We start from the raw sequence: 51,480 nt of genomic DNA, 5'->3' as shown, positions 1-51,480 counted from the left end.
CGAGGACCAGACGACGCCAGATGCCGGGCAGCGGGCGACGCCGAACGCCGAGGGCCGGGCGGCGCCGAACGCCGAGCACCGGGGCGATATCGAAGACCGAGGACCAGACGACGCCGGACGCCGGGGATCCAGGCGGCGCCGAACGCCGAGCACCGGGCGACACCGGACGCCGGGGAGCGGGCGGCGCCGGACGCCGAAGATCAGGCGGCGCCGGACGCCGAGGGCCGGGCGGTGCTGGAGCACGACGACGGGTCCGCCGTCGACGTGCCGGATCTGTTGGTGCGGTGTGCCGGGCCGGACCCGGACGACGTGAGGACGCCTCGTCCGAGCTGCTCAACCTGCTCTTCCACCAGGGCGGCTGGAGCTGCCCGGCCGCCCCGGCCAGGCTGCCCTTCCTGCTCCGCCCGGCCGCCCCGGCCAGGCTGCCCTTCCTGCTCCGCCTGGCCGCCCGGCCGGACGTGCCGAGCCGGCGCGGCCTGCTGGACCTGGCGGCCAGTCCGGCGCACGGGGCCGGGCGGGTCGCCGACCGGTCCCTGGACCCCGGCCGGCCGTCGGCGTGGGAGACGGCGCTCCCGGCGCACTCGCCCTGCTGGACGATCCCGGCCCCGCGATCCGGCGCGCCGCAGCCGACGTGGTCGGGTCCCGCACCAGCCCCGGTGAGCCGATCCTGCCCGCGCCGCTGCGCCGCCGGCGCGCGGAGGACGATCCGGTGACCCGCCTGGCCGGTTCGCGCCGGGCCGCCCGGCCGAGGGCGAGGACGAGGTCCGTCCCGGATCTCCTCGTCCTGGACGAATCCCGCCAGCCGCCGGAGCCCGGTCGCGCAGGAGACGGGGGGCCTCGTCGGCGTGGGCTCCGCACCGTCGACGCGCTGCTCACCCAGGGGTGTGCGGATCACCGGTGACCCGCACCGGCGCGGGGACGCGAGGTGGTGTGACCGTCGCGTCCCCCACCGCCGTCCCCCGCGGCTCCGCGCACGCCCTCACCCCACCGCCGTCACCCCCGCCCCCGTCGCCCCGCGCACGCCCTCACCCCGCCGTCGGCACCCCCGCCTCCGCGGCACCCGGCGTGACCGTCCCCGGTGTCCTCGTCTCCGCGGCACCCGGCATGGCCGTCCCCGGCACCCCCGCCTCCGCGGCACCCGGCGTGACCGTCCCCGGTGTCCTCGCCTCCGCGGCACCCGGCATGGCCGTCCCCGGCACCCCCGCCTCCGCGGCGCCCGGCATGGCCGTCCCCGGTGTCGTCGTCTCCGTCGGCTCGCCGCGGCCCGCGAACTGTGTGCGGTACAGCTCGGCGTACCGGCCCCGCGCCGCCAGCAGTTCCTCGTGCGTGCCGCGCTCCACGATCCGGCCGGACTCCACGACCAGGATCTGGTCGGCGGCGCGGACCGTCGACAGGCGGTGGGCGATGACCACGGCGGTACGGCCCTCCAGGGCCTCGGTGAGCGCCTCCTGGACGGCCGCCTCGGAGGTGTTGTCCAGGTGGGCGGTGGCCTCGTCCAGGATGACCACGCGCTGGCGGGCGAGCAGCAGCCGGGCGATCGTCATGCGCTGGCGCTCGCCGCCGGAGAGCCGGTAGCCGCGCTCGCCGACGACCGTGTCCAGGCCGTCGGGCAGGGACCGGACGACGTCGGCGAGGCGGGCGCGGCCGAGGGCGTCCCACAGCTCGTCGTCACCGGCGTCCGGGCGGGCCAGCAGCAGGTTGGCGCGGACGGTGTCGTGGAAGAGGTGACCGTCCTGGGTGACCATGCCGAGGGTGGCCCGCAGGGAGGCGAAGGTGAGGTCGCGGACGTCGACCCCACCGATGCGGACCGCGCCCGCGTCGACGTCGTACAGGCGCGGCAGGAGCTGGGCGATGGTCGACTTGCCGGCGCCGGAGGAGCCGACGAGGGCGACGGTCCGGCCGGGTTCGGCGCGGAAGGAGATGCCCCGCAGCACCTCGGTGCCGCCGCGGGTGTCGAGCGCGGCGACCTCCTCCAGGGAGGCGAGGGAGACCTGGTCGGCGGACGGGTAGGAGAAGCGGACGTCGTCGAACTCGACGGCGACCGGGCCGTCGGGGACCTCGTGGGCGTCCGGCCGCTCGGCGATGAGCGGCTTGAGGTCGAGCACCTCGAAGACCCGCTCGAAGCTGACGATCGCGCTCATCACCTCGACCCGGGCCCCGGCGAGCGCGGTCAGCGGGGCGTACAGCCGGGTCAGCAGCAGGGCGAGGGAGACGACCGCTCCGGGCTCCAGGGTGCCGCGCAGCGCGAACCAGCCGCCGAGGCCGTAGACGAGGGCCAGGGCGAGGGCGGAGACCAGGGTGAGGGAGGTGATGAAGACGGACTGGGCCGTCGCCGTGCGGACGCCGATGTCCCGGACCTGGGCGGCCCGCGCCGAGAACTCCGCCGACTCCTCCTCCGGGCGCCCGAACAGCTTGACCAGGGTGGCGCCGGGGGCGGAGAACCGCTCGGTCATCCGGGTGCCCATGGCCGCGTTCAGCGCCGCGGCCTCGCGCTGCATGCGGGCCATCCGGCTGCCCATGCGGCGGGCGGGCAGCACGAACACCGGCAGCAGGACCAGCGCGAGCAGGGTGATCTGCCAGGACAGGGTGAGCATCACGGCGAGCGTCAGCACCAGGGTGACCAGGTTGCTGACGACGCCGGAGAGGGTGTTGGCGAAGGCCCGCTGGGCGCCGATCACGTCGTTGTTGAGACGGCTGACCAGCGCGCCCGTACGCGTACGTGTGAAGAACGCGACGGGCATGCGCTGCACATGATCGAACACAGCCGTTCTGAGGTCGAGGATGAGTCCCTCCCCGAGCGTCGACGACAGCCGGCGGCCGAGGATGCCGAGCCCCGCCTCCGCGAGCGCCACGAGCGCGATGAGCAGGGACAGCCGGACCACCGTGCCGGAGTCGTGCCCCGCCACGATCGCGTCGACGACGCGGCCGGCGAGCACGGGTGTCGCGACGGCGAGCAGGGCGGTCACCACCCCGAGCAGCACGAACCGGGCGATGCCGGCGCGGTGCGGGCGGGCGAAGGCGGCGATGCGGCGCAGGGTGGCGCGGGCGAACGGGCGACGCTCGGACTGCGCGTTCATCACGCTGTGCAGCTGCGTCCAGGCGGTGGTTTCCATGCTCATGGAAGAGACCGTAGAACCTCAAGGTTCGTTGAGGTCAATGTCCGCGACGGTTCACCCGGTGTTGGGACGCCGGGGAGAGCCTGTGCCGATGTGACTGCCGTCCCCCTCCCCCGCCGGCGCCTCCCCGTGCGCCAGGTGCTCTGCCTGGTGCCGCTCGTGCTCGTCGCCGTGGCCGCCGTACGGCACCGCTCGGTCCTCGCCGAGGGCTTCGGCCACCTGCGCACCGCGTCCTGGCCGTGGCTGCTCGCGGCGGCCACGGCGACCTGTCTGACCTGGGTCGCCGCCGCCGTCACCCGGCAGGGCGCGGTGCTCCAGCCGCTGCCCAAGGGGCGGCTGCTGGCCACCCAGTTCGCGGCGGGCGCGGCCAACCACCTGCTGCCGACGGGGCTCGGCGCGGGCGCCGTGAACCTGCGCTTCATGACCGTGTGCGGGGTGCCGCCGGCGCGTTCCTCGGCCGCGCTCGCCCTGTATCTGCTGGCGGAGTGCGTGGGCCGGCTCGGGCTGCTGGCCGCGCTGCTGATCGCGTTCCCGGACGCGCTGCGGCTCGGCCCCCTGCTGCCGGACGGCTCGGCGCCGCCGCTGCTGCTGGGCGCGGTGGGCCTGGTGGTCGTGGCGGGGGCCGTGACGGCGCTCGTGAGGCCGCTGCGCACGCGCGTGTCCGCGTTCGCGCGGGACGCCCTGGACGAGGCCCGGTCGGTGCACACCCGGCCGGCCCGCGCCCTGGCGCTGTGGGGCGGCTCGCTGGCCTTCCCCGCGCTCCAGGCGACCGGACTCGCGGCCGTCGGGCAGGCGCTGCGGCTGCCGGTGCCGCCCGCGCACATGGTGCTGGCCTACCTCGCCGCAACGGTCGCGGTGGCCCTGGTGCCCACGCCCGGCGGGCTCGGGTCCGTGGAGGCGGCGCTGATCGTGGCCCTGGTCGCGGTGGGCGGCCCGGCCGCGGTGGCCACGGCGGTGGTGCTGGCCTACCGGATCATCACCGTGTGGCTGCCGCTGGTGCCGGGAGCGCTGACACTGGGCGCACTGGTGCGGCTGAAGGTCATCTGAGGCACAGTGGCCCTCCGAGCCGCCCCCGCCAGAAGGAGCACCCACCGTGCCGGTCCGCACAGAACGCGAGGAGTACGTCACCACGGTCGTCCTGTCCCGGCCGGAGGCCCGCAACGCGGTGGACGGTCCGACGGCCGCCGAACTGGCCGCCGCCTTCCGGGCGTTCGAGGAGGACGACAGCGCCCGGGTGGCGGTGCTGTGGGGCGAGGGCGGCACCTTCTGCGCGGGCGCGGACCTGAAGGCGATCGGCACGGAGCGCGGCAACCGGGTGGCCGAGGACGGCGACGGGCCGATGGGGCCGACGCGGATGCGGCTGTCCAAGCCGGTGATCGCGGCGGTGGCCGGGCACGCGGTCGCGGGCGGCCTGGAGCTCGCCCTGTGGTGCGATCTGCGGGTCGCGGAGGAGGACGCGGTGTTCGGGGTGTTCTGCCGCCGCTGGGGCGTGCCCCTGATCGACGGCGGCACGGTACGGCTGCCCCGGCTGATCGGCACCGGCCGGGCCCTGGACATGATCCTCACCGGCCGCCCCGTCCCGGCCCGCGAGGCGTACGAGATGGGTCTGGCGAACCGGCTGGTCCCCACCGGACACGCGCGTGCCGAGGCGGAGGCGCTGGCGGCACGGATCGCCCGCTTCCCGCAGACCTGCCTGCGCGGTGACCGGGCGTCGGTCCTGGACCAGGAGGGGCAGGACGAACAGACGGCGCTGCGCGGCGAACTGCGCCGGGGCATGGGGGTGCTGGCCGAGGGCGCGGAGGGTGCCGCCCGGTTCGCGTCGGGTGCCGGACGACACGGGTCGTTCGCGGACTGGTGAACCGCCGCTCCTCCGGCGGCCCCGCGCTCAGCGGGTGCTCACCCGCACCGCCCCGCCCTCGGGGTCGACACGGCCGTGCCAGCGGGGGTCGAGGGTCAGGGTGCGGTCGGGCAGGGCGGTGCGCGGGCGCTCGTGGTGCAGGAGGCGGCCGTCCTGGCGCACGTACAGGACCGGGCGGTGCAGCGGGACGCCGGTGCGCAGGACGTGGGGGACGGGCGGGGCGGCCGGGACGACGCGGTTCGGGGCGATCCAGCGCAGCGGCGGCTCGACGGTCACGGGTACGCCGGGGGCCGGCCAGGGCGCGCCCGCCAGGAAGTCCAGCACCGCGCCGGCCGCCCGGGCGCCCTCGCGGGCCGCCGTGCCGGCGGGCTCCACGGCGTGCAGGACGTTGCCGGCGGCGAAGACACCGGGGCGCGAGGTGTGCAGGGAGCCGGCGACGGCGGGGCCACGGGTGCCGGGGTCCAGGGTGAGGCCGCCGCGCCGGGCCAGTTCGTGGTCGGGGACGAAGTCGCCGGTGAAGACCACGGTGTCACACGGGAGTACGGCCGTACGGCCGTCCCGGTGGCGGACGCGGACGCCGGACAGGCGTCCGCGGCCCAGGAGTTCGGTGACGGTGGTGCCGGTCAGCAGCGGGACGCCGTGGCGCAGCCGGGCCGCCCCGGCGCGGGCACGGCCGGTCTGGGCGCGCGGGTGTTCCATGACGAGGGCGACGACCTCGGCGCCGCCCGCGCGGACGGTGTCCGCCGCCGCGTAGGAGACGTCCGCCGCGCCGACGACGACCGCGCGGGTGCCGATGTGCTGCCCGAACAGGTGGACCGCCTGCTGGAGTTCGCCGGTGGTGAAGACGCCGGCGGGGCGGGTGCCGGGCACCAGCCGGGCGGGGCGGGGGCGCTCGCGGGCGCCGGTGGCGAGGACGATGGCCCGTGCCGTGACGGACTCCGGTCCGCCGGGGCCGACGGCGGTGAGCCGGGGTCCGGTCGGCGCCCAGTCCAGTGCCGTCACGCCGGTCCGGACGGTGGCGCCCGCACGCTCGGCGGCCTCGGTGAGCAGCCGTGCGTACCCGGGGCCGGTCAGCGGGTGCGTCCAGGTGCCGAAGCCGCCGTGCGCGCAGTGCCGGGGCACTCCGCCGGGCCGCGCCTCCCGCTCCAGCACCTCCACGTGCCCGGCCCCGGCGGCGGCCAGCCGCGCGGCGGCGGCGAGCCCGGCGGGACCGGCGCCGACGACGAGGACGTCCACGTGACGCGGGGCCGTCATGGTCTCGTCCCCCGCTCGAACAGCTCCCGTACCGCCGCGCCGCAGTAGAACCCCTGGCAGCGGCCGGCCCGGGCGCGGGTGCGGCGGCGCAGGCCCTCCAGGCTGCGGGGCGGGACCGTACTGGCGAGGGCGTCGCGGATCTCCCCGCGGGAGACGCGCTCGCAGTGGCAGACGAGGGTGCCGTACTCGGGGTCGGCGGCGATGAGGTCGGGCCGCTGGTAGGGGCGGGGGAAGGCCTCGCCGAGGTTGGGCATGGTCACCGGCTCCGGTTCCCGTAGCGGGCCGAGGTCGAGGCCGCCGTCGGCCAGCAGGCCGGTGACGTGGGCGGCGATGGCCAGGGACGCGGTCAGGCCGGTGGAGCGGATGCCGCCGACGGTGACGTATGCCTGTCCGGGGTGCGCGGTGATGCGGTAGTCCTCGTGCCCGGTGGCCGCGCGCAGCCCGGCGTAGACGGCGGTGACCTCCTCCTCCAGCAGGGCGGGCAGCACACGGCGGCCCTTGTCCCGCAGCGCGGCCAGCCCGTCGTCGGTGGATCCGGTGGCCCGTTTGTCGCGCAGGTCCTCGGCGGTGGGGCCGAGCAGGACGTTGCCGTGAACGGTGGGCGCGACCAGGACGCCCTTGCCGAGCGCGGTCGGCACGGGGAGGAGGATGTGCCGGACGAGGGGGCGGGCGAGCTTGTCGTAGACCAGGAGCTGGCCGCGGCGCGGGGTGACGGTGAAGTCCTCGTGGCCGAGCGCGCGGTCCAGGGTGTCGGCGTGCAGTCCGGCCGCGTTCACCAGGTGGCGGGCGCGCAGGGTGCCCCGGCTGGTGGTCAGCAGGTGACCGTCCGACGGACTCACCTCGCGCACGGCGGTGTTGAGGTGCAGATCGGCGCCGGCGCGGACCGCCTGGGTGGCGTACGCGAGGGTCGTCGTCCAGGGGCAGATGATGCTCTCGCCGGGGATGTGCAGGGCGCCGAGCGCGCCGGGGCCGAGGCGGGGTTCGCGGGCGTACAGCTCCCCGGGGCCCAGCAGGGCGGTGTCGTGGCAGGCGTTGCGCTCGGCCTTCTCGGCCAGCCGGGGCAGCGCGGCGAGCTGTTCCTCGTCCCACGCGACCAGCAGCGCGCCGACCCGCTCGACGGGGATGCCGGTCTCGGCGGCGTAGGCGCCGAGGCGGGCGTACCCCTCGCGGACCAGGCGGGCCTCCAGGGTGCCGGGGGTCGCGTCGAAACCGGTGTGCAGGATCGCGGTGTTGGCCTTGGAGGTGCCCTGGCCGACGTCGTCCTGGGCCTCGACCAGGGCGATGCGCAGCCGGGGCCGGCGGGCGAGTTCGCGGGCGATGGCGCAGCCGACGACACCGGCGCCGACGATCGCCACGTCGTACGGCGTCGTGGGCAGCGGCCCGGCCGCGGTGACGGTCACGCGCCGAGGAGGGCCGCGACGGCGGCGCGGAAGCCGGCGCGACGTTCGGCGGCCTGGTCGGCCGGGATGCGGGGCTCGTACACGGCGGCGGGTTTCCCGTCGGGCAGGGCGTCCGCGACGCTGAGGCCGGGGTCCGCGCCGAGGCGGGCGAGGGCGGCGGCGCCGAGCGCGGTGGCGTCGGCCAGCGCGGACACTTCGACGGGGCGTTGCAGCAGGTCGGCCTGGGTCTGCATGAGGAGCGCGGAGCGGGTGAGGCCGCCGTCGACGCGGAGCGTGGTCAGGGGGGCGCCCAGGTCGCGGGCGGCGGCCTCGGCGAGTTCGGCGACCTGGGCGGCGATGCCCTCGCACAGGGCGCGCACCAGGTGGCCGGCGGTGGTGTCGAGGCCGAGGCCGGTGAGGGAGCCGCGCAGGTCGCCGCGCCACCAGGGGGCGGCGAGTCCGGCGAGGGCCGGGACGAAGGTGACCCCGCCGCTGTCGGGGACGGTGCCGCCGACCGGGTCGAGGTCGGCGGCGCAGGAGAGGACGCCGAGGTCGGTGAGCCAGCGGACGGCGGAGGCGGCGGTGTAGACCTGGCCGTCCAGGCAGTAGCCGGTGTGTCCGGCGAGCCGCCAGGCCACGCAGCTCACCAGGCCGGAGTCCCCGCGCCGGGGGCGGTCGCCGGTGGGGGCGAGCAGGAACGCGCCGGTGCCGTAGGTGCACTTGGCGGCGCCGGGCCCGGTGACGCGCTGGGCGAGCAGCGCGGCCTGCTGGTCGACGATCAGTGCGGTGAGCGGGATCTCCGGGCCGAACGCGCGTGTGGTGCCGACCGGTTGCGCGGTGTCGGTGACCTCGGGGAGGCGTTCGCCGGCCAGGCCGTAGAGGTCGAGGGCGCGCGGGGACCACTCGGCGCGGTCCAGGTCGAGCAGCTGGGTACGGCCGGCGGTGGCGGCGTCGGTGACGAAGGCGCCGGTGAGGCGGTGGACCAGCCAGGCGTCGGAGGTGGTGACGACGCCGTCGCGGGTGAGGTGGCGACGGATCCAGGCCATCTTCGGTGCGGCGAAGTACGGATCGAGGGGCAGGCCGGTCAGCTCCCGCAACTCTTCCGCGCAAGCGGTGAGTTCGGCGCAGACGGTCTCGGCCCGGCGGTCCTGCCACACCAGGGCGTCGGTCAGCGGGCGGCCGGTGTCCGGGTCCCAGGCGAGGACGGTCTCGCCCTGGTTGGCGAGGCCGAACGCGACGACGTCCTCACCGGCCTCGGCGAGCGCGCGCCGGCCTGCCTCCACCACCGAGTCGTACAGCCGCGCCGGGTCCACCTCGACCAGGCCGCCGGGCAGATGACGGGGGCGCACCTCCGCGAAACCGGTGCCGAGGACACCGCGTTCGGGGCAGACCACGAGCGCCTTGGTGCCGGACGTGCCCTGGTCGACGGCGAGCACCGGCCCGGTCATCGCACGCCCTCCGCGTAAGCGCGTCCGGCGCCCCGCGTCCGCGTCCGACCCACGCCCCCCGCTCCGGCCCTGAAGATCACCGCGCCAGCCTGCCGCCGCCGCGGCCCCGGAGTCAAGGTCTTCCGCTCGCCGGTCAACTCGCCCCGCGATTTGTTGATTTGGCAACAATGGTACGGCGGAACCCGCGCCTCTATAGTGACCGCCGACCACACGAGACATCTTCATCACCGCCCAGGGGAGGGCTGTTGCAACGTCACCCCGCCACCTCGCCCGTGCGCCCGTGGCCGGGGGCCGACGGCTGATGGCCAGAGACGGAGCCCGCCCCTCCTACGACCCCGCCGGTCCCGACCACGCGCTGCGCGCCGCCCTCCAGGACCTGCGCACCGGCCGCTGGATGGCCATGCGGACGCTGCTCGCGGAGACCACGCCGTGGTGGCGGTGGACCCAGCGCACCCAGGTGCTGGCGGCTGCCGCGGCCGGCAGCGACGTGGTGCGGGCCTGGCTCACCGAGGAGCCGGACAGCGCGCACGCGGTGGTGATGCACGCCCGTGTCGGCGTCGAGCGCGCGCTGCGGGCCCGGCGGGAACGGCACCGCCGTACCCATGAGCTGTGGATCGAGGCGTGGGACGCCGCCCAGACGGCGACCGTGGCCGCACCGCAGGACCCGGTGCCCTGGGTGTGTCTGCTGGCGCTGGCCCAGTTCGACCCGGAGCAGCGCTGGGAGGAGCACCGGGCCGCCGCGCCGGAGCCGATGCTGCCGCCGGGCCCCTGGGGGCTGCTGGCCGAGGCCGGCAAGCGCGACCCGTTCAACCGCGAGGCCCACCACCGGATGCTCCAGTTCCTGTACGCGCGCGGCGGTTCGGGACGGCTCGCGGAGGCCGCCGGGTACGCGCAGTGGGCCGCCGGCCAGGCCCCGCCCGGCTCGGCGCTGCACCTGCTGCCGCTGTACGTCCGGGTCGAGCGCTACCGCCGGGACAGCGGGCACGACGCGGCGCTGGACCTGCACTGGGTGGTGGAGGAGGCGGACCGGGAGGCGCGGCGCGCGCTGCACTCCTGGTTCGAGCGGACGGTGCCCGCCGAACGTGCGCTGCCGGACCTCAACCATCTGGCCCACGCGCTGTGGGGTGCCCTGCGATTCGCCGACGCGGCGAAGGTGTTCGAGGCGATCGGCCCCTACTTCACCCCGCCGCCCTGGATGTACCGCACGCCGGACCGGGACCGGGCCGTGGAGGTCTTCGTACAGGCCCGGGACCGCTGCCGGGCCGCCGCGGAGGGCTCCCGCTCCTGAACACCGCGCCCGCACCCCGCTCCTGAACAGCCGTCCTCCGCAGCGCCAGGAACAGCCCCGCACCGCCCCCTGAACGACCCCGTTGCACGTGCCCGTCCGACAACCGTTGATCCAGGAGGTCCCCGCGTGTCCCCCACCCCCGGTCCCTCGCCCGCCCCCTCGCCCGGCCTGCCGCAGCAGGACGAGGAGCAGCGGCTGCGGGAACTCGGCTACCGCCCGGTGCTGGCCCGCCGCATGGGCGGCTTCGGCAACTTCGCGATCAGCTTCTCGGTGATCTCGATCCTGTCCGGCTGCATGACCCTGTACGGCTTCGGCCTGAACACCGGCGGCCCCGCCGTGATGCTGTGGGGCTGGGCGGGCGTCGGCCTGTTCGTGCTGTGCGTCGGGCTCGCGCTCGCCGAGGTCACCAGCGCCTACCCGACCTCCGGCGCCCTGTACTACATGGCCGACCGGCTCGGCGGCCGGCGCTGGGGCTGGTACACCGGCTGGCTGAACCTGCTCGGCCTGCTCGGCGCGATCGCCGGCATCGACTACGGCGCCGCCCTGTTCACCGGCGCGTTCGCCAACCTCCAGTGGGGCTTCACGCCCACGCCCGGCCGGACCATGCTGATCTTCTGCGCGATCCTGCTGCTGCACGCGGTGCTGAACCTGTTCGGCGTGCGCCTGGTCAGCCTGCTCAACTCGGTCAGCGTGTGGTGGCACCTGGCGGGCGTGGCGCTGATCGTCGGCGCACTGGTGATCGTCCCCGACCACCACCAGTCGGCGTCCTTCGTGTTCACGAAGTTCGTCAACGAGACCGGCTGGGACAACCCGCTGTACGTCGCCGCGATCGGCCTGCTCCTCGCGCAGTACACCTTCTCCGGCTACGACGCCTCCGCCCACCTGTCGGAGGAGACCTCGCACGCCTCGGTGGCCGCCTCCCGCGGCATCGTCCGCGCCATCTGGGTGTCCTGGCTGGCCGGTTTCGTGCTGCTCGCCGGTCTCACCTTCGCCATCCAGGACTACGACGCCACGCGCACCACCGGCACCGGCGTACCGCCCGCCCAGATCATGCTGGACGGCCTCGGCACCGACGGCGCGAGCGCCCTGCTCCTCGTGGTCGTCATCGCCCAGCTGTTCTGCGGCAACGCCGAGGTCGCCGCGGCCAGCCGGATGGTCTTCGCGTTCAGCCGGGACGGCGCGCTGCCCGGCTCGCACCTGTGGCGCAAGGTCAGCGGACGCACCCAGACGCCGGTCGCCGCCGTCTGGCTGTCCGTCGTGGTCGCCTGTGTCCTCGCCCTGCCGTCGCTGTACTCGGCGACGGCGTACAACGCGGTGACCGCCATCAACGTCATCGGCATCACCCCGGCCTACGCCATCCCCGTCTTCCTGCGGCTGCGCGCGGGCGACCGCTTCCAGCCGGGTCCGTGGCAACTGGGCCGCTGGAGCAGGCCGGTCGGCTGGATCGCGGTCGTGTGGGTGGCGTGCGTGACGGTCCTGTTCTGCCTGCCGCAGGCGTCGCCGGTCACGGTCGACACGATGAACTACGCCTCCGTCGCCCTCGCGGTGGTCCTCGTCCTGGCCAGCGTCTGGTGGTACGTCGCCCGCCGGTCGTACGGCACCCCCACCACCGCCGCGTACGGCAGCGACCGCGACCAGGCGGACCTCGCGGAGGGCATCGTCTGAGCCGGCTGCCCGCGGAGCGCCGGTCCCGGTACGAACCGGTGTACCGGATGCGGCAGGATGAACGAACGCGCCGGTCACCGGAGTTCCTCCGGCCGGCGCGGTCGCACATCCCGGACATCGAGCAGGTGACAACGTGACGAGACTTCACAGACGGCTCTCCGCAGCGGCCGCACGCCCCGGAGGTGACCGGTGAACCGCGCGCTGACCCTGGACGACCTCGTCCTCGCCGGCATCGCCCTGGCGGCGGGCCTGGTGCTCGCCTTCATGTCGCGCACCCTGCTGCGCTGGCTCGCGAAGCACGCCAAGCGGACCCGCTGGAGCGGCGACGACGTCATCGTGGACGCGCTGCGCTCGGTCGTGCCCTGGGCGGCGATCGCGGGCGGCGCGGCGACGGCAGCGGCCGTCCTGCCGCTCACCCGGACCGTCCAGCACCACGTGAACCAGGCGCTCGAGGTCTGGCTGATCGTCGTGGTGACGTTCTCCGCGGCCCGGGTGATCGCCGGCCTGGTCCGTTCGGTGACCCAGTCCCGCTCCGGGGTCGCGGGCTCGGCGACCATCTTCGTCAACATCACCCGCGTCCTGGTCCTGGCGATCGGCTTCCTGGTCGTCCTCCAGACCCTGGGCATCTCCATAGCGCCCCTGCTCACCGCCCTGGGAGTCGGCGGTCTGGCGGTCGCCCTGGCGCTCCAGGACACGCTCGCCAACCTCTTCGCGGGCATCCACATCCTCGCCTCCAAGACCGTCCAGCCGGGCGACTACATCCGGCTGAGCAGCGGCGAGGAGGGCTATGTGGTGGACATCAACTGGCGCCAGACGACGGTCCGCCAGCTCTCCAACAACCTGGTGGTCATCCCCAACGGCCAGCTCGCCAAGGCCAACATGACCAACTTCACGCAGCCCGAGCAGGAGCTGACCGTGCTGGTGCAGGCCGGGGTGAGCTACGACTCCGACCTGGAGCACGTCGAGCGGGTGACCGCCGAGGTGGTCACGGAGGTCATGACGGACGTCTCGGGCGCCGTACCGGAGCACGAGCCCGCCATCCGCTTCCACACCTTCGGCGACTCCCGGATCGGCTTCACGGTGATCCTCGGCGTCGGCGAGTTCAGCGACCAGTACCGGATCAAGCACGAGTTCATCAAGCGCCTGCACCGCCGCTACCGCGAGGAGGGCATCAGCATCCCGGCCCCCGCCCGTACGGTCTCGCTCCAGCAGGGCTCGGCGGTGATCCCGCAGCAGCGCAGCGCGGAGGGCGCGGTGCCGGAAGCGCAGGCCACGGAGCAGCGCTGAGGGCGCGATGCCGGAACCGCAGGCCACGGAGCAGCCCGGCCGTGAGGTCCCGACCGGCACGTATGCTCGAAGCAGCATGACCACGCCGGCCCCGGACCCCCGTACGCTCGACCGGCGGCTGGACGCCCTCGCGCGCCAGCCGTTCCGGGCGAAGTTCCACCTGCGCGGCCGGGACCGGGCGACCGCCGCCCTGAAGGGACCGGCGACCCTGCGGTGGCACGCGTACGACCTGATCGCGAAGCGGCTGGCGCCGGCCGAGCCGTACAAGGACGGCCGGCAGACGCCGTACCGCGGCCACCCGGTGTTCGTGGCCCAGCACGCGACCGCCACCTGCTGCCGGGGCTGCCTGGAGCGCTGGCACGGCATCCCCAAGGGACGCGCGCTGACCCGTGTCGAGCACGCGTACGTGGTGGAGGTGATCAGCCGCTGGATCGCGCGCGAGATGGCGGACGGCGCATTTTCCGGCCAGGACCCCTGTCGAGCCGACCCCGGGCACGAGATATCTTGATGTCGAGCAATGTTGCAGACGTGGAGCGGAGCACCCGGTGACTGACTCGACCATCATCTACACCTACACAGACGAGGCCCCGGCCCTGGCGACGCATTCGTTCCTGCCGGTGATCCAGGCGTACGCCTCGCAGGCCGGTGTGCCCGTGGAGACGCGTGACATCTCGCTGGCCGGGCGCATCATCGCCGTCTTCCCGGAGTACCTGAACGAGGACCAGCGCATCCCCGACGCGCTGACCGAGCTGGGCGAGCTGGCCAAGACCCCCGCGGCCAACATCATCAAGCTGCCGAACATCTCGGCGTCCATCCCGCAGCTGAAGGCCGCCGTCGCCGAGCTCCAGGGCAAGGGCTACGCGCTGCCGGACTACCCGGACGACCCCAAGACCGACGAGGAGCGCGAGATCCGCGCCCGCTACGACAAGGTCAAGGGCTCCGCCGTCAACCCGGTGCTGCGTGAGGGCAACTCCGACCGCCGTGCCCCGGCCTCGGTGAAGAACTACGCCAAGACCCACCCGCACCGCATGGGCGCCTGGACCGGCGAGTCCAAGACCAACGTGGCGACCATGGGCGAGAACGACTTCCGCTCCACCGAGAAGTCCGTCGTCGTCTCCGGGGACGGCGCCCTGAAGATCGAGCTGGTCGGCGCGGACGGCACCACCACCGTCCTGAAGGAGTCCGTGCCGGTCCTCGCGGGCGAGGTCGTCGACGCGTCCGTCATGCGCGTCGCCGAGCTGAACTCGTTCCTGGCCGCGCAGGTCGCCCGCGCCAAGCAGGAGGACGTCCTGTTCTCCGTGCACCTGAAGGCCACGATGATGAAGGTCTCCGACCCGATCATCTTCGGTCACGTGGTGCGCACCTTCTTCCCGAAGACGTTCGCGCAGTACGGCGAGACCCTCAAGGCGGCCGGCCTCACCCCGAACGACGGCCTCGGCGGCATCCTGAAGGGCCTGGAGAACCTGCCCGAGGGCGCCGAGATCAAGGCCTCCTTCGAGGCCGAGATCGCCGAGGGCCCCGCCCTGGCCATGGTCGACTCGGACAAGGGCATCACCAACCTGCACGTGCCCTCCGACGTCATCATCGACGCCTCCATGCCGGCCATGATCCGCACCTCCGGCCACATGTGGGGCCCGGACGGCCAGGAGCACGACGCCCTCGCCGTCATCCCGGACTCCTCCTACGCCGGTGTCTACCAGGCCGTCATCGAGGACTGCCGGGCCAACGGCGCCTACGACCCGTCGACCATGGGCTCGGTCCCGAACGTCGGCCTGATGGCGCAGAAGGCCGAGGAGTACGGCTCCCACGACAAGACCTTCGAGATCCCGGCCGCCGGCACGGTCCGGCTGACCGACCAGGCCGGCAACGTGCTGATCGAGCAGCCGGTCGCGCAGGGCGACATCTTCCGCGCCTGCCAGACCAAGGACGACCCGATCCGCGACTGGGTGAAGCTGGCCGTCACCCGCGCCCGTGCCACCGGCGACCCGGCCGTGTTCTGGCTGGACGAGACGCGCGCCCACGACGCGCAGCTGATCGCCAAGGTCAAGCAGTACCTGCCGGAGCACGACACCGAGGGCCTGGACATCCGCATCCTGTCCCCGGTCGAGGCCACCAAGCTGTCGGTGGAGCGCATCCGCCGCGGCGAGAACACCATCTCGGTGACCGGCAACGTGCTGCGTGACTACCTGACCGACCTCTTCCCCATCCTGGAGCTGGGCACCAGCGCCAAGATGCTGTCGGTCGTCCCGCTGATGGCGGGCGGCGGCCTGTTCGAGACGGGCGCCGGCGGCTCCGCGCCGAAGCACGTCCAGCAGCTCGTCAAGGAGAACTACCTGCGCTGGGACTCCCTCGGCGAGTTCTTCGCCCTGGTGCCGTCCTTCGAGCAGTACGCGGCGGCCACGGGCAACACCCGCGCCAAGGTCCTCGCCGACACCCTGGACCGCGCCACGGCGACCTTCCTCAACGAGGACAAGTCCCCGACCCGGCGCGTCGGCGGCATCGACAACCGCGGCAGCCACTTCTACCTGTCCCTGTACTGGGCTCAGGAGCTGGCCGGGCAGACCGAGGACGCCGACCTCGCGAAGGCGTTCGCGCCGCTCGCCGAGACCCTCGCCGCGAACGAGCGGAAGATCGTCGAGGAGCTGAACGCGGTCCAGGGCTCCCCGGCCGACATCGGCGGCTACTACCAGGTCGACAAGGCCAAGGCGGACGCGGTCATGCGGCCGTCGGCCACCTGGAACGAGGCGCTGGCATCCCTCGGCTAGTGACCTGGTGCCTGCGGCGGCCGAGCTGGCGCCGCGGCACCTGAGCCGTCGAGATGACGTGCCCTCCGCCCCGGCCGGGACCCCCGGCCGGGGCGGCGGCGTGCGGGGCGGGGGCCGTTGTCAGTGCCGTATGGCACCTTGATCGTGCACGCCCCCAACAGCTCAGGAGCAGCCGGTGTCCCAGACCGTCCCCTCGTTCGACCTCCTCCCCGGTGCCGCCGACTCGCCGGTACTGCTGCACGTGCCGCATTCCTCGCGGGCGATACCGGAGGACGTGCGCGCCGGCATCGTGCTGGACGACGCCGGGCTGGAGCGGGAGCTGGACCACATCACGGACGCGCACACCGCCCGGATCGCCGAGGAGGCCGCCGCGCTCGCCGGGCTGCGGCCCTGGCGGTTCGTGAACCGGCTGTCGCGACTGGTGGTGGACCCCGAGCGGTTCCCGGACGAGCGGGAGGAAATGCTCGCCGTGGGCATGGGCGCCGTGTACACGCGGACCACCCACAAGGGCGAGCTGCGGCCCGCGGACACCGACCCGGAGCCGCTGGTCGCCCGCTATTTCCGCCCGTACGCCGCGGCCATGTCGGAGGCGGTGGCCGGCCGGCTGGCCGCGACCGGGCGCGCGGTGATCATCGACGTGCACTCGTATCCGGCCCGGCCGCTCCCGTACGAGCTGCACGGCAGCGGGCCGCGCCCGCCGGTGTGCCTGGGCACGGACGCCTTCCACACCCCGCCGGAGCTGACCGAGGCCGCCCGCAAGGCGTTCGCCGGCTGCGGTGAGACGGGCCTGGACAGCCCGTTCGCCGGGACGTACGTGCCGCTGGAGTTCTACGGCACGGACGCCCGGGTCGGCGCGCTGATGGTGGAGATCCGGCGGGACACGTACATGACGGAACCGGGCGGCCCGGCCGGCCCCGGCCTGCACCGCCTCGCCACGGCACTGGCGGCACTCGTCGACGCGGTGTAGCCCACCGGCCGCAGCAGCGCCGGGACCAGGGCGACACACAAGGTGGCGGACGGCTTCCGGGGCCAGGCGGACACGGTCTCCGACCGGCGGGTGAGCGCCGTCCGACCGCCGCCGCGGCCCCGGCCGGGCACCCGGTGCGCCCGCCCGGCACGCCTCGCCCCAGGACCCGGCACTCGAGCACGCCTCGCCCAGCCACCCAGCCGGTACACGGCTCGCCCCGGAGCCCGCCTCGCCCAGCCCCCGGCCCCCGGCAACCCCCACCCAACCAGGGGCGGGCACACGGCTCGCCCGCCCGGTACACCTCGCCCAGGGCCCGGCACCCGACCCGCCTCGCCCACCCCCCAGCCGGCACACGGCTCGCCCCGGGGCCCGGCTCGCCCAGCCCCCGGCCCGGCTCACGACTCGGGCCCCCGGCACGCCTCCCCCAGCCCCGGTCAGGGCCCGGCACCGGCAACCCTCCACCCAGCCTCCGGCCCGGCACCCGGCTCGGCCCCGGCAAACCCCACCCAGCCCAGGCCCACCGGCGAGGAACAGCCCGGGTCCCGGGCGCTTCGGTGTCGACGTCCGGCCGGTCCGTCACCCCGTCCGATCCGGTCCGCTCAGGCTCGTAGCCACTCCGTGACGATCACCTCGGCGCCGGTCCGCAGGCGCAGGGCGAACGGGCCGGACGGCGGGGCGTCGCTGGTGAACCGGCCGAGGGTGTCGGCGATGACCGGGTGGGTCGTCTGCGGGCCGCCGAGCACCTCGATCCGCGCCGACTGCGGCGGCAGCAGCTGGCCGATCAGCCCCTCCTCGGTGACCTCCACGTCGACGGTCACCTCGCCCGCACGGAACGTCAGCATGCGCGGCGCGTCCGTGACCCCTCTGACCGGCAGCGCGTCCACCAGCGAGTCGAAAGTCAGCTCGGCGAGCCGGGCGTCCAGGTCGTGCAGCGCGAACGCGTCCAGCGCCGCCTGGACCAGCTCGACCGGCACCGGGTCCAGGACGGCTGCCGCCTGGCGCAGCTCCTCCTCCAGCAGCCCGTCCGCGAACTCCTCCGGCCCCTCGGGCCTCTCGTCGCCGTTCACACCGCACCCCGCGTGTCCATCCGGGCCCGCAGCCGGCGCAGACAGCGCTGGCGGAGCGGGCCGATGCTGCCGACCGCGATGCCGAGGGCGGCCGAGATCTCCCCGTAGCTGGGCGGCGGCGAGGCCATCAGCACGCGCAGCAACTGCCGGCAGCGCTCACCCAGTCCGTCCAGCTCCTGCCACAGGCGGCGGACCCGCTCGGCCCGGTCCGCCGCCTCCTCCGAATCGATGAACGTCTCTTCCGGCGTCCGGTCCTCGCTGGCCCGGTCCAGCACCCGTGGATCGTCGGTCAGGGTCAGCCGCGCCAAGCCCTTGAGCACCTTCAGGCACTCGTGCCGGGCCGTACTGGCCAGCCAGGCGCCGGCCTTGTCGGGTTCCCGGATGCGGCCCAGGTGCTGGGCGAAGCGGAACCAGGTGGTCTGGAAGACCTCGTGCCCGTCGGCGTCCGACAGCCGGTGTGCCCGCACGACCGACCACACCAGCGGACTCATCCCTTCCACCAGCGCCTTCCAGGCCGCGGCGTCCCCGTCGACGGCGGACTGGACCAACGCGCCGACCTCTGTTCGGTCCACGGCTCCACCCCTTGTGTACGGCCTGTCATCGTACGCCGTGGAGCGGAGGGTTCCGGCCCTCATGCGGGCAGCGCCGGGATCACGGCGGGGACGGGGCGCCAGGTGGGCGGGCGGAGCGCCGCGACACGCGCCCCGCGCACCTCGGCCCGCTCCGCGTCCGCCGCCAGCAGCCCGGCGCCGGCCGCGCGCGGGTCGCGTTCCCGGTACGCCGTCATCCGGGCGGCGACGAGTCCCGCGGTCACCGGGGTGGCGAAGGAGGTGCCGCTCCACTGCGCCAGACCGTCGAACATCACCTGGTCCGGCTTGGCGCCGGTGCTCTCCCGTCCCTCGCTCAGCACACCGGTGTGGCGCGGGAACTGGCAGGTGCAGGCGTAGTCGGCGTCGCCGAACCGGCAGGCGTCGTAGGTGGAGTGCTGGTAGACGTACGGCACGGGCGCGGTGAACCCGGTGAGGGCGCTGGTGAGGCGTTCGCCGGGGGCGTGGACGCGCACCCACGGCCCGTGGTTGGTGAAGCAGGCCCCGGACGCGCCGTCCGCGCGCAGGGCGCCGACCGACAGCACACAGTCGGCGAACTCGGCCAGGCCGGCGTAGGCGGCGGGCCAGAACGGGATGTCGCTGCCGTTGTTGCCGGCGGCGGCCACCAGCAGGGTCCGCTGCTCGCGCAGTTCCGCCATGAACGCGTCCAGGCCGATCAGGCCGTCGGTGTCCGCGCCGGGCGTGCCCGCGGAGAGGCTGATGATGTCCGGCCAGCCGCCCCGGTCGACCGCGTCGAAGAGCAGGGCGCCGAACTCCGACTCCAGGACGGCACCGGCGTCGTTGAGCGTGCCGCGCACGGTGATGTCGGTGTTGGGGGCGACGGCCGCGAGGATCCCGGCGATGAACGTGCCGTGGCCGACGTACTGGCGCAGCACTCCGTCGGCGTCGGTCTCGGTCAGCTGGGCGTCGCCCGTGGTGTGGGCGAGCAGCGGGTAGGAGCGGTGGTCGTGCATCAGCCCGGTGTCGATCACGAGGACGCCGACCGCGGTCGCCGGGTCGTAACTGCCCTCGGCGGGGGCCGGGTTCGGGGTCTCGGTGCGCGGGACGGGCACCGGCTCGTCGCCGGGGCAGGCGTTGACGTTCCCCGCGATGTGCACCACGTGGTTGCGGCCGGCCAGCCGGCGTCCCTGGCGGTCCTCGGCCGCCCGCACGGCGCGCAGGGCGTGCGGCACGCTGTCCTCGCCCTCGGCCGGGTCGCCGACCCGGATGCGGGTGACGCCGGTGCGGCCGGCCTGCGGGCCCACGCGGCGCACGTGGTCCGGGACGAGTCCCTGGGTCTCGGTGAAGTGCGTGCGCACGGCATCCTCGACGAACCGGGCCTCCTCGCCGTCCCGGACGAGGACGACGCCCTTCTCGTAGAAGTACCCGGCGGAGTCGTCCGGCCCCATGGTGAGGGGGACGTCCGGCAGGGAGCGTTGGATGTGGTGGAACTGCTCGTGGAATCGGTGTGGTGCCATGTGGTGTCCTCCCCCTCAAGACGGTGGTCGACAGTGAGAGCCGCGAGGCCACCGTCTGATACAACAGGCCACTACCATGCGAGACGTGACAGCGGGAAGCGAGCCGGTTCTCGAACTGCTGCCCATGGTGTTCGCCGATCCGGGCGAGGCCCGGGCACGTGCCGAACACGTCCTGCGCGCCGCGCCGTCACCCGTCCACGCGAGCGTCGCCCACCAGGTGCTCGGCATCTGGCAGCGGGACTTCGGCGATCTGCGGATCGCGCTGAGGCATCTGCGGCGGGCCCGGGACCTGGCCGCGCGCGCCGAGTCGGCCGACCGGGAGGCCGATGTGCTCGCGACCCTCGGGGTCGCACTGGTGCACGCGGGGCGCACGCGGCAGGGGCTCGCGTCCTTCGAGCGGGGGGTCGCCCGGGGCAGCGGACACACCCGGGCCCGGGTGCTGTACCGGCGGGCGTACGTGTGGTGGGTGCTGGGGTACCACCGCGAGGCGCTGGAGGACGTACGGCGGGCCCTTCCCGTCCTGCGGCAGGTCGCCGACGACATCTGGACCGCGCGGGCGCTGACCCTGCGGGCCACCGTGCATCTGGCGCTCGGCTCGGTGGAGCGGGCCGTCGCCGACTTCACGGCGGCGGAGCGGTTGTGGGACACCACCGGCCAGGAGCACGACAAGGCGGACGCGGTGGAGAGCCGGGGCCTGGCCGCGTTCCGCTCCGGCGACATCCCGGCGGCGCTGCGGCTGCTGGACGAGGCCGAGGAGCGCTACGCCAAGCTGGACACCCCCACCTACAACCTGTCCATCCGGCGCTGCGAGGTGCTGATGGCGGCGGGGCTCGCCCCGGAGGCGCTGGCCGAGGCGGACGCGGCGATCGCGCTGCTGGACCGGATCGGCGGGCAGTCCACCCGCAAGGCCGAGCTGCTGCTGGCCGCCGCGCGGGCCGCCCGTTCGGCCGGGGAGGCGCACACCGCCATAGCCCGCGCGGCCGTGGCCGTACGGCTGTTCGCGGCGCAGCGCCGGACCTGGTGGGAGACGCACGCCCGGCTGGTGCTGATCGAGGCGCGGGTGGCGGCCGGGCGCCGGTCGGGGCGGATGGTCGCGGACGCGGCGGCGGTCGCCGAGCGGCTGGCCTCCTTCGGCTCCCCGGCCGCGCCCGAGGCATCCCTGCTCGCGGGCCGGATCGCGCTGGCGCTCGGCTGGACGGCGGACGCGGAACGGCACTTGGCGGTCGCCGCCCGCAGCCGGCACGGCGGGCCGCCGCCGGCCCGGATGACGGGCTGGGCGGCACAGGCGCTGCGGGCGCGGGCGGCCGGTTCCCGGCGCGGTGTGCTGGAGGCGTGCCGGCGCGGCCTGGACGTGCTGGACGATCACCGGATGACGCTGGGCGCCTCGGAGCTGCGCGCCCACGCGACCGCGCAGGGCGCCGAACTGGCCGCGCTGGCGCAGGAGGTGAGCCTCGCCGAGGGCTCTCCGCGGCGGCTGCTCGGGTGGAGCGAGCGGTGGCGGGCGACCGTGCTGTCCGCGCCGCCGACCCGGCCGCCCGACGATCCTGCGCTGCTGAGCGGGCTCACCGCCTACCGGGAGATCGCCGCCCGCGCGGAGGCCGCCCGGATGGAGGGCCGCCCGGTGCCGGCGCTGGAGCGCGAACAGCGGCGCCTGGAACGGGAGATCCGCTCCCGCACCCGGCACATGGGCGGGGCCGCCGCCGACGCGGGCGACCGTCTCGACGTGGGCCGGCTGCTGGACCGGCTCGGTGACGTCCGGCTGGTCGAACTGGCGGTGGTCGACGGCCGGGTGCACGTCCTGCTGTGCGGGCAGGGAAAGGTGCGGCGGTTCGCCGGCGGCTCGCTGGCGGAGGCGGTGGCCGAGGCCGAGCATGTGCAGGCCGGGCTGCGGCGGCTCGCGCACCCGGGTGCCGAGGCCCGGCTCCCTCTCGTGGAGGCCGCCGGCCGGCGGCTGGAGGAACTCCTGTTGGCCGGGGCGGTGCGGCACCTCGGTCCGGGCCCGGTGGTGATCGTGCCGCCGGGCGCGCTGCACCGGGTGCCGTGGGCGCTGCTGCCCGCGCTGCGGGAGCGGGTGCTCAGCGTGTCGCCGTCGGCGAACAGCTGGCTGCGCGCCCGGGAGACGACTCCGCCGCCGGACGGACGGCCCGTGCTGGTGCGCGGCCCCGGCCTCGCGACGGGCGGCGCGGAGGTGCCCGAACTGGCGGACCGGTACGGCACGGCGACGGTCCTGGAGGGCGACGACGCCCAGGTGCCCCGGGTGCTGGCGGAACTCGACGGCGCGGGTCTCGCCCATCTCGCGGCGCACGGCACGTTCCGCGCCGACAGCCCCCTGTTCTCCGCCCTCCGCATGGCCGACGGGCCGCTGATCGTCCACGACTTCGAGCGCCTGGCGCGCAGCCCGTACCGGATCATCCTGTCGAGCTGCGACACCGCCCGCCTCGCCTCTGTCGGGGCCGATGAACTCCTCGGCCTGGTCACGGCGTTGCTGCCGCTGGGCACGGCCGGGGTGGTGGCGAGCAGCGCCCCGGTCAACGACGCGGCGGTCGTCCCGCTGATGCTGGCCCTGCACAAGGGTCTCGGCGCGGGCCTCTCCCTGGCCGAGGCGCTGAGGGACGCCCGTACGGCCCTGCCGGGCGACGCGGTGCACCAGGCGACGGGCTGGGCGTTCGCGGCGTTCGGGGCGGCGTGAGCGCGGGTGCGTCCTCCCGGCGGCTGCGCCGCGTGGCGGACGGCCAGGCGCTCGCCCCGCCCCTCCCGTCCCGGCGGGCCCAGCGCACCGCCGGGGCCGCCGCGAGACCGCAGCCGCGAGCAGCAGGCCTGGCGCCGCCCAGCCCAGCGAGCCGTAGGCGATCGCGGTCCCCGTGACCAGCCGTGACCAGGGCCGGACCGGACACCGTCCCCGCCGACATGCGAAGAACCGCACCACCGCGCCGGCGGTCAGCGCCGCCACCGCCCACACCGGGGACAGGCCCGCCGACAGGGCGTACACCGCGCGGGAGCCGTCGGCGGCAGGCCCGACCAGCCCATCACCGGTACGGCGGAGGGCACTTGTGAGGCCCTGCGGGCCACCCGCGCCTGGAGCAGCGCGGCGCTTCGGTGCGGCTCCACGATCCACAGGGCAGCCCGGCCTCGGACAGCGAGTACCGCACGACCAGCACCGCGTGACGGACCCGGCCCGGCCGACGGCGCCGCCGTACCCGCCCACGCCCACCGCGGCCCCGGGACGGCCCGGAGGACCGGCCGGCCCTAGGCCGTCTCCCTCTCCGGTACGTCCGCCAGCCAGGGCAACGCCCCCCGGTCCCCCGTACCGAGCCGGGTGTACGCGCTGTACAGGTGGTTGCCGACGGTCCGCACGGACAGTGTCAGCTGCTCGGCGATCTCCCGGTTGCTCAGCCCCGCCGCGGCCAGCGTGACGATCTGCCGCTGCCGGGCGGTGAGTTCGCCGAGGACCAGCCCGGCCAGCGCGGGTGTGCGCGCCCCCTGGCAGCGGCGGGCCAGCGCGACGGCCCGGGTACGGGACAGCCGGGCGGCCCGGGGATCACGGTGGACCCGTACCGCCTGCGCGTACGCCTCCGCCGCGTACAGCAGGAAGCCCCGCTCGGCCAGCGCCTGCGCCGCCCGGTCCAGCGCGGCCCCGTCCTCGCGCGCCAGCGCGTCCGCGTGCCGGGCGAACACGCTGCCGGCCGGGAGCCGCCCGACCGCCCGACCGGGCTCACCGAGGCGTACGGCGGCGTAGAGCGCGTGGACGCCGTCCGGCTCAGTCACCTCATCCGGTGTCCCTTCGGCCAGCGCGAGTTCCCTCAGGCACCCGCCGTCCGACGGGGTCTCCCGCAGCCCCTCCCGGGCCCACGCCGCCGCGTCCCGCAGCTCACCCCGCAGGCGCGCGAACCGGGCGCGGACCTCGGCGTACCCGGCCGGCAGCGGGCCGCCCTCCGCGACCAGCCACTCCCCCGCCGGCGTCGGCACGGGCCGGACGTCGAGCCGGTCCATCCGCCGGACCAGGGTGCGCTGTTCGGCGTCGAGCGCGGGGCCGTGCGCGAAGGGCGCGCGGGCCAGCCGGCGGGCCCGCAGCCGGCCGGCCGTGGCGCGCAGGGCGGCGCCGTGCAGGGGGTGGCCGAGGGTGACGGCGCCCTGGTCGTCGACGTCGATCAGGCCGTCCGCCTCCAGGTGTTCGAGGACGTCCAGGTCCAGCTCGTCCACGGGCAGCGGCAGGGGCTCGGCGAACGCGAGGCGTTCCAGGGCGTCGCGTTCGCCGGGGCCGGACCGCTCCAGGGCGGGGGCCAGCCGCTCGCGGACGGCCGGGGTGACCGGCAGGGGGCCGCGCCAGGCATGTTCCCCGGTGTCCGGGACGGGTGTCAGCCGGCCGGACCCGGTGAGCGCGATCACCAGGTCGCGCAGCAGCCGCAGATCCCCCCGGCACGCCTGGTGCAGCCGGCGCACGGTGAGCGGTTCCAGGCCGGCGCCTGCGAGCAGTTGGGCGGTGTCCTCGGGGGACAGCGGGTCGAGGGCCAGCCGCGGCAGCAGTTCCCCGGTCCACAGCCGGGACACCGCGCCGGGCGCGGGCGGGCCGTCCGCCGCGGCCACGACCAGGCGGGTGCGGCCCTGCACGGCGAGCTGGTGGACCAGGGCGGCGGAGGTCTCGTCCAGCAGCTGGGCGTCGTCCACGACCAGGAGCCGTACGCCGGACAGCGCGCGGACCGCGCGGTGCAGCGAGACGGTGTCGGGGAGCAGGTGCGCGAAGGCCGCGAGGGGCAGGTCCCGGGCCTCGGGCGTGCCGGTCACCCGGGCGTGGTCCGTGCCCCGGACCGCCTCCGTGATCAGCCGGGTCTTGCCGCGGCCCGCCGGGCCGGTCACCACGATGCCGGGCCGGCCGGCGGTCAGAGCGCCGCGCACCAGTTCCAGTTCGTCGGCCCGGCCGGTGAACGGCCAGGGCAGCTCCAGGGTCTTCGCGTCCTGTTCGTAAGTCCTCACACCATCCTGAGCGCGCGTACTCAGGTTTGATACAGGGCGACTTGAGTAGCCCCCGACTCAGGCGTGCGGCCGGTGCGGCGGGCACGCTGGCCGCATGACCCGACGCCTCTGCTCGCTTCCGCGGCAGCCGGCCCCGTCGTTCGCACCGGGGCTGACCGCCGAGCGGCTGGGCGCGCTGCTCGCCGGGCGGCGGATGTGGGTCAACGGCACGGTCCTGCACTACTGCTTCCTGGACGCCCGCACAGACGCCTCGGTCGTCCCGGTCCCCGGGACGGGGGAGCTGCGCCGGGTGCCGTGGGCGGGCGGCGAGGAGCAGCGGGACGTGGTCCGCGGGTGCTTCGCCGAGTGGCAGGACCTCGGTATCGGCGTCGCGTTCGCCGAGGTCGGCGACCGGCACGAGGCGGAGCTGCGGATCGGGTTCCAGGCCGGTGCGGGGTCCTGGTCGGCGGTCGGCCGGGAGGCGCTGTCGGTGGGCCGGGGGGAGCGCACCATGAACCTCGGCTGGGACGTGACCGCGCCCGGGGAGCGCGGGGCCGTCCTGCACCAGATCGGGCACGCGCTCGGCATGGTGCACGAGCACCAGAGTCCGTTCGCCGGGCTGCACTGGGACGACGAGGCCGTGTACGCCGAACTGGCGGGCCCGCCGAACTTCTGGAGCCGGGAGACGACGTACACGAACGTGCTGCGCCCGCTGGACGCCTGTGAGGCGGGCGGGTCGGTGTGGGATCCGCAGTCGGTGATGACGCTGCCGCTCGGGCCGGGGCTGGTGCTGGAGCCGGAGCAGTACCGCGGGGGGCTGCGTCCGCCCGGCGCTCCCTCCCCGGCCGACAAGGAGTTCGTGCTCCGCTGGTACCCGCCCGCCGCTCCGGGCGGGCCGGCCGGACTGGTGCCGTTCCGGTCCGCGCCGCTCGGACTGGGGCCGGGCGAGCAGGCCGACTTCACCGTCGAGCCGCCGGAGACCCGCGAGTACACCGTGGGCACCTTCGGCGACGCCGACACCGTGCTGGTGGTCTTCGAGCAGCGCGACGGGGAACCGCGCTTCCTCGCGGGCCACGACGACGGCGGCACGCCGGACAACGCCGCCGTCCGGGTCCGGCTCGTCAAGGGCCGCCGCTATGCCGTCCGGGTCCGCCTGTACTCCACGTGGGGGTCGGGGGAGACGGCCGTCATGTGCTGGTGACGGCACACGGACGACACAGAGCCACTGTCCGGCACCGGGGGAACGGGCGTGGACGTCACCTACGGGGGAGGTGACGTCCACGCCCACGCCGGTGTCTACGCCGCCGGTGTCCGTGCCGTGCCGGCGGGCAGGACCGGTGCCCAGGCGAACGGCGGGTCCGGGATCTCCCGGCGCAGCGTCGGCGCGACGGCCGACTGGAACAGTTCCAGCGAGGCGCGGTGCCGGGCGGCGGGCAGGCCGCCGGCGTCCGCGGTCACGTGCAGCACGGTGTGCCCCAGCCGCTCGTGGTAGCGGTGCACCTTGTCGATGACCTGCTCGGGGCTGCCGATCAGCGCCGAGCCGCGCGCCACGAAGTCCTCCAGGGTCTCGAAGACCACGGGCAGGCCCGCCGACCGCTGGAAGGCCAGGTTGCTCTCGAAGACCGGGCGGTACGCCGTCAGCGCCTCCTGCGAGGTGCGGGCGACGCACAGTCCGGCCGAGCCGGCGCCCACCGCGATGGCCGCCGGGTCGTGGCCGTAGTGCTCCCAGCGTTCCCGGTAGTGGCGGACCAGTTCGGCGTACGGCTCCACGGGATGGGTGACGTTCGCCGAGAACAGCGGGTCGCCGTAGCGGGCGGCGAGGTCCACGGACTCCTCGCTGGTGGCGCTGCCGTGCCAGACGCGGACCGGCCGCTGGTACGGGCGCGGCCACGCCTCGGCGTCCTTCAGCGGTGGCCGGAACCGGGTGTCGGCGGTCACCCGGTCCTGCCGCCACAGCCGCCGGAACACCTCGTAGCTCTCGGCGTTGCGGTCCCACTGGTCCTCGGGGGTGACGTGGAACAGCTCGCGCTGCGCGGTGCCGTTGCCCTTGCCGATGATCAGGTCGAGGCGCCCCTCGGAGAGGTGGTCCAGGGTGGCGTAGTCCTCGTAGGCCCGGACCGGGTCGAGCAGGCTGAGCGTGGTGACGGCGGTGAAGAGCCGGATGCGGCGGGTGAGCGCGGCGACATGGCTGAGCACGACGGTCGGCGCGGAGGAGAGGAACGGCCGTTCGTGCCGCTCCCCCACGCCGAATCCGTCGAAGCCCAGCTCCTCCGCCAGCACCGCGTTGTCCAGCACCTCGCGGAACCGCTCGTGCGTCGGCGCCAGGACTGCGGTGACCGGGTCCGGCCGGTGCACGATCAGGGTGATGGCGAGGAACTTCACGACGCGGCCCGCGCGGACGAGGCACTGGCGCGGCTGCCGGCCTCGGCATCGGGGTGGGCGAGGCCGAGGTGGTCGCGCAGGGTCGTGCCCTCGTAGTCGGCGCGGAAGACGCCCTGTTCCTGGAGGAGCGGGACCACCTTGTCGGCGAACGGGTCGAGCCCGCCGGGGGTGATGTGCGGGACCAGGATGAAGCCGTCGGAGGCGTCGGCCTGCACGAAGTCGTTGATGGTCCGCGCGACGGTCTGAGGGGAGCCGATGAACGTCTGCCGGTTGCCGGTGTTGATGACCAGGTCGCGGATGGACCACCTGTTGGCCTCGGCGAGCTGCCGCCACTCGCGGGCGATGGCCACCGGGTCCCGGTACATCCGTACCTGGGCGCGGCCCCGGGAGATGTGGTCCTCGCTCACCACCGGGTCCACCTCGGGCAGCGGGCCCTCCGGGTCGTACGCCGACAGGTCCCGGTTCCAGACGAACTCCAGGTGCTTGATGGCGGTGGCGCCGCTGACCTGCTGCCGGCGCACCTCGCGGGCGAGTTCGGCGGCCTCCTGGTCGGTGTCGCCGAGGACGAAGGTCGCGGCGGGCAGGATGAGGAGCTGGTCGGGGCGGCGGCCGTACGCGGCGAGGCGGGACTTGACGTCGGTGTAGAAGGCCTGGCCCTCCTTCAGCGTGGAGTACCGGCTGAAGATCGCGTCCGCGCCGGCGGCGGCGAACTCGCGGCCCTCGTCGGAGTCGCCCGCCTGGAAGACGACCGGGCGGCCCTGCGGGGAGCGCGGGACGTTGAACCGGCCGTGGATGTCGAAGTGCTGCCCCTGGTGCACGAAGGCGCCGGCCTTGGCGTCCCGGAGGAAGGTCCCGGTGGCCTGGTCGGCGATGATCTCGTCACCGCGCCAGGAGTCGAACAGTTCGTGCGCGGTGGCGAGGAACTCCTTGGCGCGGGAGTAGCGCTCCTCCTGCGGGAGGAAGCCGCCGCGCCGGAAGTTCTCGCCGGTGAAGGCGTCCCAGGAGGTGACCACGTTCCACGCGGACCGGCCGCCGGAGAGGTGGTCCAGGCTCGCGAACTGGCGGGCCACCTCGTACGGCTCGTTGAACGTGGAGTTGATGGTGCCGGTCAGGCCGAGCCGGTCGGTGACGGCGGCCAGCGCGGCCAGCACGGTGAAGGTGTCGGGGCGGCCGACCACGTCCAGGTCGTAGATCCGGCCGCCCTGCTCGCGCAGTCGGAGTCCCTCGGCGAGGAACAGGAAGTCGAACTTGGCGCGTTCGGCGGTCCGCGCGAAGTGGACGAAGGAGCTGAACTCGATGTGGCTGCCGGCGGCCGGGTCGCTCCACACGGTGGTGTTGTTGACGCCGGGGAAGTGCGCGGCCAGGTGGATCTGCTTCAGCGGCTTGCTCATGGCGGTACGGTCGTCCTCTCCGGCGTTCAGGCTGCTGCGTAGCGGTTGGCGGGGCGGGCGAGGCCGAGGAGGCCGCGCAGGGTGCCGGCCTCGTAGGCGTCCCGGAAGCGGCGGCGGCGCCGCAGCTCGGGTACCAGGTCCTGGGTGATCCGGGGCAGGTCGTGGCCGGCGACCGCGGGCCGCAGCCGGAACCCGGTCAGCCCGCCCGCCGCCAGCTCCTCCAGCAGATCGGCGAGTTCGGCGGCCGTGCCGGTGAAGATCCGGGCGTCGCTGGTGTACGGCTCGCCCGCGAGGGTGTCGAGGCGGTCGCGGCGGGCCTCGGCCCCGGCCCGGCTGTCGTCCAGGAAGACGTCGAGGTCCCCGAAGACGTGCAGCGTCTCGCCGGCCCGGCCCGCCGCCCGCTGCTCGGCGCGGATCTCGGTGACGATCGCCCGGGCCTGGTCCGCGTCGTGCGGGGTGACGTAGCCGACGTCGGCCTGACGGGCCACGAGCCGGTACGGGACGGTCTGGTGGGCGAGGGCGGTGACCAGGGGCTGGCCCTGGGGCGGGCGGGGCGTGATGGACGGGCCCTTGACGCTGAACCAGCGGCCCTCGAAGTCGATGTAGTGCAGCTTGTCCCGGTCGATGAAGCGGCCGGTCGCCGCGTCGCGGATCTCGGCGTCGTCCTCCCAGCTGTCCCAGAGCCGGCGGACCACTTCCACGTAGTCGGCGGCCTCGTCGAACAGGTCGGTGATCGTCGCCTGCGCGTCCGGGGCGTCGAAGCCGTCGATCCGGGGGATGGTGCGCCGGCCGAAGTGCGCGGCCTCGTCCGGGCGGAAGTCGGTCCGCACGCGCAGGCCCGCGCGTCCGGTGCTGACGTAGTCGAGGGTGGCGATCGCCTTGGAGATGTGGAACGGCTCGGTGTGCGTGGCGACCACGGTCGGGACCAGGCCTATGTGCCGGGTGACCGGGGCGACGCGGGAGGCGATGAGGACGGCGTCGAGCCGGCCGCGGACCTGGTCGGTGCGCTCGTCGGACGTGAGGATCCGGGAGGACTGCGGGCCGAGGCCGTCCTCGATGGTGACGAAGTCGAGCAGGCCGCGTTCGGCCTCGGTGATCAGGTCGGTCCAGTAGCCGGCGGTGAACAGGTCGTGGGGGCGGGCGACCGGCTCGCGCCAGGACGCCGGGTGCCATCCGGTGCCGTCCAGGGCGACGGCGAGGTGCAGGGGTGCGGCAGGAGTTGAGGACACGTCGGTGCCTTCCTTGATGTCCGTACGAGAACGCCGGCTCGCGTGGCCGGCGGCGGCCGGGCGGGCGGCGTCGGCCACGGGCGGGCGCGGCGGGAGGAGCCCCGGGGCGGGGGCCGGGGAGGGGTCAGTGGCGACAGAGCGCGGCGGACACGCGCTGGAGGTCTATGTGCGGCCGGGAGTGCAGACGGACGGACCGGTACGGGTGCGGGGCGCGCGGCGGGCGGGCCCGCGGGGGCACTCGGGTCACGGCCGTCACCTCCGTCCGTCGGGCGCGGCGGGCCGGGTCGGCGTCCGCCTGGCGGATCTCGTCGTGACGTCCAACGTCCGGCCGGCGCCGGTTGTTCCCGGGCTGCGCAGGTGCGTGATGCGGGAGCGGCGGCGCAGGGTGAACCCGATCGACTCGTAGAGCCGGATCGCGGGCGTGTTGTCGGCGGCGGCGTGCAGGAACGGGGTGTCCCCGCGGTCCCGGATGCCGGCCGCGACCGCGCGCACCAGCCGGGTGGCCAGTCCCCGGCCGCGGTACGCGGGGTCGGTGCACACGGCGCTGATCTCGGTCCAGCCGGGCGGTCGCAGCCTCTCCCCCGCCATGGCGACGAGCCTGCCCCGGTGCCGGATGCCGAGGTAGGTGCCCATCTCGACGGTACGGCTCAGGAACGGGCCCGGCCGGGTGCGGGCCACCAGATCGAGGATCTCGGGGACGTCGTCGGCTCCCAGGCGGACCGCCTGCGGGTCCGGCTCGGCCCGCAGCGCGGTGTCCACGAGCTGGACTCCGACGCCCTCGCCGAGCACCTCCCAGCCGTCGGGGACCCGCTCGACCGGCTTGACCCGTACGGGGTTTCCCGGACCGACGAGCGTGTGCAGGTCGGCCCAGGCCGCCGGGTCCGCCGGGTCGGCGAGCGCCGCGAAGGCGTAGGTCTCCGGCCGGTAGCGGGCCGCGCGGCCGTACCGGTCGGCGAGCTGGGCGTGCGGGCCGGTGAGGGCGGCCCAGACGGCGTTGTCCAGGACGGGGTCGGCGGGCAGGAGCGGGGCCGCGCCGGGGCGGACGTCGGTCGGGTGGGCCACGGAAGCGATCCCCTCTGTCGACTCCATGTCGGTGGAACGATGTCCCGTCAGGAGTTGTCCATCGGCAGCCCGGGCGGGTTGACCTCCGACTTCGCCACGGACTCGTTGGAGAGGCCGTAGGCGGCCAGCCACTTGCCGTACTGCCCGTGCTCGACCAGGTGGTTGAGGGCGTCGGCGAGCGGCTTGGCGAGTCCGCTGTCCTTCTTGGCGGTCGCGGCGATCAGGCCCTGGAGCGTCTCGCCGGCACCGGAGAAGGTGCCCGCGTTGCGGGTGGCGTTGGGGGTGTTCGCGGTCTGCCGGGCACGGTAGGCGACCGCGGGGTTGGGACCGAAGAAGGCGTCGATCTTTCCGCTGCTCAGCGCCAGGTTGGTGGCGTTCTGGTCCGGGAAGTACTTGACGGTGAGCTTCTTGCCCTCCTTGGCCAGCCTGGCCTTCCACTCCAGGAGGATCTTCTCCTGGTTGGTGCCGGCGCCCACGCTGACCGTCTTGCCGGCGAGGTTCTCGTAGTCGCCGTCGAAGTTCCAGGAGTTCTTCTTCAGCACCTCGAAGGCCAGGTTGTCCTTGCGGTAGGAGGCGAACTCGTACTTCCGCTTGCGTTCCTCGGTGACGGTGACGTTGGAGAACGCCACGTCGACCTTGCCGCTGTCGACGCCGACGAAGAGGTTCTCCCAGGTGGAGTTCCTGATCTCGGGCTTCAGGCCGAGGACCGCGGCCACCAGGCGGCCGAGGTCGGGCTCGGAGCCGGTGAGGGTCTTCTGGTCGCTGCCCACGAAGTTCAGCGGCGCGGAGCCCGAGGGCAGGGCTCCGACGCCGATGACGAGCTTGCCGCTCCTGCGCACCGAGGCGGGCAGTTCGGCGCGGATGGACTTCACTTCGGAGACCTTCAGCGCGGTCTCCTTGGCGGCTCCGTTGGACAGCCGCCCCACGGTCACCGTGCCGGTGGCGTCGGTCTTGGTGACGGCCTCGCTGTCACCTCCGCAGGCGGCGAGCCCGGTGGCGAGGGTGGCGACGGCGGTCGCCGCGGTGATGCCGCGGAACACGGCGCGTCGGGAGAGGTGGCTGGGCATGGCGTGGCTGTCCTTGTCTCGCTGATGAGGGTGGTGAGCGATGGGGGTGCGCTGGGGGGTGGTGGTCATGGAGGGCCTGAGCGGCCAAGCCGGGACACCTTGCCGGGGCGGCAGAGCCGGAACGCCCCGCCGGGCGGCGCGGTCAGAGCACCTTGCCGAGGAATTCCCGGGTCCGTGCGTGCCGGGGCCGGTCCAGCACCTCGCCGGGCGGGCCCTGTTCGACGATCCGGCCGCCGTCGATGAAGACGACCTGGTCGGCGACCTCGCGGGCGAAGCCGATCTCGTGGGTGACGATGACGAGGGTGGTGCCGCTGGTGGCCAGGTCCTTGATGACGGCCAGCACCTCGCCGACGAGTTCGGGGTCGAGCGCCGAGGTCGGCTCGTCGAAGAGGATGATCCCGGGCCGCAGGGCGAGGGCACGGGCTATGGCGACGCGCTGCTGCTGGCCGCCGGAGAGCTGCCGCGGGTAGGCGCCGGTCTTGTCGCCGAGGCCGACGCGGTCGAGGAGTTCCCGGGCGAGTTCCTGGGCCGCCGCCCTGGTCAGCCTGCCGGTGGCGGCGGGGGCCGCGGCGACGTTCTCCAGGACGGTCAGGTGCGGGAAGAGGTTGAAGTTCTGGAAGACGAAGCCGATCCGGCTGCGCTGGGCGAGGATGGCGCGCTCGCTGAGTTCCCTGAGCCGGTCCCCGTGCCGCTTCACCCCGATCAGCTCGCCGCCCACGCTGACGTGGCCGATCTCGGGCTTCTCCAGGTGGTTGACGACCCTGAGCAGCGTGGACTTGCCGGAGCCGGACGGTCCGAGGATCACCGTGACCTCGCCGGGGCGGACGGTCAGGTCGATGCCGTCGAGGACGCGGTGGGAGCCGTACCACTTGTGCACGCCGTGCACTTCGAGCGCGGCGGGGGCGGCCTTCGGCAGGGTCTGCGCGGTGGTCATACGGCGGCCTCCCGGCTCAGCCGGGCCCGCAGGTCGGCGAGGCCGGCCCGGGCCTTCTGCAAGGGCGTCGGCGGCAGGGCCCGGGTGGCGCCCCGGGCGTAGTACCGCTCGACGTAGAACTGGACGACGGACACGGCGCTGGTGAGGATCAGGTACCAGACGGTGGCGACCGTCAGCAGCGGCACGACGTCACCGGGGTAGGTGCTGCCCATCGACTGCACCGTGCCGAACAGGTCGAGCAGCGACACGTAGAAGACCAGGGACGTGCTCTTGATGAGGCCGATGAGCTGGTTGACGTAGTTCGGGGTGATGGACCTGAGGGCCTGCGGGAAGACGATCCTGCGGAACTGGTGGCCCCGGGGCAGGCCGAGCGCGGCGGCGGCCTCGTGCTGTCCCTGGTCGACGGAGAGGATGCCGCCGCGGACCACCTCGGCCGCGTACGCCGCCTCGTTGAGGCTGAGGCCGATGACGGCGATCGTCATGTCCGTGGCCAGCCGGGACTCGTCGAAGGTGACGAAGGCGGGTCCGAACGGCACGCCGAGGCTCAACGTCTTGTACAAGGCACTGAAGTTGTACAGGAAGATCAGTACGACGATGAGCGGCACGGAGCGGAACAGCCAGGTGTAGGTCCAGCTGACCGCGCGCAGCACCGGGCTCCCGGAGAGCCGGGCGAGTGCCAGCAGGATGCCGCCGAGCAGCCCCAGGACGGCGCTGAGCGCGGCGACTTCGAGGGTGACGAGGAGGCCGTCGAGGACGGTGGGGCGCAGGAACCAGTAACGGAAGCGGTCCCACTGGTAGAAGGGGTTCGTGACCAGTCCGTGCAGGATCTGCGCGACGAGTACGAGGACGGCGGCGGTGACGATCCACCGGCCGGGCCGGCGCAGCGGCTGGACCCGCTGGGCGGACAGGGGTTTTGACGGTGTGTCGGCGGGGGCCGGCGCCTCGGCTAGGGAGACGGCGGCGCCTGTGAGTTCACTCATGGCGGGCTCCGGCGGAGTCGGTCACCCCGGGGCCGCGCGGGAGCGGAGGTGGGCCACGACGGCACTGGGGCACGAGGCGGCGCACGGACAGGCGCGGAACCGGGGGCTGGGCGGACAACGGCACACCGGACGGACGGTGTGCGGCGGGAACGCGGGGGCTGGTAGGAGACGTCAGCCCTGACAGCGGGCAGAGCCCGGTGCGGTACACAGTGCGCTGTTCACGCGGAGCAGATCGACGGCGCGGTCGGCGACGAGGAGACCGGCGTACGACGGTACGCAGCCCTGGGGGCGGCTCGCGGCCGTCCTGGGAGCTGCGTACATGGCGTCACCTGTCACTGTTCCGGCCCCGTGGGGCCTCGCGCTTACCGAAAACGTCATCCGGTCCGGTCGTCACCTGGGGCACCCCACCGCGGTGCGAGGGTTGCCGGTCAGCGAGCCAGGGCTTGGTGCTGACGCTCTTGACCGTTCTGAGCCGTAAGTAAGGCAGTTGCCCGTTCGAATGTCAACGGCCGTCCGCCCAGTGGACATCGGCGGCCCGCTCTCACCTGCGCGAAGCGTCCGGGGCGTCCGCGGCGTGGCCTGCCCAGTCCAGGATCTGGACAGCGGCTCCGGCGGCCTCCAGGCCCTGGCAGCGGCCGTGGTGGCGGCGGGCGATGCCGTCGAGGTCGAGGTGGCGGCCGAAAGCGGGGTGGGCGGCCAGGCGGCGGGCGTAGGCCCACAGGGCGTGGTGGCCGGCGATGCGGTGCACGGCGGAGGCGTCGAGGTGGCAGCGGTGGACGGTGTCGAGCTGCACGAGGGTGACCCACAGCTCGATGTCGGCGGCGGTGAGCCGGTCGTCGGCCAGGTACTCCTCGCCGCTCAGCCGCCGCTCCAGCCGGCCCAGGGTGTCCAGCAGCACGTCGAGGGCGGCGGCCCGTTCGGCGGGGTCGGCACCGGCGCGGCCGGCGCTCTGCGCGGCCTCCTCGATGCCCTCGGCGCACATCCGCTCGACGGCCTCGATCACGGACTCCAGGCCGGAGGGGTACAGGCGGGCGTCGCCGCCCGGCCGGAACCGGTCCAGGTCGCGCAGGATGTCGGGGGTGTGGGTGCTGACGATGCGTCCGGACCAGTCGTCGCTGAGCACGGGCGCGAGCGCCGGGCCGGTGTAGTGGTGGGCGCTCGCCTCGTAGAGCGGGCGGAGCACGGCGTGACCGCCGCCGGGACAGTCCGGGACGGCGGGCAGGAGGGTGACGGGACAGCGGGCGTCCAGGCCGAGCAGGCTGTGGCCGACGGCGAGGCGCAGCCCGTCGGGGCAGGCGGTCGACAGATGGAGCCGGTAGCGGTGCGGCACGGCGTAGTGGCCGCTGCGCGCGTCCCGGCCGATCCGGCCCCGGAAGACGGGCGCGGTACCGCGGGTGGACGGGACGGCGGCGAGCGGAGTGATGGACATGCGTCTCCCCGGGTGGTGGGTGTGCGAAGGGGCGCGCCGGCGCGGGCATGACCGGGCGGTGGGGGCGGAGGGGCGGCCCGGCTCAGCGGTGGCGGCTGATCGCGCTGCAAACGCGCTGGAGGTCGATGTGGCGACGGGAGGTGAGCAGGGGGGCGTACAACGGCGTCCGGCCGGTCCGGCCGGTGCCCGTTGCGCGGCGCGTCATGATTCCCTACCTGTTCACTAGGATTCCCTCCCTGGAGTGTCGATCGGGCTCCGTACGACGTCAAGGGGGCGTCCACGCCTGGGGATCGAGGTCGGTGCCGGGTACTCCTCAGGGAGAGAAACATGTGACATAGTACTGGCGTGGCGAAGCTACTGACCTGCGATGTCGTGGTCGTCGGGGCCGGAATGACGGGCGCGGCCTGTGCCCTGTACGCCGCGCGCGCCGGACTCGACGTACGATTGGTGGACCGGGGCCCGGTGGCCGGCGGCACCACCGGAGCCGGCGAGGGCAACCTCCTCGTCTCCGACAAGGAGCCGGGCCCGGAGCTCGAACTCGCGCTGCTGTCGGCCCGGTTGTGGGCCGAACTGGCGGGGGAACTGGGCGCCGCGATCGAGTACGAGCCCAAGGGCGGCCTCGTGGTCGCCTCGACGCCCGGTGCCCTGGCCGCCCTGCGGGACTTCGCCGCGGACCAGCGGACCGCCGGTGTCACCGCCGTACCGGTCGACGCCGAACAGGTCGCCGAGCTGGAGCCGCACATGGCGCCCGGCATGGCGGGCGCGGTGCACTACCCGCAGGACGCCCAGGTCATGCCCGCGCTGGCCGCCGCACACCTGGTCCGCGCCTCCGGCGCCGCCCTGCACACCGGCCGTACCGTGACCGGGGTGCTGCGCACCGCGCGGGGAGCGGTCCGCGGCGTCCGCACCGACCGGGGCGACATCCACGCGCCGGCGGTGGTCAACGCGGCCGGCACCTGGGGCGGCGACCTCGCCTCGCTCGCCGGCGTCCGGCTGCCGGTGCTCCCCCGGCGCGGCTTCGTGCTGGTCACCGAGCCGCTGCCGCGCATGGTCCGGCACAAGGTGTACGCGGCGGACTACGTGGCCGACGTGGCCAGCGACTCGGCCGCGCTGCGCAGCTCACCGGTCGTGGAGGGCACGGCCGCCGGTCCGGTACTGATCGGCGCCACCCGGGAACGGGTCGGTTTCGACCGGTCGTTGTCGCTGACCGCGATGCGGGCGCTCGCCGCCGGGGCGATCGGGCTGTTCCCGTTCCTGCGAGGGGTCCGCGCGCTGCGCACGTACGCGGGCTTCCGGCCGTACCTGCCGGACCATCTGCCGGCGATCGGGCCCGATCCGCGGGTGCCCGGCCTGTTCCACGCCTGCGGGCACGAGGGCGCCGGCATCGGACTCGCCCCCGGCACCGGGCGGTTGATCGCGCGGACGCTCACCGGGAAGGCGCCGGAGCTGGACCTCACGCCGTTCCGGCCGGAGCGGTTCGACACCGAGGGAGGCGACGTCCAGTGAATCCGAGGGAGTTGACCCGGGCCCGGCCCGGTCCCGCCCGCACCGTGACCTTCGACGGCCGGCCCCTGGAGGCACTGCCGGGCCAGACGGTCGCGGCGGCGCTGTGGGCGGCGGGCGTGACGGCCTGGCGCAGCACACGGGACGCCGGGCGGCCCCGCGGGGTGTTCTGCGGGATCGGGGTGTGCTTCGACTGCCTGGTCACCGTCAACGGCCGCCCCAACCAACGGGCCTGCCTGGTTCCGGTGCGCCCGGGAGACGACATCCGCACGCAGGAGGGGACGGGCCGGGACGATGACTGAACGACCGCGCCTCGCCGTCGTCGGCGCGGGCCCGGCCGGGCTCGCCGCGGCGCTGGCGGCGGCCGCACGGGGCGTCCAGGTGACCCTGGTCGACGCCGCCGACCAGGCCGGCGGGCAGTTCTACCGGCAGCCCGCCGCCGCCCTCGGCGCCCGCCGGCCGCAGGCCCTGCACCACCAGTGGCGCACCTGGGAGCGGCTGCGGGACGGCCTGGACCGGCACCGCACGGCCGGCCGGATCACCCAGCTGACCGACCATCACGTCTGGTGCGTCGCACGGGACTCCGCCTCCGGAGCGTTCGCCGTGCACGCCCTGCTCGGCCCCGCGCAGGAGGACGGCGTCACCGTGCGCGCCGACGCGGTACTGCTCGCCACCGGCGCCTACGAGCGGGTGCTGCCCTTCCCCGGCTGGACGCTGCCCGGCGTCGTCACGGCGGGCGGGGCGCAGGCCATGCTCAAGGGCGGTCTGGTGCTGCCCGGCCGCAGGGTGGTGGTGGCCGGGACCGGACCGCTGCTGCTGCCGGTGGCCGCCGGGCTCGCCGCGGCCGGCGCGTGGGTCGCCGCGCTGGTGGAGTCCGCCGGTCCCGGCGCGCTGCTCCACCGGGCGCCCGCCCTGGCCGCACAGCCCGGCAAACTCGCCGAGGGCGCCGGCTACGCGGCCCGGCTGCTGCGGCACGGCGTGCGCACCCTGGCCCGGCACACCGTCGTGGCGGCGCACGGCACCGACCGGCTGGAGGCGGTGACGGTGGCCGCGCTGGACCGGGACGGACGCCCGCGGCCCGGCAGCGCCCGGCGCATCCCCTGCGACACCCTGGCCGTGGGCCACGGCATGCTGCCGCACACCGACCTCGCCGAGACCCTCGGCTGCACCCTGTCCGGCACCGCCGTACGGGTCGACGCCGAACAGCGCACCGACGTGCCGGGCGTCTGGGCCGCCGGGGAGGCCACCGGCGTCGGCGGCGCGGCGCTCGCGCTCGCCGAGGGGCACATCGCCGGGCGCTCGGCCGCCGCCCGGCTGCGCGGCACCGCCCCCGACCCGGGCGGCTGGGGCGCCGCCCGGACCCGCACCCGGCTGCGCGCGTTCGCCACGGCCCTGGACGCGGTGTACGCCCCGCCGGCGGGCTGGGCGGACCGGGTCCCGGACGAGACGGTGGTGTGCCGCTGCGAGGAGGTCACCGCCGGGGAGGTGCGCGGGGCCGTCGACTCGCTCGGCGCGGGGGACCTGCGCACGGTGAAGCTGCTCACCCGGGCCGGGATGGGCTGGTGCCAGGGGCGGATGTGCGCGCCCGCGGTGGCGGGCCTGGCCGGCTGCCCGCTCACCGCCGGACGGCGGCCGTTCGCCCGGCCGGTACCGCTCGGCGTCCTGGCCGCCCTGCCGGAGACGGAGTGAGGCCGCGGCCTGCCCCCTCCGAACCGGCCTTCTGAACCGCTCAGTAATATGTCACACCCCATTGAATGAGGGATCACCATGAGAAACCCTGAGCACCACCGTCCCTGGCGCGGCATCCTCGTCGCCACCGCCCTCCCCCTGCGCGCCGACCTCTCGGTCGACCACGACCGCTACGCCGAGCACTGCGCGTGGCTCGTCGCGAACGGCTGCGACGGCGTCGTGCCGAACGGCTCGCTCGGCGAGTACCAGGTGCTCACCCCCGAGGAGCGCGCCCGGGTGGTGGAGACCGCCGTGGCCGCGATCGGCGGGGAGCGGGTGATGCCGGGCGTCGCCGCGTACGGCTCGGCCGAGGCCCGCCGCTGGGCCGAGCGGGCGGCCGAGGCCGGCTGCGCGTCGGTGATGCTGCTGCCGCCCAACGCCTACCGCGCCGACGAGCGCTCCGTCCTCGCCCACTACGCGGAGGTCGCGAAGGCGGGCCTGCCGGTGGTGGCGTACAACAACCCGATCGACACGAAGGTCGACCTGGTGCCCGAACTCCTCGCCCGGCTGCACGGCGAGGGGCTCGTCCCCGCGGTCAAGGAGTTCTCCGGTGACGTCCGCCGCGCCTACCGCATCGCCGAACTCGCCCCGGAGCTCGACCTGTTGATCGGCGCCGACGACGTGCTGCTGGAGCTGGCGGTGGCCGGCGCCAAGGGCTGGGTGGCCGGCTACCCGAACGCCCTGCCGCGCGCGTCGGCGGAGCTGTACCGGGCCGCGCTGGCCGGTGACCTGACCACCGCGCTCCCCCTGTACCGGCAACTGCACCCGCTGCTGCGCTGGGACTCGAAGACGGAGTTCGTCCAGGCGATCAAGCTCTCCATGGACGTCGTCGGGCGCTACGGCGGCCCGGTGCGCCCGCCGCGCGTGCCGCTGCTTCCCGATCAGGAGGCCGCGGTCCGCGCGGCCACCGAGAAGGCCGTCGCCGCCGGCCTGGCGTGAGAGGAACCGGACCATGCGCAGCAAGCTCGTCCTGCACGCCGTCGACTCGCACACCGAGGGCATGCCGACCCGCGTGATCACCGGCGGGATCGGCACCATCCCGGGGGCGACCATGAACGAACGGCGGCTGTGGTTCCGCGAACACCGCGACGACGTCAAACAGCTGCTGATGAACGAGCCGCGCGGACACGCCGCGATGAGCGGCGCGATCCTCCAGCCGCCGACCCGCCCCGACTGCGACTGGGGCGTGGTCTACATCGAGGTCTCCGGCTATCTGCCGATGTGCGGGCACGGCACGATCGGCGTGGCGACCGTGCTGGTCGAGACCGGAATGGTGGAGGTCACGGAAGCGGTGACCACGATCCGGCTCGACACCCCGGCGGGGGTCGTGGTCGCCGAGGTCGCGGTGGAGGACGGCGCCGCGCGGAACGTGACGCTGAGGAACGTGCCGTCGTTCGCCGTCGCCCTGGACCGCGAGATCACCCTCCCGGACGGCCGTACCGTCACCTACGACCTGGCCTACGGCGGCAACTTCTACGCGATCCTGCCGCTCGACGCCTTCGGGCTGCCCTTCGACCGCGCGCGCAAGGACGACATCCTCGCGGCCGGCCTGTCCCTGATGGACGCGATCAACGCGGAGGCGGAGCCGGTACATCCGGAGGACCCCTCGATCCGGGGCTGCCACCACGTCCACCTCCACGCGCCCGGAGCCACGGCCCGGCACTCCCGGCACGCCATGGTCATCCACCCCGGCTGGTTCGACCGGTCCCCGTGCGGCACGGGGACCAGCGCGCGCATGGCGCAACTGCACGCGCGCGGCGAACTCCCGCTGCACACAGAGTTCGTGAACGAGTCGTTCATCGGCACCCGCTTCACCGGCCGGCTGCTGGGGACCGCGGAGGTCGGCGGGGTCCCGGCCGTACTGCCCAGCTTCACCGGCTGCGCGTGGATCACGGGGACCGCGCAGTACCTGCTTGACCCGACCGATCCGTTCCCGGAAGGGTTCGTCCTGTAGCGTCCTCTACACTCACCCCGGTGATGCGTGACATGGCACAGAACACCCAGGGCGCCCAGATGCCCGCGCTCCCCCGGCTCGGCGGCCGGCGGAGCAGCTACCGCGAGCGGGTCGCGGACGCCCTGCGCGCCGCGCTGATCGCGGGCGAGCTGCGGCCGGGCGAGGTGTACTCGGCGCCCTCGCTGGCCGCCCGGTTCGGCGTCTCGGCCACCCCGGTGCGGGAGGCGATGCTCGACCTGGCCAAGGAGGGCCTGGTCGACACCGTGCCCAACAAGGGCTTCCGGGTCACCGCCGTCTCCGACAGACAGCTGGACGAGTACACGCACATCCGGGCGCTCATCGAGATCCCCACCGTGGTGGACCTGGCCCGCACGGCCGACCGTGTCTCCCTGGAGGCGCTGCGCCCGGCGGCCCGGGAGATCGTCACCGCCGCGGTGGCGGGCGACCTGATCGCCTACGTCGAGGCCGACACCCGCTTCCACCTCGGGCTGCTCGCCCTGGCGGGCAACGCCCACCTGGTCGAGGTCGTCGCCGACCTGCGCAAACGCTCCCGTCTGTACGGCCTGACCGCGCTGGTGGAGGCGGGCCGGCTGCTCGCCTCCGCCGAGGAGCACCTGGAACTGCTGGACGCCCTGCTGGAGCGCGACGAGAAGGCCGTGCACACGATCATGACCCGGCACCTGGGGCATGTGCGCAGCCTGTGGGCGGCGACGGACTGACCGGCGTACGGCGCCGGACATCTCACGGCCAGGAATCCGCGCCGCGACGGTTTTTGCACGATCCGGCACCCCGCACGGAACAAAAATCGGCGATTTTGCGCCACATCGGCACATCCTCGACCATGGGACGCGTCCCGGTGATCCCGGGAACATCAGTTCCATGAGAGGCGCACCACCCATGCACAACACCGGAACCGTCCCGCAGTCGGCTCCGGCCCCCGCGGAGATCCCCGCGGAGACCCCCACGGCTCCCGTCGAGGACCCGCACGGCGACACCGGCAGGCATGCCCGCCGGTTCGGCCTGCCCGTCGCCACCGCGCTGGTCATGGGCAACATCATCGGCGGCGGCATCTTCCTGCTCCCCGCCTCCATCGCCCCCTACGGCACGGTCAGCCTGGTGGCCTTCGGGGTGCTGACCGTCGGCGCCATCGCGCTGGCCCTGGTCTTCGGCCGGCTCGCCGCGCGCGACCCGCGCACCGGCGGCCCCTACGTCTACGCCCGCGAGGCGTTCGGCGACTTCGCGGGCTTCCTCGCGGCCTGGTCGTACTGGATCACCACCTGGGTGTCGAACGCCGCGCTCGCCGTGGCCGCCGTCGGCTACCTCGACGTGCTGATCCCGGTGAACCAGCACCGCTGGACCGCCTGCCTGGCCGCGCTGGTCCTCCAGTGGCTGCCCGCCCTCGCCAACTTCGCGGGCACCCGGTACGTGGGTGCCGTGCAGCTGGTGTCCACGGTGCTGAAGTTCGTGCCGCTGCTGCTCGTCGCGGTCGGCGGGCTGTTCTTCTTCGACCCCGACCGGCTCGGCCCGTTCAACTCCAGCGGCCAGGGCGCGATCGGCGCGGTGTCGGCGTCCGCCGCCCTGCTCCTCTTCTCCTACCTCGGGGTGGAGTCCGCCGCCGTCAGCGCGGGCGAGGTCAGGAACGCCCGCCGCAACGTGGGGCGCGCCACCGTGATCGGCACCGCGGGGGCGGCGCTGGTGTACCTGCTGGGCACGCTCTCGGTGTTCGGCACGGTCGCGCACGACCGCCTGGTGACCTCCACCGCGCCGTTCTCGGACGCCGTGAACACGATGTTCGGCGGCAGCTGGGGCGGTACGGCCGTGGCACTCGCCGCCCTCGTGTCGATGACCGGCTGCCTCAACGGCTGGACCCTGCTGAGCGCCCAGACACCGTACGCGGCGGCCCGCGACGGGCTGTTCCCGAGCGCCTTCACGCGCCGGCGGCGGGGCGTGCCCACGGTCGGGGTGGGCGTGACGGTCGTCCTCGCCTCGCTGCTCACCGTCTACAACTACTTCTCCGGCTCGGGCAAGGTCTTCGAGGTCCTGGTCCTGGTCACCACGTTCACCGCGACCGTGCCGTACCTGCTGGCCGCCGCCGCGCAGATCTTCCACCTCGTGTCCGGCCGTCCCGAGGCCGTCGACCGGGCCCGGCTGGTGCGGGACTGCGTGGTCACCGCGGTGGCCGCCGCCTTCTCGGTCTGGCTGATGGCGGGCGCCGGCTACGCGGCGGTCTACCAGGGCGTGCTGTTCCTGTTCGTCGGGATCATCGTCTACGCGGTGATGGCCGCGCGCCGGCAGCGCAAGCAGACGATGCCCTCGGCGACCGGTCGCTGACGTACCGGCCGGCCCCCCTCAGGCGCCGCCGGACGCCGTGCGCGGGGGCGTGCTGCGCACTCCCGGCCGGTACTTGGGGATGCGGATCGTGATCTTCATGCCGGCTCCGACGCCGGTCTCGATCACCAGCCCGTGGTCGTCGCCGTAGACCTGCCGCAGCCGCTCGTCCACGTTGCGCAGCCCGATGCCCGTCGACGGGCTGTCCTCGCCGCGCAGGATCCGGCGCAGCCGGTCCGGTTCCATGCCGACCCCGTTGTCCTCGATGACGATCCGGGCCAGCGCCCCCTCGTCCAGCGCGGTGATGCTGATCCGGCTGCGCTCGACGCTCTCCTCCAGCCCGTGCTTGACGGCGTTCTCCACCAGCGGCTGGAGGCACAGGAAGGGCACCGTCACGGGCAGTACCTCGGGGGCGATCTGGAGGGTCACGCGCAGCCGCTGCCCGAACCGGGCGCGGACCAGCTCCAGGAACTGCTCGATGGAGCGCAGTTCCTCGGCCAGGGTGGTGAACTCGCCGTGCCGGCGGAAGGAGTAGCGGGTGAAGTCGGCGAACTCCAGGAGGAGCTCGCGTGCCCGCTCGGGGTCGGTGCGGACGAACGAGGCGATCGCCGCCAGCGAGTTGTAGATGAAGTGCGGGGAGATCTGCGCGCGCAGCGCCCGGATCTCCGCCTCGATCAGTCCCGTGCGGGCCCGGTCCAGCTCGGCGAGTTCGAGCTGGACGGAGATCCAGCGCGCCACCTCCTCGGCGGCCCGCAGGAGGGACGCCGACTCCCGGACGCCGAGCACGACGAGGGCGCTGAGCACCCGCCGGTCGACGGTGAGCGGCACGGCCGCGCCCCAGCGCACGGGACAGTCCGGGTCCGGGCAGCCGACGGCGAAGGTCTGGGCGCGGCCGGTGTCGAGCACCTGACGGACCCGGACCAGGACGGTGTCCTCGTGGTGCCGGCCCGGCCCGTCCCAGGCCAGCGGCCGGTCCCGGTCGGTGAGGCCGAGCGCGGCCGTGCCGAACAGCGGCCGGAGCCGTCGTACCGCCTTGCGGGCCGCGTCCTCGGTGAGGCCGGCGCGCAGCGGGGGCGCGGCCTCCGACGCGGTGTGCAGGGTGTGGAAGGTGGCGCGTTCCACGGGGGTGCCGGGGTCCGCCCCGCCCTCCGCGGCGCGGCGGGCCAGCAGGCGCCCGGCGGCGAGGCCCCCGGCGAACAGCAGCGGGGCTCCGGCGGCGAGGAGGGCGAACTGGTTCACGCGCGGGCCCCCTCGGCCGCGGGCCGGTGGGTCGTCATGGGGTGGTCACTCCTCGGCGGGTGGGGGGCGCGCCCTGGCCGGCGGGGCGTTCGGGCAGGTGGAGGCGGGCCATGGCGGCCTCGGTGCCGGCCGGGATCCGGTCCCGGGTGGCCATGGAGACCAGGAGCATGGTCAGGAAGCCGAGCGGTACGGACCACACGGCCGGCCAGGCGAGCAGGGTGTGCGCCCAGCCGTCGGTCAGGGGCCCGGCGATGGTCAGGGCGACCGCGACGAGGGCGCTGCCGCCACCGGTGAGCAGCCCCGCGATGGCGCCGGGCGCGGTGAGGCCGCGCCACCAGATGCCGAGCACCAGCAGCGGGCAGAAGGAGGAGGCGGCCACCGCGAAGGCGAGGCCCACGGCGTTGGCGACGGGGAGGTTGCCGGCGGCCACGCTCACCGTGACGGGCACGGCGACCGCCAGGAGCGTCGCCAGCCGGAAGTGGCGGACGCCGAGCGAGGGCAGTACGTCCTGGCTGAGCACGCCCGCGACGGACAGGGTGAGCCCGGAGGCGGTGGACAGGAAGGCGGCGCAGGCGCCCGCGGCGATCAGCGCGCCGAGCAGGTCGCCGCCCGGTCCGCCGACGAGGCGTTCCGGCAGGACGAGCACGGCGGCGTCCGTGGTGCCGGTGAGCAGCAGGTCGGGGGCGTAGATGCGGCCGAGCAAGCCGTAGAGGGGCGGCAGCAGGTAGAAGCCGCCGACCAGGGCGAGCACGATCACGGTGGTGCGCCGGGCGGCGCGGCCGTCGGGGTTGGTGTAGAAGCGGACGAGGACGTGGGGCAGCCCCATGGTGCCGAGGAAGGTGGCGAAGATCAGCCCGTACGTCGTGTAGAGCGGGTGATCGTCCTTGCCGCCGGACAGGGGCGCCGCCCAGCTGGAGGCTCCGGTGCGGCGTCCGTCGTCGGACGCGCGCTCGGGCACCGGGGTGTCCGGCGGGAACCGGAGGGTCGTCCCGGCCCGGACCTCGTGCACCCCGGGGTCGAGCAGCAGGCGGCCGTTGTCGTAACCCTGTCCGTCCACGGCACCGGTCGCCACGGCCCGCAGCGGCGTCTCGATCCGGATGCGGACGGTGGTCTCGACGGTGACCTGGGTGTGCCGGCGGAAGGTCGGCGGTTCGTCCAGGGCGCCGGCGGGGCGCGGGTCGCCGTGCCAGGCGAGCACCAGGAAGATCGCGGGCACCAGCAGGGCGGTCAGTTTCAGGCAGTACTGGAAGGCCTGGACGAAGGTGATGCTGCGCATGCCGCCGGCGGCCACGGCCAGGGTGACGACGACGGCGACGAGCACCCCGCCGAGCCAGCGCGGTGCGCCGGTGACCAGGCCGAGGGTGAGACCCGCGCCCTGGAGCTGGGGCAGCAGGTAGAGCCAGCCGACGCCGACGACGAGCACGCTGGCGACGCGCCGGGCGGCCCTCGACTCCAGCCGCGCGTCGGCGAAGTCGGGCAGGGTGTACGCCCCGGAGCGGCGCAGCGGGGCGGCGACGAACACGAGCAGCACGAGGTAGCCGGCGGCGTAGCCGACGGGGAACCAGAGCATCTCGACGCCCTCGGCGGCGACGAGTCCGGCGATGCCGAGGAAGGAGGCCGCCGACAGGTACTCGCCGCTGATGGCCATGGCGTTGAGGTACGGCGGAACGGTACGGGAGGCGACGTAGAAGTCGGAGGTGGTGCGGGAGATGCGCAGCCCTGTCGAGCCGATCACCAGGGTCGCGACGACCGCCGCCGACACGGCCACGATGCCGTACGTCTGGTTCACCAGGCGGCCCCCGCGCGGCCGGGCCGGTGGTGCGGAGCGTCGGTCACCGTCAGGCCCTTTCGGCGAGGTCCGCGGTGTCCCGTTCGTTGCGTTCGGCGCGTACGACGTACCAGCGGCCGATGACGACGAGCGCCGGATAGACGGCGACGCCGAGAACGGCCCACACGATCAGCGCGCTGCCCGGCCGGGCCCCCGTGTCCGGCCGGGCCGTGAGGACGAGGGGCAGTGGCCCGAGGAGGACGACGAGCAGACCGAACGCGAGGAGGCCGAGCCGGAGTTGACGGCGTATCAGGGTGCGGAGGGCGAGGGATTCGACGGCCGGGCCCTCCTCACCGGCCCGGACGGCGCCGGGGCGGGCGTGACCTTGGCCTCCGTGGCCCCCGTGGTCCACGCGGGCCGCACGCGGAGTCCCCGTGACCACTTCACGTCGAGGAGTCCCAGGAGCACCCATGCCGCGTCCTCCGACCGCGATGATCACACGTCGCAGTGGAGTGTACGCACCAGGGAACCAAAGCGACAGCTTTCGGTCAGCGACCGTTGCCGGGCTGGTCCGTCGTGGCCTTCTCGACCAGCAGATCCCGCAGTTCACGGGCGCACCGGCGGCTCACGACCAGCACCGTCGCGCCGATACTGACCGTCAGCCTCCCCCCGTCGACCCGCAACGCGTCGATGCGGGCGAGGGAGACGAGATGGCGCCGGTGGATCCGCACGAAGCCCTTCGCCCGCCAGCACTCCTCCAGCGTGGACAACGGGATGCGCACCAGGTGGCTGTCCTGGCGGGTGTGGAGCCGGGCGTGGTCGCCGTGGGCCTCGGCACGGGTGATGTCGGCGACGGGCAGGAACCGTGTGACGCCCTCGCGCTCCACCGGGACGCCGTCGGCGAGCGGCCGGGGCCCGGAGCGCCCCGGGTGGGGGGCGCGGTCGGCCGCGACCAGTTCGGCGACCCGCCGCACCGCCTCGGCCAGCCGCTCGCGCCGCACCGGCTTGAGCAGCCAGTCGACGGCCCGGAGCCCGGGCGCCCGGAGGGCGTACTCCTCGTGCTCCGCGTACGCGGAGACGAAGACGACGCGGGGCGGCTCGGCGCGACCGGCGAGCAGCCGGGCGAGGTCCAGGCCGCTGAGACCCGCCATGCGGACGTCCAGGAACACCGCGTCGACGTCCGCCGCACCGTCCGTCCCCCGCCGGCCCAGCCGCCGCAGCGCCTCGGCCGCTTCGAGGACTCCCTCCGCCGATCGCACCCGGGGATCGGCCCGCAGCAGGAACAGCAGTTCGGCGAGCGCCGGTTCCTCGTCGTCGACGGCCAACACCCGAAGCATGGCGACTCCCCCAGGAAGCGGACGGGCGGGGGCCGTGGGCGTGCGGTGTCCCCGTGCAGGAGCACGGGGCGGGGAGCCGACGGGTTCAACGGGACGGAGGCGTCCGGTCCCCGGGCACAGCACAGGGCCGGCTCCGGATGACTCCGAAAACCGGCCCTGGTCCACGACTCTCACGAGTCGGGACGACAGGATTTGAACCTGCGACCCCTTGACCCCCAGTCAAGTGCGCTACCAAGCTGCGCCACGTCCCGCCGCGGTCTCACGCGGAGCGTTCCGCGTGATCACGCAGGTCAACCCTACCGCACCTGAGCGGGTGCCCGTGTCGCCCCCGGTACGGCGTCCGGGACGGACGGCCGGCCGGTGCGGTGGACCGGGACGAGGAGGGCGGCGCCGGTCGCGGCCAGGCAGAGGACGGCGAGCAGGGCCCAGCCGTGGGTGTAGCCGGAGGCGTACGGCAGGCCCGAGGGCTGGAGCCGGCCGGTGACCAGGAGGCTGGTGAGCGCGGCGCCGATCGAGCCGCCGATGGTGCGGATGTTGGCGTTCATGCCGGTCGCGGCGCCGGTCTGCTCCGCCGGCACGCTGCCCACGATGAGGTTGGCCATCGAGGCGAAGGCGAGTCCGATGCCGAGGCCGAACAGGCCCGAGACGACGGCCACCTGCCACTGCTCGTCATGCCACAGGGTGAGGAAGCCGCAGGCCAGCGCGCCGAGCGCGGCCCCCGTGGTGAGCAGCGCCTTCGCGCCGACGCGGGGCTCCAGGCGGCCCGACAGGACGCCGGAGAGGAACATCGCGACCAGCATCGGCAGCATGAGCAGTCCGGACGCGGTGACGCCGACGCCGAAGCCGTAACCGGCCGCGGACGGCGTCTGGACGAAGCCCGGCAGGAAGGACCAGATGGAGTACATGCCGGCGCCGAACAGCAGCGCGGCCGTGTTGGTCGTCCACACCGCGGGCAGCCGCAGCACCCGCAGGTCGATGAGCGGGGTGCGCGAGCGGGCCTCGGTCACCAGCCACACGCCGAACAGCACGACGGCGGCGGCGAACAGACCGAGCACCTTCGCCGAGCCCCAGCCCCACTGGCCGGCCTGGCTCAACGGCAGCAGCAGGGCCACCAGCCAGCCGGAGAGCAGCACGGCCCCGCTCCAACTTACCTGCCCCTCCGCCCGCTTGGGCGACTCGGGGACGTAGCGCAGCGCGATGAGGACCGTCGCGGCGACGATCGCCACCGGGATCCAGAACAGCCAGCGGTAGTCGAGCGCGGACACGATCGGACCGGCGGCCACGATGCCGACCCCGCCGCCCGCGGCGATCACGGCGGAGAGGTTGCTGATGCTGCCGCTGACCTCGCCGGGGGCGAACTCGTCCCGGATGATGCCGAAGGAGAGCGGGAACAGGGCGCCGCCGACGCCCTGGACGACACGGGCGATGATGAGCACGCCGATGTTCGGGGCGAGCGCGGCGACGAGACAGCCCGCGAGGACGGTCAGCAGCACGGCGACGAGGGTCCGCTTCTTGCCGACGAGGTCGCCGACCCGGCCGAGGATCGGGGTGAAGACCGAGGCGGACAGCAGGTAGGCCGTCATCACCCAGGTCGCGGTGGACTGCGAGGCGTGCAGGGCGTGTTGGACGGTCGGCAGGGCCGGCGCGATCAGCGACTGGAGCATGGAGAACACGCCGGCACCGGTCGCGAGGACCGCGAAGGTGAGGCGGGTGGACGCGCGGGGCATGAAGAAGCCTCTCCGAAATCAGGGACGCGGAGGGAGAACAGGGACGCGGAGGGTCGGTACCGAGTGGGCCGGGCACCGGGGGCGCGGTCGTACGGGCCGCGCCACGGAGATGCCCGGAGCCGGCTCCGCGGGCCGCGTCCGGCCACGGCGGAGCCGACCCCGCACTGTTAAAGTGGAGGTATGCCTCCACTGTAGCGGAGGTACCCCTCCGGTTCCAGTCGATTCCCTCCCGGGAGGCAGCAGTGACGGCCACGCCGTTCCCCGTCGGCGAGATCGTGGCGGCCCGCCGGCCGCACCGTAAGGACGCCGCCCGCAACTACGACGCCCTGCTCGACGCGGCCCGCGAGGCGTTCGCGGAGCACGGCGCCGACGCCTCCCTGGAGGACATCGCCCGCCGCGCGGGCGTCGGCATCGGCACCCTGTACCGGAACTTCCCGACCCGCCGCGACCTGTTCGAGAGCGTCTACGCCGACGACGTCAACGCCCTGTGCCGGGCGGCCGTCGAGCTCGCGGACCGGGAACCGTGGGAGGCGCTGACGGCCTGGCTGAACCGGTTCTCCGGGTACATGGTCACCAAGCGCGCCGTGCGCGAGGCCCTCGACGGCGAGTCGGACATCTTCCAGTCCTGCCGCGACTCCATGTTCGCGGCCGGCGGCCCCCTGCTGGAGCGCGCGCAGCGGGCCGGCGCCGCCCGGACGGACATGGACTTCGGTGATCTGGTGCGGATGGTCGCCGGGATCACGGCGACGGCGTTCGAGGACGACGCCCAGCGTGACCGGGTCCTCGCCATCGCCCTGGACGGAGTCCGCACCCCCCGCTGAGCGCACCGGTCCGTGGGCCGCCCGCCCCCTACTTGATGAGCGCGTTCGCCACCACCACCACGACCCCCAGGCACGCGTCCCCGAGCCCCATGAGGACGGCGGTCGGCCAGCGGCGCCCCGACCAGCGGGCGGTGACGAGGCCGATGCCGAAGAGGATCACGATGTTGAGGACGAACGCCACGTACTCGACGCCTTTCGCGGGCCACCACCCCCAGCGCGCGCCCGCGAGCAGGAAGACCGTGGGCAGCACGGCCGTGACCAGCGGCCACTCGTTGCGCATGGCGAGCAGGACGTCCCACCGGCCGTGCGGGGCGCGCTCGGCGATGTAGTGGGCGTAGCCGTGGGCGAGGGCGGAGGCGCACGCGGTCACCAGCACCCATGCCGCGTCGTAGCCGCGGACGTCGGCGGACGTGTGCCCGTACTGGGTGAGCGCCGCGACCATCGAGCTGGCGAGGACGGCGCCGTACACCCCGCCGAACAGGACGATCTCCCGTGTGTCGTGCTGCCGGGGCGGCGCCGGTCCGGCCGCCGTGGAGTCAGCCATGTCCCCACGATCACCCGGGCCCCGCGCCCCCGCCAGCCGGCGCTCCCCGACGAAGTGTCCCCCGACCAGGCCCGATGCCCCACACACTGTCCATGGCGGCGCGGCTGCCGCACCGGCCAGGGTCGGTGGCATGACGCACAGCTTCGCGCTCCACATCCCCGACGCCGACCTCGAACCCGAGCCCCTGGACCCGGGGCTGATCGTGGCCGGGAACCCCGAGGTGACGGGGAAGGTGGTGTGGGAGTCGGCGGACGGCCGGCAGCTCCGCGGGATCTGGCAGATCACCCCGGGCGTGGTCACGGACACGGAGGCGGACGAGGTGTTCGTGGTGATCAGCGGCTCGGCGACCATCGAGGTCGAGGGCGGGCCGACGCTGAGGGTGGGGCCCGGCGACATGGCGGTGCTCCGCGCGGGAGACCGTACGACGTGGACCGTGCACGAGACGCTGCGCAAGGCCTACGCGATCAACCTGTGAGGCCGTATCCCGGTGTGAGGCCGTATCACCCGGGGAGGGCGTCCCCGGGCGGCCCCGTCGTCCCCCGGATCTCCAGTGTCGGCGTGGCCAGCCGCACCCGCCCCTCGCCGCCCGGCCGTTCGAAGCGGTCCAGCAGGCAGCGGGCGGCGCGCCGGCCCACCTCGTGCGGGGCGGTGTCGACGGTGGTCAGCCAGAGGTGCCGCAGCCGGGAGATGCTGGTGTTGTCGTACCCGGTCACCGACAGTTCGCCGGGCACCCTCAGCCCCACCTCGCCGGCCGCCGACAGCGCGCCCACCGCGGCCATGTCGTTGACGGCGAAGAGCGCCGTGGGCCGGTCGGGGCGGCTGAGCAGGCGGACGGTTCCGCGGTAGCCGCCCTCCTCGGTCAGATCACCGGGTTCGACGAGCGGTTCGGCGCCGTGCGCCCGCATCGCCGTCTCGAAGCCCCGCCGGCGCAGTGCGCCGACGGCGCCG

45 protein-coding genes, 1 tRNA gene and 1 riboswitch (1 of these 47 only partly in view) are annotated in these 51,480 nt (G+C 74.5%); of the genes, 20 read left to right on the top strand and 26 right to left on the bottom strand.

Features of this window, described 5'->3' with window-relative positions; all coding sequences use genetic code 11:
* Nucleotides 1-284: 284 nt before the first annotated feature.
* Nucleotides 285-713: a hypothetical protein gene (locus IE273_RS35130; RefSeq protein ID WP_189819175.1), complete on the top strand. Its 429-nt coding sequence runs from the start codon at nucleotides 285-287 to the stop codon at nucleotides 711-713.
* 312 nt (nucleotides 714-1,025) lie between these two features.
* Here the strand turns inward: IE273_RS35130 and IE273_RS35125 are convergent, their stop codons facing one another.
* Nucleotides 1,026-3,113 (bottom strand): ABC transporter ATP-binding protein, encoded by a 2,088-nt coding sequence (locus IE273_RS35125; RefSeq protein WP_229887851.1) that lies wholly within the window; start codon nucleotides 3,111-3,113, stop codon nucleotides 1,026-1,028.
* 96 nt (nucleotides 3,114-3,209) lie between these two features.
* On the opposite strand from IE273_RS35125, the gene IE273_RS35120 reads away from it, so the two are divergent.
* A complete protein-coding gene (locus tag IE273_RS35120; RefSeq protein WP_189819174.1) occupies nucleotides 3,210-4,163 on the top strand; it encodes a lysylphosphatidylglycerol synthase transmembrane domain-containing protein in 954 nt (317 codons plus the stop codon).
* Nucleotides 4,164-4,209: 46 nt separating this feature from the next.
* The gene (locus IE273_RS35115) at nucleotides 4,210-4,974 is read left to right on the top strand and encodes a crotonase/enoyl-CoA hydratase family protein (protein ID WP_189819173.1); all 765 of its coding nucleotides are present in this window, start codon (nucleotides 4,210-4,212) and stop codon (nucleotides 4,972-4,974) included.
* A 27-nt stretch (nucleotides 4,975-5,001) separates the two neighbouring features.
* Here IE273_RS35115 and IE273_RS35110 read toward each other — a convergent pair whose 3' ends face one another.
* Genes IE273_RS35110 through IE273_RS35100 form a run of 3 tightly spaced genes read right to left on the bottom strand, consistent with a single transcriptional unit; the run spans nucleotide 5,002 to nucleotide 9,055 of the window.
* A complete protein-coding gene (locus IE273_RS35110) occupies nucleotides 5,002-6,228 on the bottom strand; it encodes an NAD(P)/FAD-dependent oxidoreductase (RefSeq protein ID WP_189819172.1) in 1,227 nt (408 codons plus the stop codon).
* Nucleotides 6,225-7,628 carry an FAD-dependent oxidoreductase gene (locus IE273_RS35105; RefSeq protein WP_189819171.1) on the bottom strand — a complete coding sequence of 468 codons (1,404 nt, stop codon included), beginning with the start codon at nucleotides 7,626-7,628 and terminating at the stop codon, nucleotides 6,225-6,227. Before IE273_RS35105 ends, IE273_RS35110 begins: the two co-directional genes overlap by 4 nt.
* Nucleotides 7,625-9,055, bottom strand: a complete 1,431-nt coding sequence (locus IE273_RS35100) for an FGGY family carbohydrate kinase (protein ID WP_189819170.1) — start codon at nucleotides 9,053-9,055, stop codon at nucleotides 7,625-7,627. Before IE273_RS35100 ends, IE273_RS35105 begins: the two co-directional genes overlap by 4 nt.
* 301 nt (nucleotides 9,056-9,356) lie before the next feature.
* Between IE273_RS35100 and IE273_RS35095 the strand changes: the two genes are divergently transcribed.
* The 6 genes from IE273_RS35095 to IE273_RS35070 all read left to right on the top strand — a co-directional run bounded on the left by IE273_RS35095 (nucleotide 9,357) and on the right by IE273_RS35070 (nucleotide 17,027).
* Nucleotides 9,357-10,343, top strand: coding sequence for a hypothetical protein (locus tag IE273_RS35095; protein ID WP_189819169.1), 987 nt, complete (start codon nucleotides 9,357-9,359; stop codon nucleotides 10,341-10,343).
* Between the two features lie 126 nt (nucleotides 10,344-10,469).
* Nucleotides 10,470-12,008: an amino acid permease gene (locus tag IE273_RS35090; protein WP_189819168.1), complete on the top strand. Its 1,539-nt coding sequence runs from the start codon at nucleotides 10,470-10,472 to the stop codon at nucleotides 12,006-12,008.
* A gap of 189 nt (nucleotides 12,009-12,197) precedes the next feature.
* Nucleotides 12,198-13,295 (top strand): mechanosensitive ion channel family protein, encoded by a 1,098-nt coding sequence (locus IE273_RS35085; RefSeq protein ID WP_189819167.1) that lies wholly within the window; start codon nucleotides 12,198-12,200, stop codon nucleotides 13,293-13,295.
* Nucleotides 13,296-13,371: 76 nt separating this feature from the next.
* Nucleotides 13,372-13,803, top strand: coding sequence for a DUF4186 domain-containing protein (locus IE273_RS35080; RefSeq protein WP_189819166.1), 432 nt, complete (start codon nucleotides 13,372-13,374; stop codon nucleotides 13,801-13,803).
* A 37-nt stretch (nucleotides 13,804-13,840) separates the two neighbouring features.
* Nucleotides 13,841-16,060, top strand: coding sequence for an NADP-dependent isocitrate dehydrogenase (locus tag IE273_RS35075; RefSeq protein WP_189819165.1), 2,220 nt, complete (start codon nucleotides 13,841-13,843; stop codon nucleotides 16,058-16,060).
* 175 nt (nucleotides 16,061-16,235) lie between these two features.
* Nucleotides 16,236-17,027 carry an N-formylglutamate amidohydrolase gene (locus IE273_RS35070; protein ID WP_189819164.1) on the top strand — a complete coding sequence of 264 codons (792 nt, stop codon included), beginning with the start codon at nucleotides 16,236-16,238 and terminating at the stop codon, nucleotides 17,025-17,027.
* 599 nt (nucleotides 17,028-17,626) lie between these two features.
* On the opposite strand, the gene IE273_RS35065 is transcribed toward IE273_RS35070, so the two are convergent.
* The 3 genes from IE273_RS35065 to IE273_RS35055 are packed head-to-tail and all read right to left on the bottom strand — an operon-like array spanning nucleotide 17,627 to nucleotide 20,159.
* Entirely contained in the window at nucleotides 17,627-18,094 is a 468-nt protein-coding gene (locus IE273_RS35065; protein ID WP_189819163.1) for a hypothetical protein, read from the bottom strand.
* Nucleotides 18,091-18,729: an RNA polymerase sigma factor gene (locus tag IE273_RS35060; RefSeq protein ID WP_189819162.1), complete on the bottom strand. Its 639-nt coding sequence runs from the start codon at nucleotides 18,727-18,729 to the stop codon at nucleotides 18,091-18,093. The genes IE273_RS35065 and IE273_RS35060 overlap by 4 nt, the downstream gene beginning before the upstream one ends.
* A complete protein-coding gene (locus IE273_RS35055) occupies nucleotides 18,726-20,159 on the bottom strand; it encodes a S8 family peptidase (RefSeq protein ID WP_189819161.1) in 1,434 nt (477 codons plus the stop codon). Before IE273_RS35055 ends, IE273_RS35060 begins: the two co-directional genes overlap by 4 nt.
* 76 nt (nucleotides 20,160-20,235) lie before the next feature.
* On the opposite strand from IE273_RS35055, the gene IE273_RS35050 reads away from it, so the two are divergent.
* On the top strand, nucleotides 20,236-22,848 hold the full coding sequence (locus IE273_RS35050; RefSeq protein WP_229887849.1) for a CHAT domain-containing protein: 2,613 nt from the start codon (nucleotides 20,236-20,238) through the stop codon (nucleotides 22,846-22,848).
* A 557-nt stretch (nucleotides 22,849-23,405) separates the two neighbouring features.
* On the opposite strand, the gene IE273_RS35045 is transcribed toward IE273_RS35050, so the two are convergent.
* Nucleotides 23,406-25,130: a LuxR family transcriptional regulator AbsR2 gene (locus tag IE273_RS35045; RefSeq protein WP_189819159.1), complete on the bottom strand. Its 1,725-nt coding sequence runs from the start codon at nucleotides 25,128-25,130 to the stop codon at nucleotides 23,406-23,408.
* 94 nt (nucleotides 25,131-25,224) lie between these two features.
* Here IE273_RS35045 and absR1 point away from each other — a divergent pair, with 94 nt between their 5' ends.
* Nucleotides 25,225-26,310, top strand: a complete 1,086-nt coding sequence (gene absR1, locus IE273_RS35040) for a beta-glucuronidase AbsR1 (protein WP_189819158.1) — start codon at nucleotides 25,225-25,227, stop codon at nucleotides 26,308-26,310.
* A gap of 95 nt (nucleotides 26,311-26,405) precedes the next feature.
* Here absR1 and IE273_RS35035 read toward each other — a convergent pair whose 3' ends face one another.
* The 10 genes from IE273_RS35035 to IE273_RS44780 form a co-directional block, all read right to left on the bottom strand.
* The gene (locus IE273_RS35035) at nucleotides 26,406-27,491 is read right to left on the bottom strand and encodes an LLM class flavin-dependent oxidoreductase (protein ID WP_189819157.1); all 1,086 of its coding nucleotides are present in this window, start codon (nucleotides 27,489-27,491) and stop codon (nucleotides 26,406-26,408) included.
* Complete coding sequence (locus tag IE273_RS35030; protein ID WP_189819156.1) at nucleotides 27,488-28,882, bottom strand: NtaA/DmoA family FMN-dependent monooxygenase; 1,395 nt, start codon at nucleotides 28,880-28,882, stop codon at nucleotides 27,488-27,490. The genes IE273_RS35035 and IE273_RS35030 overlap by 4 nt, the downstream gene beginning before the upstream one ends.
* A gap of 26 nt (nucleotides 28,883-28,908) precedes the next feature.
* Nucleotides 28,909-30,111 carry an LLM class flavin-dependent oxidoreductase gene (locus IE273_RS35025; RefSeq protein ID WP_189819155.1) on the bottom strand — a complete coding sequence of 401 codons (1,203 nt, stop codon included), beginning with the start codon at nucleotides 30,109-30,111 and terminating at the stop codon, nucleotides 28,909-28,911.
* Nucleotides 30,112-30,235: 124 nt separating this feature from the next.
* Nucleotides 30,236-30,349 carry a putative leader peptide gene (locus IE273_RS45315; protein ID WP_359834900.1) on the bottom strand — a complete coding sequence of 38 codons (114 nt, stop codon included), beginning with the start codon at nucleotides 30,347-30,349 and terminating at the stop codon, nucleotides 30,236-30,238.
* 14 nt (nucleotides 30,350-30,363) lie between these two features.
* Nucleotides 30,364-31,173: a GNAT family N-acetyltransferase gene (locus IE273_RS35020; protein ID WP_189819184.1), complete on the bottom strand. Its 810-nt coding sequence runs from the start codon at nucleotides 31,171-31,173 to the stop codon at nucleotides 30,364-30,366.
* Between the two features lie 47 nt (nucleotides 31,174-31,220).
* Entirely contained in the window at nucleotides 31,221-32,240 is a 1,020-nt protein-coding gene (locus tag IE273_RS35015) for an ABC transporter substrate-binding protein (protein ID WP_189819154.1), read from the bottom strand.
* Between the two features lie 142 nt (nucleotides 32,241-32,382).
* On the bottom strand, nucleotides 32,383-33,174 hold the full coding sequence (locus tag IE273_RS35010) for an amino acid ABC transporter ATP-binding protein (protein ID WP_189819153.1): 792 nt from the start codon (nucleotides 33,172-33,174) through the stop codon (nucleotides 32,383-32,385).
* Entirely contained in the window at nucleotides 33,171-34,154 is a 984-nt protein-coding gene (locus IE273_RS35005) for an amino acid ABC transporter permease (RefSeq protein WP_189819152.1), read from the bottom strand. The genes IE273_RS35010 and IE273_RS35005 overlap by 4 nt, the downstream gene beginning before the upstream one ends.
* Before the next feature lie 353 nt (nucleotides 34,155-34,507).
* A riboswitch (SAM riboswitch) is annotated at nucleotides 34,508-34,618 on the bottom strand.
* A 77-nt stretch (nucleotides 34,619-34,695) separates the two neighbouring features.
* Entirely contained in the window at nucleotides 34,696-35,583 is an 888-nt protein-coding gene (locus IE273_RS35000) for a glutathione S-transferase C-terminal domain-containing protein (RefSeq protein ID WP_189819151.1), read from the bottom strand.
* A gap of 82 nt (nucleotides 35,584-35,665) precedes the next feature.
* The gene (locus IE273_RS44780; RefSeq protein ID WP_268257529.1) at nucleotides 35,666-35,788 is read right to left on the bottom strand and encodes a putative leader peptide; all 123 of its coding nucleotides are present in this window, start codon (nucleotides 35,786-35,788) and stop codon (nucleotides 35,666-35,668) included.
* A 140-nt stretch (nucleotides 35,789-35,928) separates the two neighbouring features.
* On the opposite strand from IE273_RS44780, the gene IE273_RS34995 reads away from it, so the two are divergent.
* The 7 genes from IE273_RS34995 to IE273_RS34965 all read left to right on the top strand — a co-directional run bounded on the left by IE273_RS34995 (nucleotide 35,929) and on the right by IE273_RS34965 (nucleotide 43,099).
* Nucleotides 35,929-37,089 (top strand): NAD(P)/FAD-dependent oxidoreductase, encoded by a 1,161-nt coding sequence (locus IE273_RS34995; protein WP_189819150.1) that lies wholly within the window; start codon nucleotides 35,929-35,931, stop codon nucleotides 37,087-37,089.
* On the top strand, nucleotides 37,086-37,388 hold the full coding sequence (locus IE273_RS34990) for a (2Fe-2S)-binding protein (protein ID WP_189819149.1): 303 nt from the start codon (nucleotides 37,086-37,088) through the stop codon (nucleotides 37,386-37,388). Before IE273_RS34995 ends, IE273_RS34990 begins: the two co-directional genes overlap by 4 nt.
* A complete protein-coding gene (locus tag IE273_RS34985) occupies nucleotides 37,381-38,775 on the top strand; it encodes an FAD/NAD(P)-dependent oxidoreductase (protein WP_189819148.1) in 1,395 nt (464 codons plus the stop codon). The genes IE273_RS34990 and IE273_RS34985 overlap by 8 nt, the downstream gene beginning before the upstream one ends.
* A gap of 78 nt (nucleotides 38,776-38,853) precedes the next feature.
* Entirely contained in the window at nucleotides 38,854-39,753 is a 900-nt protein-coding gene (locus IE273_RS34980; RefSeq protein ID WP_189819147.1) for a dihydrodipicolinate synthase family protein, read from the top strand.
* A 13-nt stretch (nucleotides 39,754-39,766) separates the two neighbouring features.
* Nucleotides 39,767-40,768, top strand: a complete 1,002-nt coding sequence (locus IE273_RS34975; protein WP_189819146.1) for a proline racemase family protein — start codon at nucleotides 39,767-39,769, stop codon at nucleotides 40,766-40,768.
* 32 nt (nucleotides 40,769-40,800) lie between these two features.
* Complete coding sequence (locus IE273_RS34970; RefSeq protein ID WP_229887847.1) at nucleotides 40,801-41,487, top strand: GntR family transcriptional regulator; 687 nt, start codon at nucleotides 40,801-40,803, stop codon at nucleotides 41,485-41,487.
* A 178-nt stretch (nucleotides 41,488-41,665) separates the two neighbouring features.
* Nucleotides 41,666-43,099 carry an amino acid permease gene (locus IE273_RS34965; RefSeq protein ID WP_189819182.1) on the top strand — a complete coding sequence of 478 codons (1,434 nt, stop codon included), beginning with the start codon at nucleotides 41,666-41,668 and terminating at the stop codon, nucleotides 43,097-43,099.
* An 18-nt stretch (nucleotides 43,100-43,117) separates the two neighbouring features.
* Here IE273_RS34965 and IE273_RS34960 read toward each other — a convergent pair whose 3' ends face one another.
* The 6 genes from IE273_RS34960 to IE273_RS34935 all read right to left on the bottom strand — a co-directional run bounded on the left by IE273_RS34960 (nucleotide 43,118) and on the right by IE273_RS34935 (nucleotide 49,167).
* Nucleotides 43,118-44,335 carry a sensor histidine kinase gene (locus IE273_RS34960; RefSeq protein ID WP_189819145.1) on the bottom strand — a complete coding sequence of 406 codons (1,218 nt, stop codon included), beginning with the start codon at nucleotides 44,333-44,335 and terminating at the stop codon, nucleotides 43,118-43,120.
* A gap of 34 nt (nucleotides 44,336-44,369) precedes the next feature.
* Nucleotides 44,370-46,124 carry a sodium/solute symporter gene (locus IE273_RS34955; protein WP_189819144.1) on the bottom strand — a complete coding sequence of 585 codons (1,755 nt, stop codon included), beginning with the start codon at nucleotides 46,122-46,124 and terminating at the stop codon, nucleotides 44,370-44,372.
* Between the two features lie 49 nt (nucleotides 46,125-46,173).
* Nucleotides 46,174-46,575: a hypothetical protein gene (locus IE273_RS44055; protein WP_229887846.1), complete on the bottom strand. Its 402-nt coding sequence runs from the start codon at nucleotides 46,573-46,575 to the stop codon at nucleotides 46,174-46,176.
* A 76-nt stretch (nucleotides 46,576-46,651) separates the two neighbouring features.
* A complete protein-coding gene (locus IE273_RS34945; RefSeq protein ID WP_189819143.1) occupies nucleotides 46,652-47,440 on the bottom strand; it encodes a LytR/AlgR family response regulator transcription factor in 789 nt (262 codons plus the stop codon).
* A gap of 177 nt (nucleotides 47,441-47,617) precedes the next feature.
* A tRNA-Pro gene (locus IE273_RS34940) sits at nucleotides 47,618-47,691 on the bottom strand.
* Between the two features lie 45 nt (nucleotides 47,692-47,736).
* Nucleotides 47,737-49,167 (bottom strand): MFS transporter, encoded by a 1,431-nt coding sequence (locus IE273_RS34935; RefSeq protein ID WP_189819142.1) that lies wholly within the window; start codon nucleotides 49,165-49,167, stop codon nucleotides 47,737-47,739.
* A gap of 242 nt (nucleotides 49,168-49,409) precedes the next feature.
* Here IE273_RS34935 and IE273_RS34930 point away from each other — a divergent pair, with 242 nt between their 5' ends.
* Nucleotides 49,410-49,988, top strand: coding sequence for a TetR/AcrR family transcriptional regulator (locus IE273_RS34930; protein WP_189819141.1), 579 nt, complete (start codon nucleotides 49,410-49,412; stop codon nucleotides 49,986-49,988).
* A gap of 28 nt (nucleotides 49,989-50,016) precedes the next feature.
* On the opposite strand, the gene IE273_RS34925 is transcribed toward IE273_RS34930, so the two are convergent.
* Nucleotides 50,017-50,532 (bottom strand): hypothetical protein, encoded by a 516-nt coding sequence (locus IE273_RS34925; protein WP_189819140.1) that lies wholly within the window; start codon nucleotides 50,530-50,532, stop codon nucleotides 50,017-50,019.
* A gap of 130 nt (nucleotides 50,533-50,662) precedes the next feature.
* On the opposite strand from IE273_RS34925, the gene IE273_RS34920 reads away from it, so the two are divergent.
* On the top strand, nucleotides 50,663-51,007 hold the full coding sequence (locus IE273_RS34920; RefSeq protein WP_189819139.1) for a cupin domain-containing protein: 345 nt from the start codon (nucleotides 50,663-50,665) through the stop codon (nucleotides 51,005-51,007).
* A gap of 25 nt (nucleotides 51,008-51,032) precedes the next feature.
* On the opposite strand, the gene IE273_RS34915 is transcribed toward IE273_RS34920, so the two are convergent.
* Nucleotides 51,033-51,480, bottom strand: the 3' end of a protein-coding gene (locus IE273_RS34915; protein ID WP_189819138.1) for a LacI family DNA-binding transcriptional regulator. 560 nt of this gene lie beyond the right edge of the window; only the last 448 of its 1,008 coding nucleotides appear in the window; its start codon lies beyond the right edge, outside the window; its stop codon occupies nucleotides 51,033-51,035.

The sequence above is a fragment of the Streptomyces olivaceoviridis genome (assembly GCF_014650115.1).
Lineage (GTDB): Bacteria > Actinomycetota > Actinomycetes > Streptomycetales > Streptomycetaceae > Streptomyces > Streptomyces olivaceoviridis.
This window is presented reverse-complemented; position numbering and strand designations above follow the sequence as displayed.

Coding starts and splice junctions, on each gene's coding strand:
- IE273_RS34980 (WP_189819147.1), top strand. CDS start 38,854: ATGAGAAACCCTGAGCACCACCGTCCCTGGCGCGGCATCCTCGTCGCC.
- absR1 (WP_189819158.1), top strand. CDS start 25,225: ATGACCCGACGCCTCTGCTCGCTTCCGCGGCAGCCGGCCCCGTCGTTC.
- IE273_RS35100 (WP_189819170.1), bottom strand. CDS start 9,055: ATGACCGGGCCGGTGCTCGCCGTCGACCAGGGCACGTCCGGCACCAAG.
- IE273_RS34935 (WP_189819142.1), bottom strand. CDS start 49,167: ATGCCCCGCGCGTCCACCCGCCTCACCTTCGCGGTCCTCGCGACCGGT.
- IE273_RS35010 (WP_189819153.1), bottom strand. CDS start 33,174: ATGACCACCGCGCAGACCCTGCCGAAGGCCGCCCCCGCCGCGCTCGAA.
- IE273_RS35000 (WP_189819151.1), bottom strand. CDS start 35,583: ATGTCCATCACTCCGCTCGCCGCCGTCCCGTCCACCCGCGGTACCGCG.
- IE273_RS34975 (WP_189819146.1), top strand. CDS start 39,767: ATGCGCAGCAAGCTCGTCCTGCACGCCGTCGACTCGCACACCGAGGGC.
- IE273_RS35030 (WP_189819156.1), bottom strand. CDS start 28,882: ATGAGCAAGCCGCTGAAGCAGATCCACCTGGCCGCGCACTTCCCCGGC.
- IE273_RS35110 (WP_189819172.1), bottom strand. CDS start 6,228: ATGACGGCCCCGCGTCACGTGGACGTCCTCGTCGTCGGCGCCGGTCCC.
- IE273_RS34945 (WP_189819143.1), bottom strand. CDS start 47,440: ATGCTTCGGGTGTTGGCCGTCGACGACGAGGAACCGGCGCTCGCCGAA.
- IE273_RS35050 (WP_229887849.1), top strand. CDS start 20,236: ATGCGAGACGTGACAGCGGGAAGCGAGCCGGTTCTCGAACTGCTGCCC.
- IE273_RS35005 (WP_189819152.1), bottom strand. CDS start 34,154: ATGAGTGAACTCACAGGCGCCGCCGTCTCCCTAGCCGAGGCGCCGGCC.
- IE273_RS34985 (WP_189819148.1), top strand. CDS start 37,381: ATGACTGAACGACCGCGCCTCGCCGTCGTCGGCGCGGGCCCGGCCGGG.
- IE273_RS35015 (WP_189819154.1), bottom strand. CDS start 32,240: ATGCCCAGCCACCTCTCCCGACGCGCCGTGTTCCGCGGCATCACCGCG.
- IE273_RS34970 (WP_229887847.1), top strand. CDS start 40,801: ATGGCACAGAACACCCAGGGCGCCCAGATGCCCGCGCTCCCCCGGCTC.
- IE273_RS35080 (WP_189819166.1), top strand. CDS start 13,372: ATGACCACGCCGGCCCCGGACCCCCGTACGCTCGACCGGCGGCTGGAC.
- IE273_RS35095 (WP_189819169.1), top strand. CDS start 9,357: ATGGCCAGAGACGGAGCCCGCCCCTCCTACGACCCCGCCGGTCCCGAC.
- IE273_RS34965 (WP_189819182.1), top strand. CDS start 41,666: ATGCACAACACCGGAACCGTCCCGCAGTCGGCTCCGGCCCCCGCGGAG.
- IE273_RS35125 (WP_229887851.1), bottom strand. CDS start 3,113: ATGGAAACCACCGCCTGGACGCAGCTGCACAGCGTGATGAACGCGCAG.
- IE273_RS35060 (WP_189819162.1), bottom strand. CDS start 18,729: ATGAGGGCCGGAACCCTCCGCTCCACGGCGTACGATGACAGGCCGTAC.
- IE273_RS44055 (WP_229887846.1), bottom strand. CDS start 46,575: ATGGGTGCTCCTGGGACTCCTCGACGTGAAGTGGTCACGGGGACTCCG.
- IE273_RS44780 (WP_268257529.1), bottom strand. CDS start 35,788: ATGACGCGCCGCGCAACGGGCACCGGCCGGACCGGCCGGACGCCGTTG.
- IE273_RS34920 (WP_189819139.1), top strand. CDS start 50,663: ATGACGCACAGCTTCGCGCTCCACATCCCCGACGCCGACCTCGAACCC.
- IE273_RS35055 (WP_189819161.1), bottom strand. CDS start 20,159: ATGGCACCACACCGATTCCACGAGCAGTTCCACCACATCCAACGCTCC.
- IE273_RS34925 (WP_189819140.1), bottom strand. CDS start 50,532: ATGGCTGACTCCACGGCGGCCGGACCGGCGCCGCCCCGGCAGCACGAC.